This window comes from Pseudomonas sp. MF5691, from assembly GCF_016405645.1.
GTDB classification, from domain to species: Bacteria; Pseudomonadota; Gammaproteobacteria; order Pseudomonadales; family Pseudomonadaceae; genus Aquipseudomonas; species Aquipseudomonas shahriarae.
In genome coordinates, this window is the sequence record NZ_JAEKDC010000031.1 from 1 (window position 1) to 51,149 (window position 51,149).

59 protein-coding genes are annotated in these 51,149 nt (G+C 62.0%); 55 read left to right on the plus strand and 4 right to left on the minus strand.

What is annotated here, in order from left to right; all coding sequences use genetic code 11:
* Nucleotides 1-421: 421 nt before the first annotated feature.
* The 27 genes from JFT44_RS26105 (at nucleotide 422) to JFT44_RS26235 (ending at nucleotide 24,595) form a co-directional block, all read left to right on the plus strand.
* A complete protein-coding gene (locus JFT44_RS26105; protein WP_057438807.1) occupies nucleotides 422-724 on the plus strand; it encodes an STAS domain-containing protein in 303 nt (100 codons plus the stop codon).
* A complete protein-coding gene (locus tag JFT44_RS26110) occupies nucleotides 721-2,433 on the plus strand; it encodes a fused response regulator/phosphatase (protein ID WP_198831409.1) in 1,713 nt (570 codons plus the stop codon). Before JFT44_RS26105 ends, JFT44_RS26110 begins: the two co-directional genes overlap by 4 nt.
* Before the next feature lie 30 nt (nucleotides 2,434-2,463).
* Entirely contained in the window at nucleotides 2,464-2,805 is a 342-nt protein-coding gene (locus tag JFT44_RS26115) for an Hpt domain-containing protein (protein ID WP_120732244.1), read from the plus strand.
* Between the two features lie 90 nt (nucleotides 2,806-2,895).
* A complete protein-coding gene (locus JFT44_RS26120) occupies nucleotides 2,896-4,203 on the plus strand; it encodes a flagellar hook-length control protein FliK (RefSeq protein WP_198831410.1) in 1,308 nt (435 codons plus the stop codon).
* A gap of 214 nt (nucleotides 4,204-4,417) precedes the next feature.
* Nucleotides 4,418-4,927 (plus strand): flagellar basal body-associated protein FliL, encoded by a 510-nt coding sequence (gene fliL / locus JFT44_RS26125; protein ID WP_057438809.1) that lies wholly within the window; start codon nucleotides 4,418-4,420, stop codon nucleotides 4,925-4,927.
* Nucleotides 4,928-4,936: 9 nt separating this feature from the next.
* Complete coding sequence (fliM, locus tag JFT44_RS26130) at nucleotides 4,937-5,905, plus strand: flagellar motor switch protein FliM (RefSeq protein ID WP_029292532.1); 969 nt, start codon at nucleotides 4,937-4,939, stop codon at nucleotides 5,903-5,905.
* 43 nt (nucleotides 5,906-5,948) lie between these two features.
* Nucleotides 5,949-6,416: a flagellar motor switch protein FliN gene (gene fliN / locus JFT44_RS26135; RefSeq protein ID WP_057438810.1), complete on the plus strand. Its 468-nt coding sequence runs from the start codon at nucleotides 5,949-5,951 to the stop codon at nucleotides 6,414-6,416.
* A 1-nt stretch (nucleotide 6,417) separates the two neighbouring features.
* Nucleotides 6,418-6,852: a flagellar biosynthetic protein FliO gene (fliO, locus tag JFT44_RS26140; RefSeq protein WP_057438811.1), complete on the plus strand. Its 435-nt coding sequence runs from the start codon at nucleotides 6,418-6,420 to the stop codon at nucleotides 6,850-6,852.
* Nucleotides 6,852-7,595, plus strand: coding sequence for a flagellar type III secretion system pore protein FliP (gene fliP, locus JFT44_RS26145; RefSeq protein ID WP_057438812.1), 744 nt, complete (start codon nucleotides 6,852-6,854; stop codon nucleotides 7,593-7,595). Before fliO ends, fliP begins: the two co-directional genes overlap by 1 nt.
* A 3-nt stretch (nucleotides 7,596-7,598) precedes the next feature.
* The gene (gene fliQ, locus JFT44_RS26150; RefSeq protein WP_034099472.1) at nucleotides 7,599-7,868 is read left to right on the plus strand and encodes a flagellar biosynthesis protein FliQ; all 270 of its coding nucleotides are present in this window, start codon (nucleotides 7,599-7,601) and stop codon (nucleotides 7,866-7,868) included.
* A gap of 4 nt (nucleotides 7,869-7,872) precedes the next feature.
* Nucleotides 7,873-8,658: a flagellar biosynthetic protein FliR gene (gene fliR / locus JFT44_RS26155; protein WP_057438813.1), complete on the plus strand. Its 786-nt coding sequence runs from the start codon at nucleotides 7,873-7,875 to the stop codon at nucleotides 8,656-8,658.
* Nucleotides 8,659-8,661: 3 nt separating this feature from the next.
* On the plus strand, nucleotides 8,662-9,798 hold the full coding sequence (gene flhB, locus JFT44_RS26160; RefSeq protein WP_057960238.1) for a flagellar biosynthesis protein FlhB: 1,137 nt from the start codon (nucleotides 8,662-8,664) through the stop codon (nucleotides 9,796-9,798).
* 213 nt (nucleotides 9,799-10,011) lie between these two features.
* Nucleotides 10,012-10,215 (plus strand): cold-shock protein, encoded by a 204-nt coding sequence (locus JFT44_RS26165; RefSeq protein ID WP_128593904.1) that lies wholly within the window; start codon nucleotides 10,012-10,014, stop codon nucleotides 10,213-10,215.
* A gap of 144 nt (nucleotides 10,216-10,359) precedes the next feature.
* Nucleotides 10,360-12,474 carry a flagellar biosynthesis protein FlhA gene (flhA, locus tag JFT44_RS26170; protein WP_178118157.1) on the plus strand — a complete coding sequence of 705 codons (2,115 nt, stop codon included), beginning with the start codon at nucleotides 10,360-10,362 and terminating at the stop codon, nucleotides 12,472-12,474.
* Nucleotides 12,475-12,485: 11 nt separating this feature from the next.
* Nucleotides 12,486-13,802, plus strand: a complete 1,317-nt coding sequence (flhF, locus tag JFT44_RS26175; RefSeq protein ID WP_029292553.1) for a flagellar biosynthesis protein FlhF — start codon at nucleotides 12,486-12,488, stop codon at nucleotides 13,800-13,802.
* 100 nt (nucleotides 13,803-13,902) lie between these two features.
* A complete protein-coding gene (gene fleN / locus JFT44_RS26180; RefSeq protein WP_003192912.1) occupies nucleotides 13,903-14,736 on the plus strand; it encodes a flagellar synthesis regulator FleN in 834 nt (277 codons plus the stop codon).
* Nucleotides 14,733-15,473, plus strand: coding sequence for an RNA polymerase sigma factor FliA (gene fliA / locus JFT44_RS26185; protein WP_029292560.1), 741 nt, complete (start codon nucleotides 14,733-14,735; stop codon nucleotides 15,471-15,473). Before fleN ends, fliA begins: the two co-directional genes overlap by 4 nt.
* Nucleotides 15,474-15,640: 167 nt before the next feature.
* Nucleotides 15,641-16,015 (plus strand): chemotaxis response regulator CheY, encoded by a 375-nt coding sequence (locus JFT44_RS26190; RefSeq protein ID WP_005790040.1) that lies wholly within the window; start codon nucleotides 15,641-15,643, stop codon nucleotides 16,013-16,015.
* Between the two features lie 18 nt (nucleotides 16,016-16,033).
* Nucleotides 16,034-16,822 (plus strand): protein phosphatase CheZ, encoded by a 789-nt coding sequence (locus JFT44_RS26195; RefSeq protein ID WP_057438816.1) that lies wholly within the window; start codon nucleotides 16,034-16,036, stop codon nucleotides 16,820-16,822.
* A gap of 12 nt (nucleotides 16,823-16,834) precedes the next feature.
* Nucleotides 16,835-19,051, plus strand: coding sequence for a chemotaxis protein CheA (locus JFT44_RS26200; protein WP_198831411.1), 2,217 nt, complete (start codon nucleotides 16,835-16,837; stop codon nucleotides 19,049-19,051).
* Nucleotides 19,052-19,100: 49 nt separating this feature from the next.
* On the plus strand, nucleotides 19,101-20,222 hold the full coding sequence (locus JFT44_RS26205) for a chemotaxis response regulator protein-glutamate methylesterase (protein WP_057438818.1): 1,122 nt from the start codon (nucleotides 19,101-19,103) through the stop codon (nucleotides 20,220-20,222).
* Nucleotides 20,222-20,962 (plus strand): flagellar motor protein, encoded by a 741-nt coding sequence (locus JFT44_RS26210; RefSeq protein ID WP_029292570.1) that lies wholly within the window; start codon nucleotides 20,222-20,224, stop codon nucleotides 20,960-20,962. The genes JFT44_RS26205 and JFT44_RS26210 overlap by 1 nt, the downstream gene beginning before the upstream one ends.
* Before the next feature lie 15 nt (nucleotides 20,963-20,977).
* Nucleotides 20,978-21,865, plus strand: a complete 888-nt coding sequence (gene motD, locus JFT44_RS26215; RefSeq protein ID WP_057438819.1) for a flagellar motor protein MotD — start codon at nucleotides 20,978-20,980, stop codon at nucleotides 21,863-21,865.
* Nucleotides 21,866-21,916: 51 nt separating this feature from the next.
* Nucleotides 21,917-22,705, plus strand: coding sequence for a ParA family protein (locus JFT44_RS26220; protein ID WP_057438820.1), 789 nt, complete (start codon nucleotides 21,917-21,919; stop codon nucleotides 22,703-22,705).
* 138 nt (nucleotides 22,706-22,843) lie between these two features.
* The gene (locus JFT44_RS26225) at nucleotides 22,844-23,644 is read left to right on the plus strand and encodes a CheW domain-containing protein (protein ID WP_057960233.1); all 801 of its coding nucleotides are present in this window, start codon (nucleotides 22,844-22,846) and stop codon (nucleotides 23,642-23,644) included.
* Nucleotides 23,645-23,719: 75 nt separating this feature from the next.
* On the plus strand, nucleotides 23,720-24,202 hold the full coding sequence (locus JFT44_RS26230; protein ID WP_032859076.1) for a chemotaxis protein CheW: 483 nt from the start codon (nucleotides 23,720-23,722) through the stop codon (nucleotides 24,200-24,202).
* Nucleotides 24,203-24,595, plus strand: a complete 393-nt coding sequence (locus JFT44_RS26235; protein ID WP_057960232.1) for a DUF2802 domain-containing protein — start codon at nucleotides 24,203-24,205, stop codon at nucleotides 24,593-24,595.
* Between the two features lie 554 nt (nucleotides 24,596-25,149).
* On the opposite strand, the gene JFT44_RS26240 is transcribed toward JFT44_RS26235, so the two are convergent.
* Together JFT44_RS26240 and JFT44_RS26245 are read right to left on the minus strand one after the other, a co-directional pair.
* Entirely contained in the window at nucleotides 25,150-25,479 is a 330-nt protein-coding gene (locus tag JFT44_RS26240; RefSeq protein ID WP_057438823.1) for an EscU/YscU/HrcU family type III secretion system export apparatus switch protein, read from the minus strand.
* Nucleotides 25,476-27,047, minus strand: a complete 1,572-nt coding sequence (locus JFT44_RS26245) for a flagellar hook-length control protein FliK (RefSeq protein ID WP_120732252.1) — start codon at nucleotides 27,045-27,047, stop codon at nucleotides 25,476-25,478. Before JFT44_RS26245 ends, JFT44_RS26240 begins: the two co-directional genes overlap by 4 nt.
* Before the next feature lie 197 nt (nucleotides 27,048-27,244).
* On the opposite strand from JFT44_RS26245, the gene ccmA reads away from it, so the two are divergent.
* The 10 genes from ccmA to JFT44_RS26295 all read left to right on the plus strand — a co-directional run bounded on the left by ccmA (nucleotide 27,245) and on the right by JFT44_RS26295 (nucleotide 34,604).
* Nucleotides 27,245-27,880, plus strand: a complete 636-nt coding sequence (gene ccmA / locus JFT44_RS26250; RefSeq protein ID WP_115127672.1) for a cytochrome c biogenesis heme-transporting ATPase CcmA — start codon at nucleotides 27,245-27,247, stop codon at nucleotides 27,878-27,880.
* On the plus strand, nucleotides 27,877-28,545 hold the full coding sequence (ccmB, locus tag JFT44_RS26255; RefSeq protein WP_032859085.1) for a heme exporter protein CcmB: 669 nt from the start codon (nucleotides 27,877-27,879) through the stop codon (nucleotides 28,543-28,545). Before ccmA ends, ccmB begins: the two co-directional genes overlap by 4 nt.
* Before the next feature lie 85 nt (nucleotides 28,546-28,630).
* Nucleotides 28,631-29,386 (plus strand): heme ABC transporter permease, encoded by a 756-nt coding sequence (locus JFT44_RS26260; protein ID WP_057958958.1) that lies wholly within the window; start codon nucleotides 28,631-28,633, stop codon nucleotides 29,384-29,386.
* Nucleotides 29,383-29,559 (plus strand): heme exporter protein CcmD, encoded by a 177-nt coding sequence (gene ccmD / locus JFT44_RS26265; protein WP_029292593.1) that lies wholly within the window; start codon nucleotides 29,383-29,385, stop codon nucleotides 29,557-29,559. The genes JFT44_RS26260 and ccmD overlap by 4 nt, the downstream gene beginning before the upstream one ends.
* On the plus strand, nucleotides 29,556-30,011 hold the full coding sequence (gene ccmE / locus JFT44_RS26270) for a cytochrome c maturation protein CcmE (protein ID WP_057958959.1): 456 nt from the start codon (nucleotides 29,556-29,558) through the stop codon (nucleotides 30,009-30,011). Before ccmD ends, ccmE begins: the two co-directional genes overlap by 4 nt.
* Before the next feature lie 3 nt (nucleotides 30,012-30,014).
* Nucleotides 30,015-32,003: a heme lyase CcmF/NrfE family subunit gene (locus tag JFT44_RS26275; RefSeq protein ID WP_057958960.1), complete on the plus strand. Its 1,989-nt coding sequence runs from the start codon at nucleotides 30,015-30,017 to the stop codon at nucleotides 32,001-32,003.
* Nucleotides 32,000-32,536: a DsbE family thiol:disulfide interchange protein gene (locus JFT44_RS26280; RefSeq protein ID WP_029292599.1), complete on the plus strand. Its 537-nt coding sequence runs from the start codon at nucleotides 32,000-32,002 to the stop codon at nucleotides 32,534-32,536. The genes JFT44_RS26275 and JFT44_RS26280 overlap by 4 nt, the downstream gene beginning before the upstream one ends.
* Nucleotides 32,533-33,006, plus strand: coding sequence for a cytochrome c-type biogenesis protein (locus JFT44_RS26285; RefSeq protein ID WP_057438827.1), 474 nt, complete (start codon nucleotides 32,533-32,535; stop codon nucleotides 33,004-33,006). Before JFT44_RS26280 ends, JFT44_RS26285 begins: the two co-directional genes overlap by 4 nt.
* Nucleotides 32,999-34,192, plus strand: a complete 1,194-nt coding sequence (gene ccmI / locus JFT44_RS26290) for a c-type cytochrome biogenesis protein CcmI (RefSeq protein WP_057958961.1) — start codon at nucleotides 32,999-33,001, stop codon at nucleotides 34,190-34,192. The genes JFT44_RS26285 and ccmI overlap by 8 nt, the downstream gene beginning before the upstream one ends.
* A 16-nt stretch (nucleotides 34,193-34,208) precedes the next feature.
* Complete coding sequence (locus JFT44_RS26295) at nucleotides 34,209-34,604, plus strand: hypothetical protein (RefSeq protein ID WP_057958962.1); 396 nt, start codon at nucleotides 34,209-34,211, stop codon at nucleotides 34,602-34,604.
* Nucleotides 34,605-35,189: 585 nt separating this feature from the next.
* On the opposite strand, the gene JFT44_RS26300 is transcribed toward JFT44_RS26295, so the two are convergent.
* The gene (locus JFT44_RS26300) at nucleotides 35,190-35,450 is read right to left on the minus strand and encodes a DUF6124 family protein (protein WP_198800282.1); all 261 of its coding nucleotides are present in this window, start codon (nucleotides 35,448-35,450) and stop codon (nucleotides 35,190-35,192) included.
* Nucleotides 35,451-35,973: 523 nt separating this feature from the next.
* On the opposite strand from JFT44_RS26300, the gene phnC reads away from it, so the two are divergent.
* The 13 genes from phnC to phnP all read left to right on the plus strand — a co-directional run bounded on the left by phnC (nucleotide 35,974) and on the right by phnP (nucleotide 46,494).
* Complete coding sequence (gene phnC, locus JFT44_RS26305; protein ID WP_057438830.1) at nucleotides 35,974-36,807, plus strand: phosphonate ABC transporter ATP-binding protein; 834 nt, start codon at nucleotides 35,974-35,976, stop codon at nucleotides 36,805-36,807.
* Nucleotides 36,808-36,839: 32 nt separating this feature from the next.
* Nucleotides 36,840-37,841, plus strand: coding sequence for a phosphonate ABC transporter substrate-binding protein (gene phnD, locus JFT44_RS26310; protein ID WP_115127678.1), 1,002 nt, complete (start codon nucleotides 36,840-36,842; stop codon nucleotides 37,839-37,841).
* A 249-nt stretch (nucleotides 37,842-38,090) separates the two neighbouring features.
* Complete coding sequence (gene phnE / locus JFT44_RS26315) at nucleotides 38,091-38,873, plus strand: phosphonate ABC transporter, permease protein PhnE (RefSeq protein ID WP_032859104.1); 783 nt, start codon at nucleotides 38,091-38,093, stop codon at nucleotides 38,871-38,873.
* Between the two features lie 36 nt (nucleotides 38,874-38,909).
* Nucleotides 38,910-39,614, plus strand: a complete 705-nt coding sequence (phnF, locus tag JFT44_RS26320; protein ID WP_057438832.1) for a phosphonate metabolism transcriptional regulator PhnF — start codon at nucleotides 38,910-38,912, stop codon at nucleotides 39,612-39,614.
* Nucleotides 39,615-39,625: 11 nt separating this feature from the next.
* Nucleotides 39,626-40,063 carry a phosphonate C-P lyase system protein PhnG gene (phnG, locus tag JFT44_RS26325; protein ID WP_057438833.1) on the plus strand — a complete coding sequence of 146 codons (438 nt, stop codon included), beginning with the start codon at nucleotides 39,626-39,628 and terminating at the stop codon, nucleotides 40,061-40,063.
* Entirely contained in the window at nucleotides 40,063-40,653 is a 591-nt protein-coding gene (gene phnH, locus JFT44_RS26330; protein WP_198792850.1) for a phosphonate C-P lyase system protein PhnH, read from the plus strand. Before phnG ends, phnH begins: the two co-directional genes overlap by 1 nt.
* On the plus strand, nucleotides 40,653-41,729 hold the full coding sequence (locus JFT44_RS26335) for a carbon-phosphorus lyase complex subunit PhnI (protein ID WP_057958967.1): 1,077 nt from the start codon (nucleotides 40,653-40,655) through the stop codon (nucleotides 41,727-41,729). The genes phnH and JFT44_RS26335 overlap by 1 nt, the downstream gene beginning before the upstream one ends.
* A complete protein-coding gene (locus JFT44_RS26340) occupies nucleotides 41,722-42,564 on the plus strand; it encodes an alpha-D-ribose 1-methylphosphonate 5-phosphate C-P-lyase PhnJ (RefSeq protein WP_057438836.1) in 843 nt (280 codons plus the stop codon). The genes JFT44_RS26335 and JFT44_RS26340 overlap by 8 nt, the downstream gene beginning before the upstream one ends.
* Nucleotides 42,525-43,334, plus strand: coding sequence for a phosphonate C-P lyase system protein PhnK (gene phnK / locus JFT44_RS26345; RefSeq protein ID WP_120734408.1), 810 nt, complete (start codon nucleotides 42,525-42,527; stop codon nucleotides 43,332-43,334). The genes JFT44_RS26340 and phnK overlap by 40 nt, the downstream gene beginning before the upstream one ends.
* On the plus strand, nucleotides 43,331-44,053 hold the full coding sequence (gene phnL, locus JFT44_RS26350) for a phosphonate C-P lyase system protein PhnL (RefSeq protein WP_057444569.1): 723 nt from the start codon (nucleotides 43,331-43,333) through the stop codon (nucleotides 44,051-44,053). Before phnK ends, phnL begins: the two co-directional genes overlap by 4 nt.
* Nucleotides 44,043-45,188, plus strand: a complete 1,146-nt coding sequence (locus JFT44_RS26355; protein ID WP_057438838.1) for an alpha-D-ribose 1-methylphosphonate 5-triphosphate diphosphatase — start codon at nucleotides 44,043-44,045, stop codon at nucleotides 45,186-45,188. The genes phnL and JFT44_RS26355 overlap by 11 nt, the downstream gene beginning before the upstream one ends.
* A complete protein-coding gene (gene phnN / locus JFT44_RS26360; RefSeq protein WP_057444570.1) occupies nucleotides 45,188-45,754 on the plus strand; it encodes a phosphonate metabolism protein/1,5-bisphosphokinase (PRPP-forming) PhnN in 567 nt (188 codons plus the stop codon). The genes JFT44_RS26355 and phnN overlap by 1 nt, the downstream gene beginning before the upstream one ends.
* Nucleotides 45,745-46,494 (plus strand): phosphonate metabolism protein PhnP, encoded by a 750-nt coding sequence (gene phnP / locus JFT44_RS26365; RefSeq protein ID WP_115127684.1) that lies wholly within the window; start codon nucleotides 45,745-45,747, stop codon nucleotides 46,492-46,494. Before phnN ends, phnP begins: the two co-directional genes overlap by 10 nt.
* On the opposite strand, the gene JFT44_RS26370 is transcribed toward phnP, so the two are convergent.
* On the minus strand, nucleotides 46,491-47,183 hold the full coding sequence (locus JFT44_RS26370; RefSeq protein ID WP_198831412.1) for a helix-turn-helix transcriptional regulator: 693 nt from the start codon (nucleotides 47,181-47,183) through the stop codon (nucleotides 46,491-46,493). The two genes, phnP and JFT44_RS26370, sit on opposite strands and share 4 nt — an antisense overlap.
* 74 nt (nucleotides 47,184-47,257) lie before the next feature.
* Here JFT44_RS26370 and JFT44_RS26375 point away from each other — a divergent pair, with 74 nt between their 5' ends.
* The 5 genes from JFT44_RS26375 to JFT44_RS26395 form a co-directional block, all read left to right on the plus strand.
* Nucleotides 47,258-48,376, plus strand: coding sequence for a cytochrome P450 (locus tag JFT44_RS26375; RefSeq protein WP_198831413.1), 1,119 nt, complete (start codon nucleotides 47,258-47,260; stop codon nucleotides 48,374-48,376).
* The gene (locus JFT44_RS26380; RefSeq protein WP_198831414.1) at nucleotides 48,373-48,717 is read left to right on the plus strand and encodes an antibiotic biosynthesis monooxygenase; all 345 of its coding nucleotides are present in this window, start codon (nucleotides 48,373-48,375) and stop codon (nucleotides 48,715-48,717) included. Before JFT44_RS26375 ends, JFT44_RS26380 begins: the two co-directional genes overlap by 4 nt.
* 119 nt (nucleotides 48,718-48,836) lie before the next feature.
* Entirely contained in the window at nucleotides 48,837-49,025 is a 189-nt protein-coding gene (locus JFT44_RS26385) for a type II toxin-antitoxin system HicA family toxin (RefSeq protein ID WP_115127685.1), read from the plus strand.
* Between the two features lie 23 nt (nucleotides 49,026-49,048).
* Complete coding sequence (locus JFT44_RS26390) at nucleotides 49,049-49,453, plus strand: type II toxin-antitoxin system HicB family antitoxin (RefSeq protein WP_057438841.1); 405 nt, start codon at nucleotides 49,049-49,051, stop codon at nucleotides 49,451-49,453.
* A gap of 358 nt (nucleotides 49,454-49,811) precedes the next feature.
* The coding region (locus tag JFT44_RS26395) for a M10 family metallopeptidase C-terminal domain-containing protein (RefSeq protein WP_233096916.1) at nucleotides 49,812-51,149 on the plus strand (1,338 nt) is incomplete at its 3' end.

Consider the following 51,149-nt stretch of genomic DNA (forward strand, 5'->3'; position numbering starts at 1 on the left):
GGGTTAGCCGCGCTGGGCCATGGATGGCCCATCGCGGCGCCCCCCCAAATCAATGTCGGATGACGGGCACACCGAGCCTAGGCGAGGTGCCGAGTGGTGGGGCAAGAGCCCTTTTGGTTACTTTTGGCTGGGCCGGCACTCCGGGCTCTTTTCCAAAAGTGACCCGCCGTAAGGGCGGAACCCTAAGTGGCCGTAACCGCACCAATGGATATGTACTCACACCCAATAACTAAAAAGAGCAAGTCGTGTAGATACTCATGCTGCGATATCGGCGGGTCCGTCGCTCTTTTTTTCTGATAAACCGCTATCGCAGGCAAGCCCACACCACACAAGCGCACCGCACATTTGATTGCGTTTGTTGCCCACTCTCCGATCACCTGCTAAACCTTGTTGCACATACCCACGACAAGGAAGCAGTCGTATGTCAGTCGAGTCAGAAGTATCCCTGGATGGGAAGAAATTGACGATCGCAATCAAGGGCCGGTTCGATTTCGGCAGTCATCAATCCTTTCGTGATTCCTATGAGCGGTTCTACAAGGTTCCCGAAACCTACGTCGTGGACTTGAAAGAGGCCACTTACCTCGACAGCTCGGCCCTGGGCATGTTGCTGCTGTTGCGTGATCACGCTGGTGATGACGCGGATGTGCGCGTGATCAACAGCAACTCCGATGTGCGCAAGATCCTCGCTATCTCCAACTTCGACAAACTGTTCGACATCAGTTGAGTGCCCAGGCTCTGGACACCCTCACGGTACTGATCGCCGAGGACAGCGCTGCCGACCGGCTGCTGCTGTCGACCATCGTGCGCCGCCAGGGGCATCGGGTGCTCAGTGCCAGTAATGGCCAGGAAGCGGTCGAGGTGTTCGCCCGTGAGCGTCCGCAACTGGTGTTGATGGATGCACTGATGCCGGTGATGGACGGCTTCGAGGCAGCCCGGCAGATCAAGCAGTTGGCCGGCGAAGCACTGGTGCCGATCATTTTTCTCACCTCCCTGCAAGAGAGCGAAGCCCTGGCGCGCTGCCTGGATGCCGGTGGCGATGACTTCCTGGCCAAGCCCTATAACCAGATCATCCTGGCCGCAAAGATCAACGCCATGGACCGCCTGCGCCGGTTGCAGGCCACCGTGCTTGAGCAGCGCGACCAGATCGCCCGTCACCATGACTACCTGCTGCATGAGCAACGGGTGGCCAAGGCGGTGTTCGACAAGGTCGCCCACTCTGGTTGCCTGAACGCGGCGCACAATATCCGTTACCTGCAATCGCCCTATGCGCTGTTCAATGGCGACCTGCTGCTGGCGGCCTATGCGCCGTCGGGCGATATGCATGTGCTGCTGGGCGACTTCACCGGGCATGGCTTGCCGGCGGCGGTCGGCGCGATGCCCCTGGCCGAGGTGTTCTACGGCATGACCGCCAAGGGCTATGGCCTGGCGCAGACCCTGCGGGAGATGAACGCCAAGCTCAAGCGCATCCTGCCGGTGGATATGTTCTGTTGTGCCACGCTGTTGTGTCTCAGTGAGCAGCGGCGGGTGGTGGAGGTATGGAACGGCGGCATGCCTGATGGCTATGTGCATGAAGTGGCCACGGGGCGGCGTACGCCGCTGGTGTCGCGGCATTTACCCCTTGGGGTGCTGGCGCCCGAGGCCTTTGACGACCGCACCGAGGTCTGGCCCATGGTCTTGGGCGACCGGGTGTTCTTGCTGTCCGATGGGGTGATTGATACCGCCGATGCCAACGACCAGTTGTTTGGGGTCGAGCGCCTGCAACGGGTGTTTGCCGCCAACCGTGAGCCTGAGCAACTGTTTGTTGAAATCGAACAGGCGCTTGCCGCATTCCGAGGGCAGGTGCGGGACGATATCAGCCTGGTCGAAATCACCCTGCTGGCCGAGCAATCGCTGTTGGCGCCACCTCTGCAGTACACCGACAGCGGCCAGTCCTGCCCGCTGGACTGGTCGGTGAGTTTCGAGTTTCGTGCCGAGACCCTCAAGCGTTACAACCCATTGCCATACCTGTTGCAGTTACTCCTGGAAATACATGGCCTGCGCGGCCAGAGCGGGGCGCTGTACAGTGTCATGGCCGAGTTGTACTCCAATGCCCTGGAGCATGGCGTGCTGGGCCTGGACTCCCGACTCAAGCGCGATGTGCAGGGCTTTGCCAGCTATTATCGCCAGCGCAATGAGCGGCTCGACCAGTTGAACAGCGGCCACGTGCGTGTGCATGTGAACGTGGTTCCAACCGAGGCGGGTGGTTGCCTGAGCCTGCGTATCGAAGACAGTGGCGCCGGGTTCGATGTCGAAGCAGTCCTGGCGCGGCCGTTGGATATCGACCGTCTGTCCGGGCGCGGGCTGAACCTGGTCCGGCAACTGAGCAGCAATGTACGTTGGACGGATGGCGGGCGCAGTGTGTGCGTGGAGTTTTGCTGGGAGGCTCTGGCATAATCCGTCGATTCTTGATCAAGGAGCGAACAAGTGACGCAGATACATATGGACCCTGAAGTGTTGGTGGGTTTGCAGGAAGTGATGGAGGGTGAATACCCCCACTTGCTCGACACCTTCCTCGATGACTCGCAAAAGCGCGTTGAAGCGTTGCGCAAGGCGCGCGATGACGCCAAGGCCCTGGGGCGTATCGCCCACAGCTTCAAGGGCAGCAGCGGCAATCTCGGTGCGGTGCGCCTGGCGCTGTTGTGCCAGCGACTGGAGGCTGAGTCGGCCAAGGAAGAGGTTTCCGACCTGGGCAAACTGGTCGACCAGATTGATCACGAGTTTGCGTTGGTCAAGCCGCTGTATGAGTCGGAGCGCCAGCGCTTCTAGGCTCGGCAGGCCCGCCCCGAAAATCTGGCCCGACTTTTGCTATCTATCTTCTGCCTGCGCCCTCGACCCTGCGCAGCGGAGACCTGACTTATGCCTCTAGCCCCCAACTCGCTCCTGCAAGCCGCTCCTGCGGTCAAGCCCCAGGCGTCCTCCGCGAATGCGCAGGCAACGGCCGCAGACACGCGGGCCAAAGCGCCAGGCTTTGCACAGGTGTTCGCCAAGGAGTCCAAGACGGCACCGCCCAGGGCTGTGGATATGGCACCCAAGCCGAGCCATGACAAGCCAGCCAGCACCAGCGCCAAGAAAGATGTTGGCAACGACAAGCCTGCCGCTGGCACTCCAGCGGTTGCCGATAGCGGCAAGACTTTGCCTGCCACGCCGCCCGCCAAGGCCGACGCGGCAGCCCCCGGCGATGACGACAAAGGTGCGGACAAGGATCTGGCGCAAACCCCGCCGCCAGCGGTCGATCCGGCCTCGATCGCGGCGGTGACACCCGCTCCGGTAGCGGTCCAGGCCGCTGTAGCGGATGACGCCACCGCGCCGTTGCTGGTGACTACCCCTGCGGTCGCTGAAGAGGTCGTGCCTTTCGACCCCGAAGCCGATCCACTGGACTCATTGCCGGCCGTGCGCCTGGCGATGGAGCAGGGCGGTCATGTGTCTGCCAGCAGCCAGGCAGCGCAAAAGAACCTGCCGACCCAGGCTGAGCCCACTGCCGCGCAGAACTTCAGCAACGGCCTGGCGGCCATGGTTGACCAACAGGCGGCCAAGGACAGCACTGACCAGGGTGGCGAGAAGGCTTTCAGCGGCCTGATCGAAGATGGCCTCAAGGACTTGAAGGGCGCGAGCAGTGACACTCGCGTCGATGACTTCGCCAATCGTCTGGCCGCCTTGACCCAGGCTGCCACCCCCAAGACCACCAACGCCTTGCCCCTGAATAACCAGCCGCTGGCCATGCATCAGGGTGGCTGGACTGAGGAGGTGGTGAACCGGGTCATGTACCTGTCCAGCGCCAACCTCAAATCTGCCGATATCCAATTGCAGCCGGCCGAACTGGGACGCCTGGATATCCGCGTGAATATCACCGCCGACCAGCAGGCCCAAGTGAACTTCATGAGCGGCCATGCCGCCGTGCGCGAGGCCCTGGAGAGCCAGTCCGGGCGCCTGCGGGAAATGTTCGCCCAGCAGGGCATGGGCCAGGTCGACGTGAACGTGTCCGACCAGTCCCGTGGCTGGCAGGGCCAGGGTCAGGAGCAACAGCAGAACCAGGCGCGAGGTGTCAGTGGCAGTGGCGGTCACAGCGATGGGCATGACGCAGGCCTTGCGGGCGAAGTCACTGAAGTGGCGGCACCGATAGCCCAATCCGTCATAGGCTCCAGCGCCGTGGACTACTACGCCTGACCTGAGGTCAACACCGATCAAAATGTGGGAGCGGGCTTGCTCGCGATAGCGGTATGTCAGTTACCTAGTTGCTGACTGATCTAGCGCTATCGCGAGCAAGCCCGCTCCCACATTGGTTTTGCGCTGTTGCTGAAATCCGTGACAACTCTGGCATAACACTTGCTCTTGCCTTCCCGTGGATCTATGAAACCCCGAATAGTGACGGATTATTGGCATGGCGAAGAGTGACGACGCAGCGACAGCAACAGTACCTGCAGCAGGCAAGGGCAAGCTCAAGATGATCCTGCTGATTGTCGTGGCCTTGTTATTGGCCATTGGCGTGTCGGTGGGGGCTACCTGGTACTTTATGCACAGTGCCCAGAGCAAGCCGGTACCTGTGGCCGAGACCGCCAGCAACGTCAAGCAACCGGCAATCTTCGAGCAGATGCTCCCGGCCTTTGTTGCCAACTACAACCAGAACGGTCGGCAACGCTACCTGCAGGTGAGCATTACCTTGCAGGCGCGCAACCAGGCGGACATGGATGCGCTCAAGGTGCATATGCCGGTGATCCGCAACAACCTGGTGATGCTGTTCTCCGGGCAGAGCTTCGACAGCCTGGCCACCCCCGTGGGCCAGGAAATGCTGCGCCAGAAAGTCACTGCCAGCGTGCAGGAAGTGGCCCAGAAAGAACTGGGCAAAGTCGTGGTCGAGCAGGCGCTCTTCACTAATTTCGTATTGCAGTAGGATCACGACATGGCCGTGCAAGACCTGCTGTCCCAGGATGAAATCGACGCGCTGTTGCATGGTGTCGACGATGGTCTGGTACAGACCGAAATGGCTGCCGAGCCCGGCAGCGTCAAAAGTTATGACCTGACCAGCCAGGATCGCATCGTCCGCGGACGCATGCCGACCCTGGAAATGATCAACGAACGTTTTGCCCGCTACACCCGTATCAGCATGTTCAACATGCTGCGCCGCTCGGCGGACGTGGCGGTGGGCGGTGTGCAGGTGATGAAGTTTGGCGAGTACGTGCATTCGCTGTACGTGCCCACCAGCCTCAACCTGGTCAAGATCAAGCCCCTGCGTGGCACCGCGCTGTTCATCCTCGACGCCAAGCTGGTGTTCAAGCTGGTGGACAACTTCTTCGGCGGTGACGGCCGTCACGCCAAGATTGAAGGCCGTGAATTCACGCCTACCGAGTTGCGTGTGGTGCGCATGGTGCTGGAACAGGCCTTTATCGACCTGAAGGAAGCCTGGCAGGCGATCATGGAAGTCAATTTCGAGTACATCAACTCGGAAGTGAACCCGGCCATGGCCAACATCGTCGGGCCCAGCGAAGCCATCGTGGTCTCCACCTTCCATATCGAACTCGATGGCGGCGGCGGCGACCTGCACGTGACCATGCCGTACTCGATGATCGAGCCGGTGCGCGAGATGCTCGATGCGGGCTTCCAGTCCGACCTGGACGACCAGGACGAGCGCTGGGTCAAGGCCCTGCGCGAAGACTTGCTGGACGTTGACGTACCGCTGAGCGCCACCGTGGCGCGCCGCCAGTTGCGCCTGCGGGACATTTTGCATATGCAGCCGGGGGATGTGATTCCCGTCGAACTGCCAGACGAATTGATTATGCGCGCCAATGGCGTGCCGTCGTTCAAGGTCAAGCTCGGTTCCCACAAAGGGAACCTGGCGTTGCAAGTGGTTGAGCCGATCAACCGTCGCTGATGCATCCCCTAATTGATGATTTTTGCTGCGCCGAGGACATGTAATGGCTACCGAACACGAAAACACTTCCGCCGAAGACCAGGCCCTGGCTGACGAATGGGCGGCTGCCCTGGAAGAAACCGGCGATGCCAGCCAGGACGATATCGACGCCTTGCTGGCGGCCGATGCCGCCACCCCACCAGTAGGCAATCGCCTGCCTATGGAAGAGTTTGGCAGCGTGCCGAAGAACCATGAGCCGGTCTCGCTGGATGGGCCCAACCTGGACGTGATCCTCGATATCCCGGTATCGATCTCCATGGAAGTGGGCAGCACCGAAATCAATATCCGTAACCTGCTGCAACTCAACCAGGGGTCGGTGATCGAACTCGACCGCCTGGCCGGCGAGCCGCTGGATGTGCTGGTCAACGGCACGCTGATCGCCCATGGCGAAGTGGTGGTGGTCAACGAGAAGTTCGGCATCCGCCTGACGGACGTGATCAGCCCCAGCGAACGTATCAAGAAGCTGCGCTGAGATGAGTCGCCGGTGGTTGGGACTGTTGTGGGCGTTGCCGCTGGCCGTGATGGCGGCTGAACCGGTGGCCCAGGTCGCCGCGCCGGCCGCCGGCAGCAGCGTGACTGGGCAATTGACTCAGTTGGTGCTGGGCCTGTTGCTGGTGGTGGGGTTGATCTTTTTCCTCGCCTGGCTGTTGCGCCGGGTGCAGCGCATTGGTCCGGGCAATGCCCAGGTCATCGAACTGGTGGGATCGCGGGCCCTGGGGCCGCGTGATCGCCTGGTGCTGGTGCAGGTGGGCGAAGAGCAGATCCTGCTCGGTCTCACCCCCGGCCGGATTACCCCGTTGCACGTGCTCAAGCATCCCGTGAGCGTGGCCCAGACCGAGGCCGCCACACCGGAGTTCGCCCAGCGCCTGATGGAGCTGATGGGCAAGGACCAGAAGGATAAGAAGTAATGCGCGTTCTATTGGCGCTCATGCTGTTACTGGCAGCGCCCCTGGCGTTCGGCGCCGACCCGTTGTCGATCCCGGCGATCACCCTGGGCACCAATGCGGCCGGGGCCCAGGAGTATTCGGTCAGCCTGCAGATCCTGCTGATCATGACGGCGCTGAGTTTTATCCCGGCCTTCGTCATGCTCATGACCAGTTTCACCCGGATCATCATCGTGTTCTCGATCCTGCGCCAGGCCCTGGGCCTGCAGCAGACCCCATCGAACCAGATCCTTACCGGCATGGCGCTGTTTCTGACGTTGTTTATCATGGCGCCGGTATTCGACAAGGTGAACCAGCAAGCCCTGCAACCCTACCTGGCGGAGAAAATGACCGCCCAGGACGCGGTGGAAAAGGCCCAAGGCCCGATCAAGGACTTTATGCTGTCCCAGACCCGCTCCAGCGACCTGGAACTGTTTGTGCGCCTGTCCAAGCGCACCGATATCGCCAGCCCGGATCAGGCGCCCTTGACCATCCTGGTACCGGCGTTCGTCACCTCGGAGCTCAAGACGGCATTCCAGATCGGTTTCATGATCTTTATCCCGTTCCTGATCATCGACCTGGTGGTGGCCAGTGTGCTGATGGCCATGGGTATGATGATGCTGTCGCCGCTGATTATCTCGTTGCCGTTCAAGATCATGCTGTTTGTACTGGTGGATGGGTGGGCGCTGATTATCGGCACCCTGGCAGGCAGTTTTGGCGGGGTTTAGCGCATGACACCTGAAGTCGCAGTCGACCTGTTCCGTGAAGCCCTGTGGCTGACCACCGTGATGGTCGCCGTGCTGGTGGTGCCCAGCCTGTTGGTGGGCCTGCTGGTGGCGATGTTCCAGGCCGCCACCCAGATCAACGAACAGACCTTGAGCTTCCTTCCGCGCCTGTTGGTGATGCTGGTCACCCTGATCGTGGCCGGCCCCTGGCTGGTGCAGAGTTTCATGGAATACATCCTGCAGTTGTACGGCAGTATTCCGCAGTTGATTGGCTGACCCGATGCAGTCCTTGCTGGCGTTGACCGACACTCAGATCAGCACCTGGGTGGCCTCGTTTATCCTGCCGATGTTTCGCGTGGGCGCCTTGTTGATGACCATGCCGGTGTTCGGGACCACCCTGGTGCCCAAGCGCATACGGCTGTTTTTCACGGTGGCGATTACCGTGGTCATCGTGCCGGTACTGCCACCGATGCCGCCGGTCAATGCCCTGGACCTCAGTGCGCTGCTGCTGATCGCCGAACAGATTCTGATCGGCGCCTTGATGGGGTTCTCCCTGACCCTGTTTTTCCAGTCCTTCGTGATTGCCGGGCAAATCGTCTCGATCCAGATGGGCATGGGCTTTGCGTCCATGGTCGACCCTACCAACGGCGTGTCGGTGGCAGTGATCGGGCAGTTCCTGACCATGCTGGTGACCCTGCTGTTTTTGGCCATGAACGGCCATCTGGTGGCCTTTGAAATCCTTACCGAGAGTTTCACCACTTTACCGGTGGGCGAGGGCTTGATCGTCAACCACTTCTGGGAAGTGGTCGGGCGCCTCAGTTGGGTGCTGGGCGCGGCGTTGTTGCTGGTATTGCCGGCGATCACCGCGCTGCTGGTGGTCAACATCGCCTTTGGGGTGATGACCCGCGCCGCGCCGCAACTGAACATCTTCGCCATTGGTTTCCCGCTGACCCTGGTGTTGGGCATGGGGATTTTCTGGATCGGCCTGGCCGACATTCTCAATCAGTATCAACCGCTGGCCAGTGACGCCTTGCAGTTTTTACGTGATCTGGCACGGGCGCGCTGAGCCATGGCCGAGAGCGAGAGTGGTCAGGACAAAACAGAAGACCCCACGGAGAAACGTAAAAAAGACTCCAGGGAAAAGGGCGAGATCGCCCGTTCCAAAGAGCTCAATACCCTGGCGGTGATGCTCGCCGGGGCCGGTGGCCTGCTGATCTACGGCGGCGGCCTGGCCCAGGACCTGATGGAGATCATGAAGCACAATTTCTCCCTGCCCAGGGATGTGCTGCTGGACCCACGCGCCATGGGCATCTACCTGCTGCACTCGGGGAAAATCGCGATCCTGGCCGCGCAGCCGGTGTTGATCACGTTGTTGCTGGCGGCAATCATCGGGCCGATCTCCTTGGGGGGCTGGCTGTTTGCGGCTGGCAGCCTGGCGCCCAAATTCAGCCGGATGAACCCCGGGGCCGGGATCAAGCGTATGTTCTCCGCCAAGGCGCTGGTGGAGTTGCTCAAGGCCCTGGCGAAGTTCTTTATCATCCTGTTTGTGGCGCTGGTGGTGTTGGAGTCCGATATCGACGACTTGCTGCGCATCGCCCATGAGCCACTGGAACTGGCAATCATCCACAGCGTGCAACTGGTGGGCTGGAGTGCGTTGTGGATGGCGTGTGGCCTGATCCTTATTGCTGCAGTGGATGCGCCGATCCAGCTGTGGGAAAGCCACAAGAAACTGCTGATGACCAAGCAGGAAGTGCGCGACGAGCATAAGGATCAGGAAGGCAAACCGGAAGTGAAGCAGCGGATTCGCCAGCTGCAGCGCGAAATGTCCCAGCGCAAGATGATGGCCTCGGTGCCCGACGCCGACGTGGTCATCACCAACCCGACCCACTACGCCGTGGCGCTCAAGTACGACGCGGAGAAGGGCGGCGCGCCGCTGCTGCTGGCCAAGGGCAGCGACTTCACTGCCTTGAAAATCCGCGAAATCGCCCAGGCCAATGACATCTTGCTGCTGGAATCGCCGGCGCTGGCGCGTTCGATCTTCTACTCCACTGACCTCGACCACGAGATCCCGGCCGGGTTGTACCTGGCGGTGGCCCAGGTGTTGGCCTACGTGTATCAGATCCGCCAATACCGTGCCGGCAAGGGTAAGCGTCCGGATCCGCTCAAGGACTTGCCGATTCCGCCGGATTTGCGTCGCGATTCCTGAGTCTTCTGCTGCCTTTTCCGGCGCCATCGCGGGCAAGCCCGGCTCCCACATTTGATCGCATTCCAGTGTGGGAGCCGGGCTTGCCCGCGATGGCGTCGGAACAGATGCTTGCCGTTCGTCCAACTCCCTTCCGACCTGTCAACTTTGACAGTAGCCAGCCCCCGTGCAGGGCGCTTTGATAGACCGGGAACATGCGGATTCGGGAGAAGGGCAATGGCCACTGGCACAGTGAAGTGGTTTACCGATTCAAAGGGCTTTGGGTTCATCACGCAAGACGCCGGAGGAGAGGACCTGTTTGTGCACTTCTCGGACATTCAAAGCGGCGGCATCAAGTCGCTGGTGGAGGGCCAGAGGGTGGAATATGAAGTCGTAGAGGGTCCGAAAGGCAAGCAGGCATCAAACGTGCGTCCACTCTGATGATCGTTCCCACGCTCCTGCGTGGGAACGATCTCGTCCCTGAAGCAAAAGTTGGAAGGCTTCTTGCAATAGCGCCTTCAGGACGTCTCTCGGCGTCAAAAGTTTGCTTCAAGGTGACGAGGAATACCGGTGGATCGCTCTAATATGCTCAGCACAGCCCGTGGCACCCTGACGGACCTCTCGCGAGGCAATCTGGGTGTGCCGCTGTTGCTGTTGGTCATGCTGGCAATGATGATGTTGCCGATACCGCCGTTCCTGCTGGACGTGTTCTTCACCTTCAACATTGCCTTGTCCATCGTCGTGCTGCTGGTTTGCGTGTACGCCCTGCGGCCTTTGGATTTTGCGGTCTTTCCCACCATTTTGCTGGTTGCCACGCTGCTGCGCCTGGCCCTTAACGTGGCCTCTACGCGGGTGGTGATGCTGAACGGCCAGGACGGCCACGCCGCCGCCGGTAAGGTGATCCAGGCTTTCGGCGAGGTGGTGATCGGCGGTAACTACGTGGTCGGTGTCGTGGTGTTTGCGATCCTGATGATCATCAACTTCGTGGTAGTGACCAAGGGCGCCGGGCGGATTTCCGAGGTGAGCGCGCGTTTTACCCTCGACGCCATGCCCGGCAAGCAAATGGCGATCGACGCCGATCTCAACGCCGGGCTGATCGACCAGAACCAGGCCAAGGCCCGCCGCTCGGAAGTGGCCCAGGAAGCCGAGTTCTATGGCTCCATGGACGGTGCCAGCAAGTTCGTGCGCGGCGACGCGATTGCCGGCCTGCTGATTCTGTTTATCAACCTGATCGGCGGCATCGCGGTCGGTATCTTCCAGCACGGCATGACCTTCGGCGATGCAGGTAAGGTGTACGCCTTGCTGACCATTGGTGACGGTTTGGTGGCGCAATTGCCATCACTGTTGTTATCTACAGCTGCGGCGATCATGGTGACCCGTGCGTCCGGCTCCGAAGACATGGGCAAGCAGATCAACCGCCAGATGTTCGCTTCGCCCAAGGCTCTGGCCGTGGCGGCCGGTATCATGGCGATCATGGGCATTGTGCCGGGCATGCCGCACTTCTCCTTCCTGACCATGGCCGCCCTGGCCGCCGGCGGGGCGTACCTGTTCTGGAAGAAGCAAAACATCATCAAGGTCCAGGCCTTGAAAGAGGTGGAGCGCCAGCAGGATCTGCTGCCGTCGCCGGCCCGCGCCCAGGAAACCAAGGAGTTGGGCTGGGATGACGTGACCCCCATCGACATGATCGGCCTGGAAGTCGGCTACCGTCTGATTCCCCTGGTGGACCGTAACCAGGGCGGCCAGTTGCTGGCGCGGATCAAGGGCGTGCGCAAGAAGCTGTCCCAGGACCTGGGTTTTTTGATGCCCACCGTGCATATCCGCGACAACCTCGACCTAGCCCCCAGCGCCTACCGCCTGACGCTGATGGGCGTGACCCTGGCCGAAGCCGAGATCTACCCCGACCGCGAACTGGCTATCAACCCCGGCCAGGTATTCGGCTCCCTCAGCGGCATAACCGCCAAAGATCCGGCTTTTGGCCTGGACGCGGTGTGGATCGAAGTCAGCCAGCGTAGCCAGGCACAGTCCCTGGGTTACACCGTGGTCGACGCCAGCACCGTGGTCGCCACGCACCTCAACCAGATTCTGTACAAGCACTCCCACGAGCTGATTGGTCACGAAGAAGTCCAGCAACTCATGCAATTGCTGGCCAAAGCCTCGCCTAAGCTGGCTGAAGAGCTGGTGCCGGGGGTATTGTCGCTGTCGCAACTGCTCAAGGTGTTGCAAGCGCTGTTGGCCGAACAGGTGCCGGTGCGGGACATTCGCAGCATTGCCGAGGCTGTCGCCAACAATGCCGCCAAGAGTCAAGATACTGCCGCGCTGGTAGCGGCGGTGCGCGTCGGATTGTCGCGTGCAATCGTCCAAAGCATTGTAGGGCTTGACTCTGAGCTGCCTGTAATCACCTTGGAGCCAAGGTTGGAACAAATATTGCTCAATAGTATCCAGAAGGCAGGGCAAGGCCAGGAAGAGGGCGTTCTGCTGGAGCCAAGCATGGCTGAAAAGCTGCAGCGTTCGTTGATCGACGCCGCACAGCGTCAGGAAATGCAGGGCCAACCGGTGATTCTGCTGGTGGCAGGCCCCGTCCGAGCGATGTTGTCGCGGTTTGGACGCCTGGCAGTACCGAATTTGCACGTTTTGGCTTACCAGGAAATTCCTGACAATAAGCAAGTGACTATCGTCGCGACAGTAGGGCCCAACGGCTGAGGTAGTGGGTTATGCAAGTAAAGCGTTTTTTCGCCGCCGATATGCGTCAGGCCATGAAGCTGGTTCGTGATGAGCTGGGCGCCGACGCGGCTATTATCGGTAACCGTCGCATTGCCGGCGGTGTCGAGCTGACGGCTGCCCTGGATTACAAACCCCAGGCCCTGGCGCCGCGTGTACCGAACATGGAACTCGAAGACGAGTTGCGCAAGACCGCCTCGCGCATTGTCTCGGCCCAGGCCGAGCTGAGCATGCGGGGCGACAGCGATGCGACCACTAATCGCCAATTGTTTGCCGGCCTGCCGCTGACGGCGGCCGAGCCACTGGTAGAGCCGACTTTTGTCGAGCCGCCACGTCCCGCCGCGCCAGCACCGGCCGCTGCGGTTGACCAGCGCGTGTTTGACTCGATGCGTTTTGAGCTCAATGGCCTGCGCGAGCTTTTGGAAGTGCAGTTGGGCTCGCTGGCCTGGAACCAGTTGCAGGGCAGCAAGCCGCAACAGGCCAACCTCTGGCGCCGCCTGCAACGCATTGGCCTGTCCGGCCCGTTGTCCCGCGACCTGCTGGAGCTGACCACCGGCATTGAAGAGCCTCGCCAAGCCTGGCGCATGTTGCTGGCGCACCTGGCGCGGATGATCCAGACTCCGGAAATCGAACCCCTTGAAGAAGGTGGCGTGATTGCCATGGTCGGCCCCGCCGGCATGGGCAAGACCACCACCCTGGCCAAGCTGGCCGCCCGTTATGTCCTCAAGTACGGCGCCCACAACATTGCCCTGGTGAGCATGGACAGCTACCGCATCGGCGCGCAGGAACAGCTCAAGACTTTGGGCCGGATCCTCAATGTGCCGGTGACCCATGTCGACCCGGGCCAGTCCCTGGCCAACGCCCTCGACCCACTGCTGCGCAAGCGCGTGGTGCTGATTGATACCGCCGGCCTGCAAGCCAGCGACCCGGCATTGCGCATGCAACTGGAAAGCCTGGCCGGGCGCGGGATCAAGTCGAAAAATTATCTGGTACTTGCAACCACCAGCCAAAAACAGGTTCTGACTGCTGCGTACCACAGCTACAAACGTTGCGGACTGGCCGGTTGTATCCTGACTAAGCTGGATGAAACCGCAAGCCTGGGCGAAGTGTTGAGCCTTGCCATCAGCCATGAATTACCGGTCGCCTACCTGACCGACGGGCCGCGGATCCCGGATGACTTACATCTGCCGCGCCGTCATCAGTTGGTCAGCCGTGCGGTCAGTGTGCAAATGCAGGATGAACCCAGTGAAGAGGCGATGGCGGATATGTTCGCCGACCTCTATCACAACCCAGCCAAACGGGTCGGCTGAAAGGCAACATGAACACAGTGCAATGTACCTACATTGATGGTCTGCTACCGCGGCCACCCTATGTAGCCTGCGGCTAAGCAAGACAAGGTAAAGAAAGAACATGGGCAGCATGCATCCCGTACAGGTGATCGCGGTGACCGGCGGCAAAGGTGGCGTCGGGAAAACTAACGTGTCAGTGAATTTGTCCCTGGCCCTGGCAGAGCTTGGCCGCCGCGTCATGCTGCTGGATGCCGACCTGGGCCTGGCGAACGTTGACGTTCTGCTGGGACTGACGCCCAAACATACCCTGGCCGATGTCATTGAGGGCCGCTGTGAGCTGCGCGATGTGCTGTTGCAGGGGCCCGGGGGGATTCGCATCGTCCCGGCCGCCTCCGGCACCCAGAGCATGGTGCATCTGAGCCCGGCGCAGCATGCCGGCCTGATCCAGGCCTTCAGTGATATCGGCGACAACCTCGACGTGCTGGTGATCGACACCGCCGCCGGGATTGGCGAGTCCGTGGTCAGCTTCGTGCGCGCCGCGCAGGAAGTATTGCTGGTGGTCTGCGACGAGCCCACCTCGATCACCGACGCCTACGCCCTGATCAAACTGCTCAACCGCGACTACGGCATGAACCGCTTCCGCGTGCTGGCCAACATGGCCCAGAGCCCGCAAGAAGGGCGCAACCTGTTCGCCAAGTTGACCAAGGTCACGGATCGCTTCCTCGATGTCGCCTTACAATACGTCGGCGCAGTTCCCTATGACGAGTGTGTGCGCAAGGCTGTGCAAAAGCAGCGTGCAGTCTATGAAGCGTTCCCTCGTTCGAAATGCGCGTTGGCGTTCAAGGCAATTGCTCAGAAGGTCGATACCTGGCCACTGCCCGCCAATCCCCGGGGGCATCTGGAGTTTTTCGTCGAGCGATTGGTGCATCAGACGAGTGCAGGACCGGTGCTATGACAGCCAGCGGCTACAACCTTTACAAGAAGTCGGCGCGTGACAGCCAGGGCGAATTGATCGAGCGCTATGCGCCCCTGGTCAAGCGCATTGCCTACCACCTGCTGGCACGCCTGCCCGCCAGTGTCCAGGTCGAAGACCTGATCCAGGCGGGCATGATCGGCCTGCTCGAGGTGTCGACCAAGTACGACGCGAGCAAGGGCGCGAGTTTCGAGACGTATGCGGGTATCCGTATCCGTGGCGCGATGCTCGATGAGGTGCGTAAAGGTGATTGGGCGCCGCGTTCGGTCCACCGCAATACCCGGATGGTGAGTGACGCAATTCGCTCAATTGAAGCAAAAACCGGTCGCGACGCTAAAGATCACGAAGTTGCGGCCGAACTCCAATTGAGTCTCGACGATTACTACGGGATTTTGAACGATACCTTGGGCAGCCGCCTGTTCAGTTTCGACGACCTGCTACAGGACGGCGAACATGAAGGGCTGCATGAGGATGGCGCGAGTGCTCACCAGGAGCCTTCACGCGACCTGGAAGATGAACGCTTCCAGGGCGCCCTGGCAGAGGCGATTGCCAATCTGCCGGAACGTGAGCGGCTGGTGTTGGCGCTGTACTACGACGAAGAGCTGAACCTCAAGGAAATCGGTGAGGTCCTGGGGGTCAGCGAATCGCGGGTCAGCCAGCTTCATAGCCAATGCGCGGCCCGCTTGCGGGGGCGTTTGGGAGAGTGGCGAGCGCGCTGACAGGCAGTGTGGGGACACTGCGAACGATAACCGCCAGGGCGCAAGCCCGGCGGGAGCGGCCCGTGATGTGCCCAGCAGTCCTTTTTGTGTAATGCCTGTTGAATGATATGGCGCGCCCAGGTGCTGGACGCGTTTAAGACTGCTTGGAGGTCGAATTGGACAAGAACATGAAAATCCTCATCGTTGATGACTTCTCAACGATGCGGCGGATCATAAAAAACCTGTTGCGTGACCTTGGGTTCACTAACACGGTCGAGGCGGATGACGGCATTACGGCGATTCCGATCCTCAACAGCGGGAGCATCGACTTTCTGGTAACTGACTGGAACATGCCTGGCATGACCGGCATTGATCTACTGCGCCACGTGCGCGCTGATGAAAAGCTGCGCAGCCTGCCTGTGCTGATGGTGACCGCTGAAGCCAAGCGTGAACAGATCATCGAAGCCGCCCAGGCCGGGGTCAACGGCTATGTGGTCAAGCCATTCACTGCACTGGCCTTGAAAGAGAAGATTGAAAAAATCTTCGAACGCATCGGTCATTGATGCTGCCACGGGGGAGCTATGGAGCATAAAGAATCATCGCAGGCCGACTTTGAGTCGACCCTGAAAAAACATGCTCACCAACTCGTCGAAAGCCTGGAAAAAGGCCAGTTCGGCGACGCAGTGCAGTTGATCCATGAGCTCAACCAGACCCGCGACCGCGGCCTGTACCAGGAAGTGGGCAAGCTCACCCGTGAGTTGCACAGTGCGATCGTCAATTTCCAGATCGACCCGCACATGCCCCAGGCCGAGGAAATCTCGCAGATCACTGATGCCACCGAACGCCTGTCCTATGTGGTCAGGCTGACTGAGGCGGCAGCCAATCGCACCATGGACCTGGTGGAAAACGCCACGCCCCTGGTGAACGGCATGGCCAACGAGGCCAAGGCGTTGAGCACCGACTGGGGCCGCTTCATGCGGCGCGAAGTGGGCGCTGAAGAATTTCGTGACCTGGCGCGCCGGGTCGAAGGCTTCCTGTCACGCAGCGAGCAGGAAAACCGTACGGTTTCCAGCAACCTCAATGACATTCTGCTGGCCCAGGATTACCAGGACCTTACCGGCCAGGTGATCAAGCGCGTGACCCTGCTGGTCACCGAAGTGGAAAGCAACCTGCTCAAACTGGTGCTGATGGCTGGCCAGGTCGACCGTTTTGCCGGCATCGAACACGACCGCGAAGCGATCCTCTCGGAAAAAGATCCACAAAAACACCTCGCCAAGGGTGAAGGTCCGCAGATTCATGCCGATAAACGTGAAGACGTTATGTCAGGTCAAGATGACGTAGACGATTTGCTGTCCAGTTTAGGCTTCTAAGGAGCACGCAATATGAGCTTCGGCGCCGATGAAGAAATCCTTCAGGATTTCCTTGTAGAGGCCGGCGAAATTCTAGAGCAGTTGTCCGAGCAACTGGTCGAGCTGGAAAGCCGACCGGATGATGGGAACCTGCTCAATGCAATTTTTCGCGGTTTTCACACTGTAAAAGGGGGCGCCGGCTTCCTCCAGCTCCATGAGCTGGTGGAGTGCTGCCACATCGCCGAAAACGTGTTCGACATCCTGCGCAAGGGTGAGCGGCACGTTGATTCGGAATTGATGGACGTGATCCTCGAAGCCCTGGACGCGGTCAACGGCATGTTCAATGAAGTGCGCGAACGCGCACCGATTACGGCTGCCACCCCGGAACTGCTGGCCGCCCTGGCGCGCCTGGCAGAGCCTGGCGCGGTAGCTGCCGCCCCGGTGGTTGAGGCGGCGCCTGAGCCAGTGGCCGAACCCGACGTCACTGACAGCGAATTCGAGCAACTGCTGGACTCCCTCAATGCGGTCAAGGCCGAGGCAGAAGCCCCGGCCGCAGCTGCGCCGCCGATGGTGCCGACCACCGAAGACATCACCGACGCCGAGTTCGAGTCATTGCTCGACCAGTTGCACGGCAAGGGCCAGTTCGCCCCGGACGCCGTGGCAGCCGCACCGACGCCGGTGGAGCCTGCTGCGCCAGCGGCCAGCACCGATATCACCGACGACGAATTTGAAGCACTGCTGGATCAGTTGCATGGCAAGGGCTCGTTTGCTGCCGAGGCGTTGCCGGCAGTCGCTGCGGCGGCTGCGGCTGCGGCTGCACCGGCTGCGGCGCCGGCTGCCGCACCGGCGGCGGATGGCCTGATCAGCGATCACGAATTCGAATCCCTGCTGGATGAGTTGCACGGCAAGGGCAAGTTTTCCGAGGTGGCACCTGCCGCCGCAGCCGCCGCGACCGCCACCGCAGCGGTGGCCAAGCCGGCACCCGTTGCTGCCAAGGCCGCCGCACCGGCTCCCGCCCGTGCCGCCGCCCCGGCGTCAGCCCGCGCTCCGGCACCTGCCGACAAAGCCCCGGCCAGTGAAGCCGAAACCACCGTGCGGGTCGATACCGCGCGCCTGGACGACATCATGAACATGGTCGGCGAACTGGTGCTGGTGCGTAACCGCCTGGTACGCCTGGGCTTGAGCAGTGGCGACGAAGCCATGCAAAAGGCCGTGTCGAACCTCGACGTGGTCACTGCCGACCTGCAGACCGCGGTGATGAAGACGCGCATGCAGCCGATCAAGAAAGTCTTCGGGCGCTTCCCGCGCCTGGTGCGTGACTTGGCCCGGCAGTTGAAAAAAGAGATCGCCCTGGAGCTGGTGGGTGAAGAGACCGACCTCGACAAAAACCTGGTCGAGGCCCTGGCCGACCCGCTGGTCCACTTGGTGCGCAACGCGGTCGACCACGGTGTGGAAACTCCGGAAGAGCGCGAAGCCAGCGGCAAGCCGCGCCTGGGCAAAGTGATCCTGGCGGCCGAACAGGAAGGCGACCATATCCTGCTGTCGATCACCGATGACGGCAAAGGCATGGACTCCAATATCCTGCGCGGCATCGCGGTCAAACGCGGCGTCATGGACAAGGACGCCGCCGACCGCCTGACCGATACCGAGTGCTACAACCTGATTTTCGCCCCGGGCTTCTCGACCAAGACCGAGATTTCCGATGTGTCCGGCCGTGGCGTGGGCATGGACGTGGTGAAGACCAAGATCAGCCAGCTCAATGGCTCGATCAATATTTACTCGACCAAGGGCCAAGGCTCGAAGATCGTCATCAAGGTGCCGTTGACCCTGGCGATCATGCCGACCCTGATGGTGATGCTGGGCAACCAGGCGTTCGCCTTCCCGCTGGTCAACGTCAACGAAATCTTCCACCTCGACCTGTCGCGCACCAACGTGGTCGACGGCCAGGAAGTGGTGATTGTGCGGGACAAGGCCCTGCCTCTGTTCTACCTCAAGCGTTGGCTGGTGGCGTCTGCCGCTCATGAAGAGCAGCGCGAAGGCCACGTGGTGATCCTGTCCGTGGGCACCCAGCGTATCGGCTTTGTCGTCGATCAACTGGTTGGCCAGGAAGAAGTAGTCATCAAGCCATTGGGCAAGATGCTGCAAGGAACGCCAGGCATGTCGGGTGCGACCATTACCGGTGACGGTCGGATCGCGCTGATTCTCGATGTTCCGAGCATGCTCAAGCGTTACGCCGCACGGCGTATTTGATTCGGCCCGGGCAGGGCGGTTGTCCCTCGCCCGGCCTAACGGAGTGGTTATGGTAGTCAAGGTTCTGGTGGTGGACGATTCGGGTTTCTTCCGCCGCCGCGTCTCGGAAATTCTTTCAGCGGATTCCAACATCCAGGTGGTCGGTACGGCCACCAATGGCAAAGAGGCGATTGATCAGGCCCTGGCATTGAAGCCGGACGTGATCACCATGGACTACGAGATGCCGATGATGGATGGCATCACCGCCGTGCGCCACATCATGCAGCGTTGCCCGACCCCGGTCTTGATGTTCTCGTCGCTGACCCACGAAGGCGCCCGGGTGACCCTCGACGCGCTGGACGCTGGCGCCGTGGACTTTCTGCCGAAGAATTTCGAAGACATCTCGCGCAATCCGGAAAAGGTCAAGCAGATGCTCTGCGAGAAGGTGCACAGCATCTCGCGCAGCAACCGCAGCAGCTTCCGCGCGCCGGTGGCTCCCGCCCCGGTACCGGCGCCGGCACCGACCAGCAGCAGTTTCGGGCGCCCGGCTCCTGCCCCTGTGGCACGGCCTGCCGTGGCCCCGACGCGTGCGCCGGCGCCCAGTGCCTCGTCGCCCGCGCCCAAGCGCAAGGCCTACAAGCTGGTGGCCATTGGCACGTCCACTGGCGGCCCGGTGGCCTTGCAGCGCGTCTTGACCCAGTTGCCGGCCAACTTCCCTGCGCCGATCGTGTTGATCCAGCATATGCCCGCCGCGTTCACCAAGGCCTTTGCCGAGCGCCTGGACAAGCTGTGCCGCATCAGCGTCAAGGAAGCCGAAGACGGCGACATCCTGCGCCCAGGCCTGGCGTTGCTGGCTCCCGGTGGCAAGCAAATGATGGTCGACGGTCGCGGCGCGGTGAAAATCCTGCCGGGTGACGAGCGCCTGAACTACAAGCCGTGCGTGGATATCACCTTCGGTTCGGCGGCCAAGTCCTACGGTGACAAAGTTCTGGCGGTGGTCCTCACCGGTATGGGCGCCGACGGTCGTGAAGGCGCGCGCTTGCTCAAGCAGGGCGGTAGCTCGATCTGGGCCCAGGACGAAGCCAGTTGCGTGATCTATGGCATGCCCATGGCTATCGTCAAGGCCGACCTGGCCGACGCGGTCTACAGCCTGGATGACATCGGCAAGCACCTGGTGGAGGCCTGTCACTGATGGATGTGTTGAGCCTGGTTGGGATCCTTCTGGCGTTTGTCGCCATTATCGGTGGCAACTACCTGGAAGGCGGCCATCTTGGCGCGCTGGCCAACGGTCCGGCGGCGCTGATCGTGATCGGCGGCACCGTGGGCGCGGCGCTGTTGCAGTCGCCCCTGAGCTCATTCAAGCGGGCGATGCAGATCCTGGTGTGGATCATTTTCCCGCCACGTGTGGACCTGGCCGGTGGTATCGACCGCGTGGTCAACTGGAGCCTCACCGCGCGCAAGGAGGGCCTGCTGGGCCTGGAAGGCGTGGCCGATGCCGAACCCGACAGCTACGCACGCAAAGGCCTGCAACTGCTGGTGGACGGCGCCGAGCCGGAAGCCATCCGCAGCATCCTCGAAGTGGACTTCTACACCCAGGAAAGCCGCGATATCAACGCGGCCAAAGTCTTTGAAAGCATGGGCGGCTACGCGCCGACCATCGGCATCATCGGTGCGGTGATGGGCTTGATCCACGTGATGGGCAACCTGGCCGACCCCTCGCAACTGGGCAGCGGCATTGCCGTGGCGTTCGTCGCCACCATCTATGGCGTGGCCAGTGCCAACCTGTTGCTGCTGCCGATTGCCAGCAAGCTCAAATCCATTGCCATGCGCCAGTCCCGTTACCGGGAAATGCTGCTGGAGGGCATCCTGTCGATTGCCGAGGGTGAGAACCCGCGCTCCATTGAATTGAAGCTCCAGGGCTTCATGGATTGATGGGGGGTATTGCCTGTGAGCCGTCGCCGCCGCGAGCCTGAAGAGCACGTCAATCATGAACGCTGGCTGGTGTCCTACGCCGACTTCATCACCTTGCTGTTCGCCTTTTTTGTGGTGATGTACTCCATTTCCTCGATCAACGAAGGCAAGTACAAGGTTATCTCCGAAGCGCTGGTAGGCGTATTTACCGATTCGGACCGGGCCCTCAAACCGATTCCCATTGGCGACGAACGGCCCAAGACCACCACCCCGGCCAAACCCCTGGTCAAGGACAGCGACGAGACTGACGCCGGCATCAGTGGCGGCAGCGACCCGCTCAAGAGCATCGCCGACGATATCAGCGCGGCGTTTGGCGACCTGATCAGCTCCAACCAGATGACCATTCGTGGCAATGAGTTGTGGGTGGAGATCGAGCTTAACTCCAGCCTGCTGTTCGCCAGCGCCGATGCCATCCCCAGCGACATAGCCTTCAGCATCATCGACAAGGTGGCGGCCATCCTCAAACCCTTCGACAACCCGATCCACGTCGAAGGCTTTACCGATGACCAGCCGATCCATACCGCGCAATTTCCCACCAACTGGGAACTGTCGTCGGCGCGCTCGGCGAGCATCGTGCGCATGCTGGCTATGCAGGGTGTGAACCCCGGGCGCCTGGCGTCGGTGGGGTACGGCGAATTCCAGCCGGTGGCCAATAATGCGACAGCCGAAGGTCGCGCGCGCAACCGGCGGGTGGTGTTGGTGGTGTCGCGCAACCTCGATGTGCGGCGCAGCCTGACTGCCACCGGTGCGGCCAATGCACAACCTGATGCTGCAATGAAGCGGGCTGGCACACAAACTGCACCGACGCCCGTAAAGCCGCCGGTTCGTGAGAGTGCCGTCAATTCTCTGTCACCGGCTCTATAACCTCGTGCTATTTCTCGGTCGAGCCAGTGCCTGCCGGGAGGAACAATCCGAATGAGAGTCTGGGCAGTTGCCAATCAAAAAGGTGGGGTCGGCAAGACCACCACCTCCATCGCCTTAGCCGGCCTGCTGGCCGAGGCGGGCAAGCGCGTGGTCATTGTCGACCTGGATCCCCATGGCTCGATGACCAGCTATTTCGGCTACGACCCCGATGCCCTGGAACACAGCTGCTTTGACCTGTTCCTGCACAAGGGCAGCGTCCCCGCAGGCTTGCCCGGGCAACTGCTGCTGCCCACCAGCAACGAGAAGATTTCCCTGTTGCCCTCCAGCACCGCCCTGGCCACCCTCGAGCGCCAGTCGCCGGGGCAGAGCGGCCTGGGCCTGGTGATCGCCAAGAGCCTGGCGCAACTGTGGCAGGACTTCGACTACGCCATCATCGACAGCCCGCCATTGCTCGGCGTACTGATGGTCAATGCCCTGGCGGCCAGCCAGCAGTTGGTGATCCCGGTGCAGACCGAGCACTTGGCGGTCAAAGGCCTGGAGCGCATGGTCAATACCCTGGCGATGATCAACCGTTCGCGCAAACAGGCGTTGCCGTTCAGCATCGTGCCGACCCTGTTCGACCGTCGCACCCAGGCCTCCCTCGGCACCCTGCGCGTACTGCGCGATGCTTACCCCGAGACCATCTGGCAAGGCTATATCCCGGTGGACACGCGCTTGCGTGACGCCAGCCGCGCCGGCCTCGCGCCCTCGCAATTCGATGGCAAAAGCCGTGGCGTGCTGGCGTATCGCGCCTTGCTCAAGCATCTGCTGGCCCAGCAACTTGTGGCGCAGGTGGCGTGAAATGAACAACCCTGTAGGAGCGAGTCTTGCCCGCGATGGGTTTTGCCTGATGTCACGGACTTTTGATTCAAGTCCGAGCGCGGGCAGGCCGATAACCTTTGAATACACGGTTAACGGTGCGTGCGCGTGGGCATACAGATGAATCGTCCTGTCGATATCAAGACCCGGCCGCAACTGGCGCTGCAGTCCTACCTGGACGCACTGCTGCAGGATGCGACCGAGGAAGTGCTGCCCGAGCCGATCCTGGTGCTGGATGAAGTGCTGGCGGTGCCTGTGGTCGAGGCTGAGGCCAGCCTGGATGAGTTTCAACTGGCGGTCCTCGAAGAGCAGGCCCGTGATGCGTTGGCGGTGCCTGTCGCCGTCGCGGTCGTGGAAACGCCTGCACCTCTGGTGCTGGTGCCGCCGGTGGCCGAGGTGCATCGACCGCCGAGCATTACGCCGCCACCGGTGGAAACCGATGGTCGGCCAGCGTGGGCTGCCGAGTCGTTCGAATGCCTGCTGTTCGATGTGGCCGGGTTGACCCTGGCGGTGCCGCTGGTGTGCCTGGGGTCGATTTACTCCCTGGAAGGCCAGGAATTGACGCCGTTGTTTGGCCAGCCGGAGTGGTTCCTCGGGATCCTGCCGAGCCAGGCCGGCAACCTCAAGGTGCTGGATACTGCGCGCTGGGTGATGCCCGACCGCTATCGCGACGATTTCCGCCAGGGCCTGCAATACGTGATCTCGGTGCAGGGCTACGAATGGGGGCTGGCGGTGCATCAGGTCAGCCGTTCGCTGCGCCTGGACCCCAATGAAATCAAATGGCGCAGCCACCGTGGCCAGCGGCCATGGCTGGCGGGCACCGTGATCGAACATATGTGCGCGCTGCTGGATGTCGCCGAATTGGCGGAGCTGATAGCCAGCGGCGCGGTAAAAGATCTGCCAGGTAACAAACGTACTTGATAAGAGGCGCAGTACCACGGTGCTGCCAAAGAAGAACACACGCCGTTATCAACGGTATTTGAAGGGGTCAGGGGTATGAATAAGTCAGCGTCCGCACAGGGTTTGGATGATCCGATTCTGCAATGGGTAACCTTCAAGCTGGACAACGAGTCTTACGGCATCAACGTGATGCGCGTGCAGGAAGTGCTGCGCTACACCGAAATCGCGCCAGTGCCGGGTGCGCCGAGCTACGTGCTGGGCATCATCAACCTGCGCGGCAACGTGGTGACCGTGATCGACACGCGCCAGCGTTTTGGCCTGATGCCGACTGAAGTCAACGACAACACGCGTATCGTCATCATCGAAGCCGACAAGCAAGTGGTCGGGATCATGGTCGACAGCGTGGCCGAAGTGGTTTACCTGCGCCAATCGGAAGTCGAGACCGCGCCGAATGTCGGCAACGAAGAATCGGCCAAGTTCATCCAGGGTGTGTGCAACAAGAACGGCGAGCTGCTGATCCTGGTTGAGCTGGACAAGATGATGAGCGAAGAAGAGTGGTCGGACCTGGAGAACATCTGATTGATGCTTGAGGTAGCGGTAATCGTCCTGGCCCTGCTGTGGATCGGGACTGTAGTGGTATTGCTGCGCCATATGCGCCAGCAACGCGAATTGGCCTTGCAACAGGCCGAGCGCGACGCCGTGCGTGACCAGCGCCTGCGCGAGATGGCCAAGCGCGTGGACAACTACCAGCAAAGCGCCGTGCGGGTAGGGGAGGACGTGCACGAACTGCGCGCCATCCTCGCCCCGTTGCCCGACAAACTGTCGGCACTGGAACAGCGCGACCCGGCCAACCTGTCTTTTGCCCAGGCGGCAAAACTGGTGGGCATGGGCGCTACGGTGGACGAACTGACCCAATCCTGTGGCCTGACCCAGGCCGAGGCACAGTTGATGAGCAAGTTGCACAAAAGCTGACACTGTACTGATTCAAATGTAGGAGCAGGCTTGCTCGCGAAAGCGGTGGGTCAGTCAATACATGTACCGACTGACCCACCGCCATCGCAGGCAAGCCAGCTCCCACACTTGTTTTTTGTCGCCCCCACTTCCAGCACTCGCCGCAGTTCCAATGTGGGAGTTGCACAAAAGCTGACACTCTACTGATTCAAATGTGGGAGCGGGCTTGCCCGCGATGGCGGTGTGTCAGCCAAGGCTGTACCGACTGACCCACCGCCATCGCAGGCAAGCCAGCTCCCACACTTGTTTTTTGTCGCCCCCACTTCCAGCACTCGCCGCAGTTCCAATGTGGGAGTTGCACAAAAGCTGACACGCTATTGATTCAAATGTGGGAGCAGGCAAGCCAGCCCACACTTATTTTTACCGCCCCCACTTCCAGCACCCGCCGCAATTCCCATGTGGGAGCGGGCTTGCTCGCGAAAGCGGTGTGTCAGCCAAGGCAGTACCGCCTGACCCGCCGCCATCGCAGGTAAGCCCGCTCCCACATTTTTTGATCTGTGTGCATCCTCGAAACGTCAGTAATCATCCCCGCGCGCCGTCACATCCCGCTCCATTGGCTCGGCATTCGGGTCATACCCCGCGGGGAACTTGCCTTTGAGCGTCCAGGCAAACGCAATAATCTCGGCGATGGTGCGGTACAGCTCTTCGGGAATGCTGTCACCCAACTCCATGCGCGCCAGCAGTTTCACCAGCTCGGCATTTTCATAAATCGGGACTTCATGTTCGCGCGCCAACTTCAGGATGGCTTCGGCCAGGGCGTCGTCGCCTTTGGCGGTCAGGGCGGGGGCGGCTTTGCCGTCGTATTTGAGGGCGATGGCCTGGCGTGGTGGGTTGGGGTTTTTCATGCGGTTTCATCCACCCAGCGTTGTTCCAGCCCGGTCTTTGGCCCGCGGGGCGGGGTGCCGAGGTGGCAGTCGAGGTCGCCGACATTGAGGCCCGACGACACCAGGCGCTCGCGCAGGCTGCCCAGGTGGCTTTCGATCAGGCTGGCGGTGTAGGGGCGGGTGGCCCATAGCTGGCTGGACAGTTTGCCCTGGCTCAATTGTGCCTGGACCTGCAAGGGGCCCAGGGGCTCCATGTCGAAGGCCAGTTCCACGCGCCACAGCATCTTCTTCGCGTCGCGTTCGATCTTGCGTTCCGGCTCGTCCTTGTCCGGCGCCGGCTCTTCGCGCTGGAACTTGACCTGCAGCGGCACGATGTCTTGCAAGGTGCGCATGGGGATTTCCAGTTGCCAGGTGGTTTGCAGGCGGCCATCGGCGGTGGTGCCACTCTGTTCCAGGCTCGACAGTTGATGGCTCTGCAAGCGCGAGATGGCGCCGGCGGCCAGGCGCAGCAGGTTTTCCAGGCTGTTTTCACCGTCCAGGCGCTGCAGCAGGCGCTCCGGCAATGGGAAGCCGCCCGGCGCGTTGCGGGCGCCCACCTGGCCGAGGGTACCCAGCGGGCTGCGGACAAAGCTGGGTAGCATCTGCGCCAGGGTATTGGCGGCCAGGATTGCATTGAGGTTGGTGTTGGCGGGCAGGGCGGGTAGCAATTCGTTGACCAGGCGCAGCAGGCTGCCCTTCATATCCAGCGGTGGCACTTGCGGGTTTTGCCCGGCCAGCAGCTTGGCTTCAAGGAACACGCCGCTGTTGTGCAGCAGTTGTGCCAGCACCCTGGGGTTGCTGACCTGCGCCACATCCGGCAGCCCGGCCAGCAGGCGATCGACGGCGGCGCGCAATTGTGCGGAGGTGTCATCGGGCAGGTTTTTCAGGGCATTGAACACGCCCTCCAGCGAGGCCTGGCGGCTTTGCTGGGCGGCCAGTTGCTGGCTGACCGCCAGTTGATCGCGCAGCCCACTCAGGGGCACGAAATCCAGGGTCTGCGCACCCTGCACCACGGCACTCAACAAGCTACCGACGCGCAGCGGCTGCGGGCTTTCCAGGGTCAGGGTGGTACCGCTCAGGGCGTTGTTGAGCACCGACACCAGCGAACGGTATAGCGCCGGTTGCCCGGCGCCCTGGGGCAGCATCTGCGAGGTCAGCACCTTGGCCTGGAGCAAGGTGCCCACCGGCAACTGGTGGGTGTCGATGCGGGTCAGGGCGGCGACATTGGCGCTGAGGGCCTGCTGCAGGCTGATCGCCAGGTCGCCCGATGCCGTCTGGCTCACCGCCACGTTGCTGCCCAGGGGCAGTGGCTGGCTGCTCGCGGCCTGCACCAGGGTTTGCCGGCCACCTTCAAGGGTCAGCTTGAGCAACAGCTGAAAGGCTTCACCGCCTTGCTTGAGCGCCAGGACCTCGGCGTTCACGGTTTTGCCGGCGTCGATCAACCCAGTCTGCGGCTCCAGCAGTTTCAGCAGTTCGCCCACCGCAGGCGCAGGCCTGGGCCCGGAGGCCGGGGCAGGGGGCAGGGTCGGAAGGTTGATGTCACCGGTCATCGTGGCCGCCGTCTCAAGGAAATTGCCCTCTTTAGAGTAGGGCATCACATGTATAATGCCGCCCGTCTTCAAAGAGCGGGTCAAAAACATCTCAACTGATTGATCCAGCTCTCTAAAACAGGCCGCCAATGCAGTTATTGTGCATCTCTTTAACGGCCGTTCCACCGCCGACTTGAACCGTAAAGGCCCGCGATCTTGTGACCAGCCCCCTACTTGAAGCCGTTGCGCTTGCCTGTGAGCGAGACCTGCGGATGTTGTTCGAACACCTCGAGTTGCGGCTGTCGGCGGGCGACATGGTGCAGATCAGCGGCCCCAACGGCAGTGGCAAGACCAGCCTGCTGCGCCTGCTGGCCGGTTTGATGCAGCCCACGGCAGGCCAGGTGCGCCTCAATGGCAAGCCGCTGCAAGAGCAACGCACGGAGCTGGCGCGCAATCTGGTGTGGATCGGCCACGCTGCGGGGATCAAGGATGTGCTGACGGCCGAAGAGAACCTCAGTTGGCTCAGCGCCCTGCATCATCCGGCCCCGCGCGCATCCATCTGGCAGGCCCTGGCGGCCGTCGGGCTCAAGGGCTTCGAAGATGTGCCGTGCCATACCCTGTCGGCCGGCCAGCAGCGCCGGGTGGCCCTGGCCCGCCTGTACCTGGAGGGCCCGCCGTTGTGGATCCTCGACGAACCCTTCACCGCCCTCGACAAGCAGGGCGTGGCGCAGCTCGAAGAACACCTGGCCCGGCACTGCGAGCAAGGCGGCATGGTGGTCCTCACTACCCACCACACCTTGACCCGCATGCCTGCCGGTTACCGCGACCTGGACCTGGGACGGTGGTCCGTATGAGTGTATTTGCCCTGTTGGTCGCCCGCGAGGCCCGTTTGCTGTGTCGCCGCCCGGCTGAACTGGCCAACCCGCTGGTGTTCTTCGCGATTGTCATCGCGTTGTTCCCGTTGGCGGTCGGTCCCGAGACTAAACTGTTGCAAACCTTGTCTCCGGGACTGGTGTGGGTCGCGGCCCTTTTGTCCGTCCTGCTCTCGCTGGACGGGCTGTTTCGCAGTGATTTCGAAGATGGTTCCCTTGAACAGTGGGTCCTTTCGTCGCACCCTCTGCCTCTTCTGGTTCTGGCCAAGGTACTGGCACACTGGGCCTTCTCCGGCCTGGCACTGGTCCTGCTCGCACCGCTGCTGGCGATGATGCTGGGCCTGCCCGCCGAATGCCTGCCCGTCTTGCTGGCCTCGTTGTTGCTAGGTACCCCGGTGCTGAGCCTGCTGGGGGCGGTGGGTGCAGCACTGACGGTGGGCCTGAAACGTGGGGGGCTGTTGCTGGCCTTGCTGATTCTACCTTTGTATATCCCGGTATTGATCCTGGGCAGCGGCGCCTTGCAGGCCGCGCTCATGGGGATGCCGGCGACCGGTTACCTCTTGTGGCTTGGCAGCCTGACCGCCCTGGCGGTAACCCTGACACCCTTTGCTATAGCGGCCGGCCTGAAGATCAGCGTCGGCGAATAATGAGGTCTGACCCGGTATTTTCACTGCGTCAGTAAAGACCCTAAGCTTCTTGCAACGACAAGAAGCAACCGTGATGGAAACAGCAATGAACTGGACCTGGTTTCACAAGCTCGGCTCGCCCAAGTGGTTCTACGGGATCAGCGGCAAAATGCTGCCCTGGCTCGCCGTCGCCGCCTTCCTGCTGATCGGTATCGGCCTGGTCTGGGGCCTGGCCTTCGCACCACCGGACTACCAGCAGGGCAACAGCTTTCGCATCATCTATATCCACGTGCCCGCCGCGCTGCTGGCCCAGTCCTGCTACGTGATGCTCGCGGTGTGCGGCATTGTCGGGCTGGTGTGGAAGATGAAGCTGGCCGACGTCGCCCTGCAATGCGCGGCGCCCATCGGTGCGTGGATGACCGCGGTGGCGCTGCTCACCGGGGCAATCTGGGGCAAACCGACCTGGGGCTCGTGGTGGGTCTGGGATGCGCGACTAACGTCCATGTTGATTCTGCTGTTTCTGTACTTCGGTCTGATTGCCCTGGGCAACGCGATCAGCAATCGTGACAGCGCCGCCAAGGCCTGCGCGGTGCTGGCGATTGTCGGCGTGATCAATATCCCGATCATCAAGTACTCGGTGGAGTGGTGGAACACCCTGCACCAGGGCGCCACCTTCACCCTCACTGAAAAACCGGCGATGCCCGTGGAAATGTGGGCGCCGCTGCTGCTGATGGTCCTGGGCTTCTACTGCTTCTTCGGCGCAGTGTTGCTGATGCGCATGCGCCTCGAAGTGCTCAAGCGTGAAGCCCGCGCCAGTTGGGTCAAGGTCGAAGTGCAAAACAGCCTGGGAGCCCGTGGATGAGTTTCGCCTCTTTCAGTGATTTTCTCGCCATGGGCCACCACGGCCTGTACGTCTGGACAGCCTATGGCATCAGCCTGGCAGTCCTGGCCCTCAACGTTGTTGCGCCGATCCTGGCCCGCAAGCGTTACCTGCAACAAGAGGCGCGTCGTCTGCGCCGGGAGACCGATAAGTGAATCCGCTGCGTAGAAAGCGTCTGTTGATCATCCTTGCCATCCTGGTGGGCGTCGGGTTAGCCGTAGGCCTGGCCTTGAGTGCCCTGCAGCAGAACATCAACCTGTTCTATACCCCGACCCAGATCGCCAATGGCGAAGCGCCGCAAGACACGCGGATCCGTGCCGGTGGCATGGTCGAGGCCGGCTCCCTGAAGCGTTCCGGCGACTCCCTGGACGTGACCTTCGTGGTTACCGACTTCAACAAATCCGTGACCATCACCTACCGCGGCATCCTCCCGGACCTGTTCCGCGAAGGGCAGGGCATCGTTGCCTTGGGCAAAATCAACGCCCAGGGCGTGGTGGTGGCCGATGAAGTGTTGGCCAAGCACGATGAAAAATACATGCCGCCGGAAGTGACCAAGGCCCTCAAAGACAGCGGCCAATCCGCGCCCACCCCAGCCAAGGAGGGTTAAGCAATGACCTCTACATTGTTTATTCCCGAGTTGGGCCAATTGGCGATGATCCTCGCCCTGTGCTTTGCCATCGTCCAGGCCATCGTCCCGCTGCTGGGCGCCTGGCGCGGCGACCGGCTGTGGATGAGCCTGGCGCAGCCCGCCGCCTGGGGCCAGTTCGCGTTCCTGGCGTTCGCCTTCGGTTGCCTGACGTACGCGTTTATGACCGACGACTTTTCCGTCGCCTATGTGGCCAGCAACTCCAACAGCGCCTTGCCCTGGTACTACAAGTTCAGCGCCGTGTGGGGCGCCCACGAAGGCTCCCTGCTGTTGTGGGCCCTGATCCTCGGCGGCTGGACCTTTGCCGTGTCGGTGTTCTCCCGGCAGTTGCCGCAAGTCATGCTGGCGCGGGTGCTGGCGGTGATGGGCATGATCAGCATCGGCTTTTTGCTGTTCCTGATCATGACCTCCAACCCGTTCGAGCGGATCCTGCCGCAGATTCCCATGGACGGTCGCGACCTCAACCCGTTGCTGCAGGATATCGGCCTGATCGTCCACCCGCCGATGCTGTACATGGGCTATGTGGGCTTCTCCGTGGCCTTCGCCTTTGCCATCGCCGCCTTGCTCGGCGGGCGTCTCGACGCCGCCTGGGCGCGCTGGTCGCGGCCATGGACCATCGTCGCCTGGGCCTTCCTCGGCATCGGCATCACCCTGGGCTCGTGGTGGGCCTATTACGAACTCGGCTGGGGCGGCTGGTGGTTCTGGGACCCGGTGGAAAACGCCTCCTTCATGCCCTGGCTGGTGGGCACGGCGCTGATCCACTCCCTGGCCGTCACCGAAAAACGCGGCGTGTTCAAGAGCTGGACCGTGTTGCTGGCCATTGCCGCCTTCTCCCTGAGCCTGCTGGGCACGTTCCTCGTGCGTTCCGGCGTGCTGACCTCGGTGCACGCGTTCGCCGCCGACCCTGAGCGCGGTGTGTTCATCCTGATCTTCCTGCTCTTTGTAGTCGGTAGTTCGCTGACTCTGTTTGCCCTGCGCGCGCCGGTGGTCAAGAGCCACGTCGGCTTCAACCTGTGGTCGCGGGAAACCCTGCTGCTGGGTAATAACCTGGTGCTGATCGTTGCGGCCTCGATGATCCTGCTGGGCACTTTGTATCCGCTGGTGCTCGATGCCCTGACCGGCGCCAAGCTGTCGGTCGGCCCGCCGTACTTCAACGCATTGTTCATCCCGTTGATGGGCCTGCTGATGGTGGTAATGGCCATCGGCGTGCTGGTGCGCTGGAAAGACACCCCGGTCAAATGGCTGCTGGGCATGTTGATCCCCGTGCTGCTGGGCAGTGCTGCACTGTCGGTGGTTGCCGGGATTGCCTACGGCGACTTCAACTGGGCAGTGCTCGCCACCTTTATGCTCGCGGCCTGGGTGTTGCTGGCCGGCGTGCGCGATATCTTCGACAAGACCCGGCACAAGGGCCTGATCAAAGGCCTGCCCACCCTGACGCGCAGCTACTGGGGCATGCAGATCGCGCACATTGGCATCGCCGTGTGCGCCCTGGGCGTGGTGCTGTCCAGCCAGAACAGCGCCGAGCGCGACCTGCGCCTGGCCCCTGGCGAGTCCATGGACCTGGCCGGCTACCAGTTCGTCTTTGAAGGCGCCAAGCACTTCGAAGGGCCGAACTTCACCTCCGACAAAGGCACCGTGCGTGTGCTGCGCAACGGCAAGCAAATCGCCGTGCTGCACCCGGAAAAACGCCTGTACACCGTACAGAGCTCGATGATGACCGAAGCCGGGATCGACGCCGGGTTCACCCGTGACCTGTATGTCGCCTTGGGCGAACCCCTGGGCGAGGGCGCCTGGGCCGTGCGGGTCCACGTCAAGCCGTTTGTGCGCTGGATCTGGTTCGGCGGCCTGCTGACCGGCTTCGGTGGTTTGCTGGCAGCGATGGACCGGCGTTACCGGGTCAAGGTCAAGAGCCGGGTGCGTGAAGCCCTCGGCATGCAGGGAGCTGCGGTATGAAGCGTTGGTTGATGGTATTGCCACTGGCGTTGTTTCTGCTGGTCGCGGTGTTTTTGTATCGCGGCCTGTACCTGGACCCGGCCGAGCTGCCGTCGGCGATGATCGGCAAGCCGTTCCCGGCGTTCTCGTTGCCTACGGTGCAGGGCGATAAAACCCTGACCCAGGCAGACCTGATCGGCAAGCCGGCTCTGGTCAACGTGTGGGCCACCTGGTGCATCTCTTGCCGCGTGGAACACCCGGTGCTGAACAAGCTGGCGGAGAAGGGCGTGGTGATCTACGGCATCAACTACAAGGACGACAATGCAGCGGCCTTGAAGTGGCTGGCGGAATTCCACAACCCGTACCAATTGGACGTGCGCGATGAAGACGGCAACCTGGGCCTGAACCTCGGCGTCTACGGTGCCCCGGAAACCTTCTTTATCGACGCCAAGGGCGTGATCCGCGACAAGTTCGTGGGGGTGATCGACGAAGTGGTCTGGCGCGAACAACTGGCGGCCAAGTACCAGGCCCTGGTGGATGAGGCCAAGCCATGAAGCGTTGGTTGACCGCCGCAGTACTGGCCCTGGGCCTGGTGGGCGTGGCCCATGCCGCCATCGACACCTACGAGTTTGCCCGCGATGGCGACCGTGAGCGTTTCCGCGAGCTGACCAAGGAACTGCGCTGCCCCAAGTGCCAGAACCAGGACATCGCCGACTCCAACGCACCGATTGCCGCCGACCTGCGCAAAGAGATTTTCCGCATGCTGGGCGAAGGCAAGGACAATCAGCAGATCATCGACTTCATGGTCGATCGCTATGGTGATTTTGTCCGCTACAAGCCGGCGCTGACCAGCAAGACCGCCTTGCTCTGGTTTGGCCCCGCCGCCCTGTTGCTGGGTGGCCTGGTGGTCATGGCCGTGATCGTCCGCCGTCGCCGTGCGGCGCCTACCGATGGTTCTGATGCGCTATCTGCCCAAGAGCGCCAACGCCTCGACCAACTGCTGGACAAAAAAACTGATGATTGATTTCTGGCTCGCAGCTGGCCTGCTGCTCCTGGTTGCCTTGAGTTTCCTGTTGATCCCGGTGTTGCGCGTACGTCGCGCCCAGCGTGAAGAAGACCGCACCGCGTTGAACGTCGCGCTGTATCAGGAACGTGTTGCTGAACTGCAAACCCAACAAAGCGAAGGCGTGCTCAACGCGGCGCAACTCGATACCGGCCGCGCCGAAGCCGCCCGTGAATTGCTGGCCGATACCGAAGGCGTGGAAAAGCCCCGCGAATCGCGCCTGGGCAAGCCGCTGCCACTGCTGGCCGCCGTGCTGGTGCCGGTGTTGGGCCTGGGGCTGTACCTGCATTACGGCGCCATCGACAAGGTTGAACTGACCCGCGAATTCGCCCAGCCGCCGGTCTCCCTTGCCGACATGACCCAGCGCCTGGAACGGGCTGCGGCGGCGCAACCGGATTCTGCCGAAGGCTTGTACTTCCTGGGTCGCGCCTACATGGCCCAGGATCGTTCGGCCGACGCGGCCAAGGTCTTCGAGCGCACCGTGGCCCTGGCCGGTCGCCAGCCCGAGTTGCTCGGGCAGTGGGCCCAGGCGCAGTACTTTGCCAACAACAAGCAGTGGTCGCCGCAGCTTCAGGCCCTGACTGACGAAGCGTTGAAACTCGACCCGAAGGAAGTCACCAGCCTTGGCCTGTTGGGCATCGCCGCCTTTGAAGGGCAGCGTTACCAGGAAGCCATCGACTACTGGAACCGTCTGTTGGCCTTGTTGCCGGAGAAAGACAACTCCCGCTCAGCGCTGCAAGGCGGCATCGACCGCGCGGCCGAGAAGTTGAAAGAGGGCGGCGGTGCCGTCGCGCCAATTGCCAAGACCGCCGTGATGAAAGTACGCGTGGACCTGGCGGCCGACGTCAAAGCCCGCGCTCTGCCGACTGACAGCGTATTCATCTTCGCCCGCGCCGTTTCCGGCCCGCCAGCGCCATTGGCCGCCAAGCGTGTCACCGTGGCCGACCTGCCGGTGACCGTCGAACTGGGCGATGCCGATGCGATGATGCCGCAGTTGAAACTGTCCAACTTTCCCGAAGTCCAACTGGTTGCGCGCATCTCACGGGCCGGTCAACCGACTGCCGGCGAGTGGATCGGCCGCAGTCAACCCCTGGCCAGCAGCACCACCGCGACCCAGCAGTTGACCATCGACAGTCCGGATCAATAATTTCGAGGAAATCCCCATGACCGCCATCGCTCGTATCACCCTGCTCAGCCTGGTCTTGGGCTTGAGCGCTTGCGCGGTCCATCGGCCACCTCCAGCCCCTACGGGCCCGACCATTCCACCGTCGGGCCCCTCGACCCAGCCGGCAACCAAACCTTCCGGCCCGGTCACCGCCCCCGCCAAGCCCTTGCCCAGCAAGTCCCCAACCTTCGCCCCACCCCCCGGCGCTGCCAGCCACTGGGACGGCAAGATGCAGGTGTACGTGCTGGACGAGCAACCGGACACCTTCTACCGCCAGCGCACCTACTACCGCTGGAGCAACGGCTGGAGCCGCTCCATCAGCCCGAATGGGCCATGGGAAGAGACGAATGTGCAGGGCGTACCGCCGGGGTTGAGCAAGCAGTACGCAAAATGATCTAAGGCGACCTTCAAACGGTCGCCTTTTTTATGATTTGAAATCCAATTCAAATGTGGGAGCCGGCTTGTCGGGTCGCCGCATCGCAGCATAGGTATCTACACGACTTGCTCTTTTTGGTCATTGGGTGTGAGTACATATCCGTTGCTGCGGTTATGGCGGCTATTGGTTCCGCCCTTACGGCGGGTCACTTTCGAAGAGCGCGAAAGTAACCAAAGCGCTTTTGCCCCACCACTCGGTGCCTCGCCTAGGCTCGGCATGCCCGCAGTCAGGCATTGCTCCGTGGGCCCGCCGCGATCGGCCATCCATGGCCGTGTCGCGGCTACCCCGGCATCCATGCCGGGGTGCCCACTGCGCAATACCTGCCTGCGGCCAGCGTGGTTTAACGGGGCGCCTCAGATCAAGATCAAAAGCCAGATCAAAAACAGAGCAACAGCAACAGCAACAGCAATGCCAAAGCGCGAAGCTGCATTCCCCCCTGTGGGGGCTGGCTTGCCTGCGAAGGCGGTGTATCAGTCAATACATTTATCGACTGATACACCGCCTTCGCAGGCAAGCCAGCCCCCACAGGGATTCACTTGGCCGTCAGGCCGCCGGGCATTCCCGGTGCAACGCTGCCTCGACTAACAACTGCGCCATCTCGAACAATTGCACAACTGCCATCACCTGCTTACGGCTCGAGCCTTCAAGATACTCGGTGCAGTCGTACGCACTGACCGCCGCCGACTCGAGCATTTCACAGGCGTTGCTCAACGCTTCTTCGGTGCTGAGACCGGCACGTACTGAAGAGTTTTTCTGACGAGGCAGATACAAGCTGCGAATGCAGTGCGTAATGCTTGAACGCACGTTGGGCGGCTTCGTGGAGTTTGCTGTTGTTCAGGGAGTAGGGCGGGCTAGGCGTGACTTTTTTCATACGGTTGCTCCTGGAGTTAAAGGAGCCGCCACAATCACTTCCACATGATGGGGGGCGACTGTACGCAGGTGTGGAAGACTGAACTCCAGGACCCCGGCGCACCCGAAGGTGCCCCGCGCACAGCCGCCATATAGCTGCGTGAAAAAGGGCGACGACCGAGGAATGGAGACCTGGCAGGGCTGGGCCCTCCTGCGTACAGCTCGCCCAGCATGATGTGTGCCTGTTAAATGATGAGCCGTAGGGAAAGTCCTGTTTTGATCATTCCCACATGGAGCATGGGAGCGATCCTCATATGCATGGGAATTGTCCTTCAGTTGTTCCAACCTTTCATAAAACTTTCATCAAACCGCCCTCCTGCAGTCATGTGCAAGTCATAGCCCTGACACCTCCCGCGCCTACTGTCGTTTGAACTCAAACGCAGCCACGCAAGGCTGTTCAAACCAGACAGAGAAGCCCATGACTCCCGCTATCCATGTCGATCGCCTGAACAAGACCTTTGCGAAGAAAACCGCGCTGGTCGACCTCGAACTCACCATCGCCAGCGGCGAGATGGTCGCCCTGATCGGTGCATCCGGTTCCGGCAAGTCCACGTTGTTGCGCCACCTTGCGGGGCTGGCCTGTTGCGACAAGGGCAACGGCGGCAGCGTCAAGGTGCTGGGCCGAGAGGTGCAGGCCAGTGGGCGGTTGAATGGCAAGGTGCGGCGGTTGCGCGCGGATATTGGCTATATCTTCCAGCAGTTCAACCTGGTCAATCGCCTGAGTGTGATCGACAACGTGCTGCTTGGTTGCCTGGGCCGCATGCCGCGCTGGCGCGGCAACCTCGGGTTGTTCAATGCCGAGGAAAAGCAATGTGCCATGGAGTCCCTGGCGCGGGTTGGCCTGGCGGACCTGGCCCAGCAGCGGGCCTCGACCCTGTCCGGTGGCCAGCAGCAGCGCGTGGCGATTGCCCGGGCCTTGACCCAGCGTGCCGAAGTGATCCTGGCCGACGAGCCGATTGCCTCCCTGGACCCGGAGTCGGCGCGCAAGGTCATGGAGATCCTCGCCGATATCAACCGCCGCGACGGCAAGACCGTAGTCGTGACCCTGCATCAAGTCGATTACGCCATGCGTTATTGCCCACGGGCCGTGGCGCTCAAGGGCGGGCGCATTCATTTCGACGGGCAGGGCCGCGAGATGAGCAGCCAGTTCCTCAACGATCTGTACGGTGCCGACGTCGACACCAGCCTGATGTTTTCCGAGCCGCCGCGCCGTTCCGAACTTCCCCAGCGCCTGGCCCTGGCCCGCGCTTGAACCTCCATTCACGATCCCTAGGAGTCGCCTGTATGTTGAACCGTATCGGTCATGTTTTCCTGTCTGCCGTGTTGTTGGCCAGCGTCGCCTTGGGCAATGCCCAGGCCGCTGACAAGGCCATCAACTTCGGCATCATGTCCACCGAGTCTTCGCAGAATCTCAAGAGCATCTGGCAGCCGTTCCTCGATGACATGCACAAGAAGACCGGCCTGACCATCAACGCCACCTTCGCCTCCGACTACGCTGGCCTGATCCAGGGCATGCGCTTCAACAAGGTCGATGTGGCCTGGCTCGGCAACAAGGCAGCGATGGAGGCGGTGGACCGCTCCAACGGCGAGATCTTCGCCCAGACCGCTGCCGCCAACGGCGCCGCCGGCTACTGGAGCCTGCTGATCGTGCGCAAGGACAGCCCGCTCAACTCCGTCGAAGACATGCTCAAGAACGCCAAGAACCTGACCTTCGGCAATGGCGACCCAAACTCCACCTCCGGCTACCTGGTGCCGGGCTACTACGTGTTCGCCAAGAACAACGTGGATGCCGGCACCGCCTTCAAGCGCACCCTCAACTCCAGTCATGAAGTCAACGCACTGAGCGTGGCCAAGGGGCAGTTGGACGTGGCTACCTTCAACACCGAAAGCTGGGACCGCCTGGAAGTGACCCAGCCGGACAAGGCCGCGCAACTCAAGGTGATCTGGAAGTCGCCGCTGATCCCCGCCGACCCGATGGTGTGGAGCAAGGCCCTGACTGACAGTGAGAAGACCAAGATCCGCGATTTCTTTGCCAACTACGGTGACACCGAGGCAGAGAAAGCGGTGTTGAAGAACATGCAATTGGGCAAGTTCCTCGCGTCCAACGACGACCAGTTGCTGCCGATCCGCCAGTTGGAGCTGTTCAAGCAGCGCACCACCATCAGCGCCGACAGCAAGTTGGCCGAGGCGGATAAAGCCAAGAAGCTGGCGCAGATCGACGCCGACCTGGCCACGCTGCAACAGCGCCTGAGCGAGCTGGACAAGAAACCCGACGCCAACGGCTAACCCCCTGTTGGAGCTGGGCCTATGTGGGAGCGGGCTTGCCCTGATGCCGATCAGTTAAGCGAACGCAATGCTCAAAGCAACGAAGATCAAATGTGGGAGCGGGCTTGCTCGCGAAGACGTCGGCCCAGCAAACATTGATGTTGACTGACCCACCGCTTTCGCGAGCAAGCCCGCTCCCACACACACATAGCTCCCACACAAGCGGGTTCCCCCATAGGCCCCCGCTCCAGTAATTATCGAGAGTGATCCATGACGACCTTGCACGCTGAAGCCGTGGGTAAAAGAACCTGGCCGCAATACCTCGGCTGGGGCCTGTTCCTGGTGCTGCTGGCCTGGGCCTGGAAAGGCGCGGAAATGAACCCGCTGGCGCTGTACCGCGATTCGGGAAACATGGCGACCTTCGCCGCTGACTTCTTCCCGCCGGACTTCCACGAGTGGCGCTCCTACCTCAAGGAAATGATCGTCACCGTGCAAATCGCCCTCTGGGGCACGGTGCTGGCGATTGTCTGCTCGGTGCCCCTGGGCATCCTCTGCGCCGACAACATTACGCCCTGGTGGATTCACCAACCCCTGCGCCGGGTGATGGATGCCTTTCGCTCGATCAACGAAATGGTGTTCGCCATGTTGTTCGTGGTGGCGGTCGGCCTTGGTCCGTTTGCCGGGGTACTGGCCCTGTGGATCAGCACCACCGGGGTACTCGCCAAGCTGTTTGCCGAAGCCGTCGAGGCCATCGATCCCGGCCCCGTGGAAGGTGTACGCGCCACCGGTGCCAGCGCCTTGCAAGAGGTGATCTACGGCGTGATCCCGCAAGTCATGCCGCTGTGGGTGAGCTACGCGCTGTACCGCTTCGAGGCCAATGTGCGCTCGGCGACGGTGGTGGGCATGGTCGGCGCTGGCGGCATCGGCGTGATCCTGTGGGAGAACATCCGCGCCTTCCAGTTCGTACAGACCTGCGCGGTGCTGCTGGTGATCATCGTGGTGGTGAGCCTGATCGACGTGCTGTCCCAACGCCTGCGCAAGCGGTTTATCTGACCTTGGAGGGGTGCCTGCGGGCGTTTTTTTTAAAGCATGCAGTTGTCTAGACAAGATGAGCCGGTGTACCGCGAACTCGCCGATATCCTGCGCCGTGAACTCAGCGGCTACCAGGCCGGGGAGTTCCTGCCGGGCGAAGTGCAGTTGGCCGAACGCTTTGGCGTCAACCGCCACACCCTGCGCCGCGCCATTGATGAGCTGGTGTTCGAAGGCAGCCTGCTGCGCCAGCAGGGCAAAGGCACGCAGGTGCTGGACCGGCCGCTGATTTACCCGATGGGCGCCGACACCGCCTACAGCCAATCGCTGTCGGCCCAGGGCCATGGCGTGCAGGCGCTGCTGCTCAAGCGCCGCTACTGCTACGCCAGCCGCGAAGAAGCGCAGCACCTGGGCATCGCCGAAATGGCACCGATGATCGAGCTGCAAACCCTGCGCAAGCTCGACCAGCAGCCCGTCAGCCTGATCCGTCATCGCTACTGCGCCAGCCACGCGCCGTTGCTGGCGGATTACAACGGCGGCTCCCTGCGTCAGTACCTGCGCGAGCGCGACCTGCCGTTGACCCGCACCCAGAGCCTGATCGGTGCGCGCTTGCCCAACCGCGACGAAGCCGCGCTGCTGATGATGCCCCGGCATCTGCCGGCACTCACGGTATTCACCCTTTCCCGCGATCGCGATGGCCGCCCGGTGGAGCTGGCGCAGTCCACCAGCCGCTCGGATCGCTTCCAGTACCAGGTGGTGACTTGATGGAGACCCCGATGAATCTGTCCCCGCGTCAGCATTGGATTGGCGTACTTGCCCGCGCCCAGCTCAATGAACTGCAACCCCACGAAGCGGCATTGAAGGACGCCGAGTACCAACTGATCCGCGCCCCGGAAATCGGCATGACCCTGGTGCGCGGGCGCATGGGCGGCAATGGCGCGCCGTTCAACGTCGGTGAAATGACGGTGACCCGCTGTGTGGTGCGCCTGGCCGATGGCCGCACCGGCTACAGCTACCTGGCCGGGCGCGACAAGGTCCACGCCGAACTGGCGGCCCTGGCCGATGCCCATTTGCAAAACGCGCAACCGAGCCCGTGGCTCAGCGATTTGATCAGCGCACTGGCCCAGGCCCAAGCCCGGCGCCGCGCGCAAAAAGAAGCCGACACTGCGGCGACCAAGGTCGAGTTCTTCACCCTGGTGCGAGGAGAAAACTGATGCACGCTCAATTATTGCAGCCGGCGTTTGTCGACCCGGTGCTGGATGCCCAGCGCAGCTTTCGCGCGGCGCTCAAGGCCTTGGCCGAACCGGGTTTGATCCAGCACCTGCCGGCTGCCCCGCACCTCGATGGCCTGGCGCCCGCCACCTATGCCTTGTGCCTGGCGCTGCTGGATGTCGACACGCCGCTATGGCTGGCACCGGCGTTCGACACGCCACTGATCCGCGCCAACCTGGCCTTCCACTGCGGCTGCCCGTTGGTTGCGCGTCGGGAGGAGGCCGCGTTTGCCTTGCTCGGCGAGGCGGACCTGCTCGACCTCAGCGGCTTCGATCACGGCAATGATCGCTACCCCGACCAGTCCTGCACCTTGCTGGTCCAGCTTAGCGACCTGGAGGCCGGGCGCGCCTTGCTCTGGCGCGGCCCGGGCATCCAGGCCCAGCGCCGGGTGCAGGTGCCGGTGCCGTCGGCTTTCTGGTTGGAGCGCCAGCGCCGCGAGGCCTTTCCCCGTGGCCTGGACGTGTTGTTCAGCGCCGGCCATCACCTGCTCGGCCTGCCGCGCAGCAGCCGCATCACACAGGAGCACGCCTGATGTACGTAGCCGTCAAGGGTGGCGAACAGGCCATCGACAATGCCCACCGCCTGCTGGCGAAAAAACGCCGGGGCGATACGGGGGTTCCCGAACTGAGTGTCGAGCAGATCCGCCAGCAACTGCCCCTGGCTGTGGCGCGGGTGATGAGTGAAGGCTCGCTGTACGACGAAGAACTGGCGGCACTGGCGATCAAGCAGGCGGCGGGGGACCTGGTAGAAGCGATCTTCCTGCTGCGCGCCTACCGCACCACATTGCCGCGCTTCAGCCCGAGCCTGCCGATCGACACCGCGCAGATGTCGTTGAGCCGACGGTTGTCAGCCACCTTCAAGGACGTGCCCGGCGGCCAGTTGCTCGGCCCGACCTTCGATTACACCCATCGCCTGCTGGATTTCGCGCTGCTGGCCGAGGGTGAGTATCCAGGCCCGCAGACCACGGCGGATGCGCGCCTCGAACCGTGTCCACGGGTGCTGGGGTTGCTGGCCAAAGAGGGCTTGATCAAGCACGAAGCCGACGACCACGCCAGCGTCGCCGATATCACCCGCGACCCGCTGGAGTTCCCTGCCAGCCGTGCCGAGCGCCTGCAGGCCCTGGCTCGCGGCGATGAAGGGTTTCTGTTGGCGCTGGGCTATTCGACCCAGCGTGGCTATGGGCGCAATCACCCGTTTGCCGGGGAGATTCGCATCGGTGAAGTCGAGGTATGGGTCGATCCCGAAGAACTGGGCTTTGCCATCTGCCTGGGCAGCATCGAAGTCACCGAGTGCGAGATGGTCAACCAGTTTGTCGGCTCGGCCACCGAGTTGGCGCAGTTCACCCGCGGCTATGGCCTGGCGTTCGGGCATGCCGAGCGCAAGGCCATGGGCATGGCTCTGGTGGACCGCTCGCTGCGTGCCGAGGAGTACAGCGAAGAGATTGTCTCGCCGGCCCAGCGCGAAGAATTCGTGCTGGCCCACTGCGACAACGTTGAGGCCGCCGGTTTTGTCTCGCACCTCAAATTGCCTCACTACGTGGACTTCCAGGCCGAACTGGAACTGATCCGCAAACTGCGCCAACCGGCCGAGGGCACCCGCCATGAATGACGCCGCCTACAACTTCGCCTACCTCGACGAACAGACCAAACGCATGATCCGTCGCGCCTTGCTCAAGGCCGTGGCGATTCCCGGTTACCAAGTGCCGTTCGGTGGTCGCGAGATGCCGCTGCCCTATGGTTGGGGCACCGGCGGCATGCAATTGACGGCGGCGATCCTCGGTGCCGACGACGTGCTCAAGGTCATCGACCAGGGCGCCGACGACACCACCAACGCCGTGTCCATCCGGCGCTTTTTTGCGCGCACCGCCGGTATCGCCACCACCGAAGCCACCCCCGACGCCACAGTGATCCAGACCCGCCACCGCATCCCGGAAACCCCGCTGCAGGCCGGGCAGATCATGGTCTACCAGGTACCGATCCCCGAGCCGCTGCGCTTTATCGAGCCCTCGGAAACCGAGACCCGCACCATGCACGCCCTCAACGACTACGGGGTGATGCACGTAAAACTCTACGAAGACATCGCCACCTTCGGCCATATCGCCACCGCTTATGCCTACCCGGTGATGGTCGACGAGCGCTATGTGATGGACCCTTCGCCGATCCCCAAATTCGACAACCCGAAACTCGACATGAGCCCGGCGCTGATGCTGTTCGGTGCCGGCCGCGAAAAGCGCCTGTACGCGGTGCCGCCGTACACCCAGGTCAGCAGCCTGGACTTCGAGGATCACCCCTTTGAAGTGCAGACGTGGGACCACCACTGCGCCATCTGCGGTAGCCATGACTCGTTCCTCGATGAACTGATCCTCGACGACGCCGGCACCCAGAGTTTTGTGTGTTCCGACACCTGGTACTGCGCCCAACGGGTCAAGGAGAACAACCAGTGAGCCAGCCCTTATTGCAAGTGCGCGACCTGTCCCTGCTGTACGGCCTGGAGAAGGGCTGTCAGGACGTGAGTTTTGATCTGTACCCCGGTGAGGTGCTGGGGATTGTCGGCGAGTCCGGTTCGGGTAAATCCACCTTGCTCTCGCTGCTGAGCGGGCGCTTGCCGCCCCAGGCCGGCAGCGTCGGCTATCGCAGCAAGGACGGCGAATGGCTGGACCTCTACAGCGCCAGCGAAGCCGAACGCCGCACTTTGCTGCGCACCGAATGGGGCTTCGTTGAACAGAACCCCCGCGACGGCCTGCGCATGGGCGTGTCGGCCGGCGCCAACATTGGCGAGCGCCTGATGGCCCAGGGCGTGCGCAATTACCAGCAACTGCGTGGCGCCGGCCTGGACTGGCTGGGCCAGGTGGAGATCGACCCGCAGCGCATCGACGACCTGCCGCGCACCTTCTCTGGCGGCATGCAGCAGCGCCTGCAAATCGCCCGCAACCTCGTTTCCAGCCCGCGCCTGGTGTTTATGGATGAGCCCACCGGTGGCCTGGACGTGTCGGTGCAGGCGCGCCTGCTCGACCTGCTGCGCGGCCTGGTACGTGAGCTGGACCTGGCGGTGGTGATCGTCACCCATGACCTGGCGGTGGCGCGCCTGCTGGCCGATCGCCTGATCGTGATGCGCCGCTCGCGGGTGGTGGAAACCGGGCTGACGGATCAGATCCTCGACGATCCACAGCACCCTTACTCTCAACTGCTGGTGTCTTCGGTATTGCAGCCATGACGAATGCCTTGATCGAGGTCCGTGACCTCTCGAAAACCTTCACCTTGCACCAGCAGAACGGCGTGGTGCTCAACGTGCTGCGCGGGGTGGCGTTCAGCGTGCAGGGCGGTGAATGCCTGGTGCTGCACGGCCAGTCCGGTGCGGGTAAAAGCACCTTGCTGCGCACCTTGTATGGCAACTACCTGCCGGCCGGGGGCAGCATCTGCGTGCGCCATGCCGGTCAGTGGCTGGAACTGGTGGGCGCTGCACCCCGGGAGGTTCTCGAGGTACGCCAGCAGACCCTGGGCTATGTCAGCCAGTTTTTGCGGGTGATCCCACGGGTCGCCTGCCTGGATGTGGTGATGGAGCCCGCGCTGGCCCGTGGCTGGACGAAGGCTGACGCCCAGGCCCGTGCCGAGCATTTGCTGGCGCGCCTGAATATCCCCCGGCGCCTGTGGCAATTGGCGCCGGGCACCTTCTCCGGGGGCGAGCAGCAGCGGGTCAATATCGCGCGTGGCTTCATGGTGGCCTGGCCGGTGATGTTGCTCGATGAACCGACGGCCTCCCTGGATGACCGCAACCGTCAGGTTGTCCTGGAACTGATCAACGAAGCCAAGGCCGGCGGTGCCGCACTGATTGGCATCTTCCATGACCGTGCCGCCCGTGAGGCGGTGGCTGACCGCCATTTGGACATGACGCCCGCTGTGATTACCGACGAGGACTACGCCGATGCCCGCTGAACAGATCCTCAGCAATGCCCAACTGGTCACTGCTGATCGTGTATTTCTCGGCAGTGTGCTGCTGCGTGACGGGGTGATCGTTGACCTCGCCGAAGGCCGCAGCCAGTTACCCCATGCCCAGGACCTGGGCGGTGATTTCCTGCTGCCGGGGCTGGTGGAGTTGCACACCGACAACCTGGAAAAACACATGACCCCGCGCCCCGGCGTGGACTGGCCATCGACCTCGGCCGTGCTCAGCCATGACGCGCAGATCATCGCGGCCGGTATCACCACGGTGTTCGATGCGGTGTCCATCGGCGACGTGAACCCCAAGGGCAATCGCATGCAGAAGCTGCCGGCGATGCTCAATGCCATTGCCTCGACGCAGGAAGCCGGCCTGACCCGCGCCGAACACCGCCTGCACCTGCGTTGCGAGCTGTGCCACCCGGACACCTTGAGTGTGTTCCGCGATCTGGTGGAAAACCCGCTGGTGCAACTGGTGTCGGTGATGGACCACTCGCCGGGCCAGCGCCAGTTTGTGCTGGAGTCCAAGTACCGCGAGTACTACATGGGCAAATACCATTTGAATGATGAAACCATGGACGCGTTCGTGCTGTTGCAAATGGCCAACTCCAAGGCCTACAGCGACCGCTACCGCGCCGCGATCGTCGAGCATTGCCTGGCGCGTGGCCTGTCGGTGGCCAGCCATGACGACGCGACCCTGGCCCATGTCGAGGAGTCGGCGCGCTATGGAATGAACATCGCCGAGTTCCCCACCACCCTGGAAGCGGCGCGCGGTTGCCGGCAACTGGGGATGAAAGTGCTGATGGGCGCGCCGAACGTGGTGCGCGGCGGTTCCCACTCGGGTAATGTGGCCGCCGCCGGCCTGGCTGCTGAAGGATTGCTGGATATACTTTCCAGTGACTACTACCCGGCCAGCCTGTTGCCAGCGGCCTTTGCCCTGGCGGCCCAGGACAATGACTGCGATCTGCCCCAGGCGATCAAGATGATCAGCCTGGCCCCTGCACAGGCGGCGGGCATCAAGGATCGCGGGGAAATTGCCGTCGGCCTGCGTGCGGACCTGGTGCAAGCCAGGGCCCAGGGCGGGCTGCCGGTAGTCCAACAAGTCTGGCGACAAGCCAAGAGGGTGTTTTGATGGTGGGCAGGTTGATCTATCTCATCGGACCATCGGGTTCGGGCAAGGACAGCCTGTTGGAAGCCGCGCGCGGGCCATTGGCCGAGCGCGGTTGCCGCATCGTGCGACGGGTCATCACCCGTTCGGCGGAAGCGGTGGGCGAGGCCGCCCAGGGTGTGAGCCCCGCGCAATTCGCCGCGCTGCAAGCCGAGGGCGGCTTTGCCCTCAGTTGGCATGCCAATGGCCTGTCTTATGGCATTCCACGGCAGATCGACGACTGGCTGGCGGCCGGCGACGATGTGCTGGTCAATGGCTCCCGTGGCCACCTGGCGCAGACCCGCGCACGTTATCCGACGCTGTTGGTGGTGCTGCTGACGGTGGACCAGGCGGTGTTGCGCCAGCGTTTGCTGGCGCGGGGCCGTGAGTCGGTGGCAGACATCGACGCGCGCCTGGCACGCAATGCGCAGTTCAGCGACAGCCTGCAGGCAGCGCCTGGTGTGTTCCTGCTGGATAACTCCGGGCCGTTGGTGCATACCGTCGCCCGGTTGCTCGATTGCCTGGAGGAGGGGCACTCGGCATGCGCCTGACCCTGCTGGGCACCGGCGACGCCCGCCAAGTCCCGGTGTATGGCTGCGAATGCGCGGCCTGCACCCTGGCGCGCAGCGATGAACGCCTGCGCCGCCGCGAGTGCAGCGCGCTGATCGAGTGCGGTGAGCAACGCTGGTTGATCGACAGCGGGCTGACGGACCTCACCGAGCGTTTCCCGCCACGCAGCTTCAACGGCATTCTGCAGACCCACTACCATGCCGATCACGCCCAGGGCCTGCTGCACCTGCGCTGGGGCCAGGGCCTGATCATTCCGGTGCATGGCCCGGCAGACCCCGAGGGCCTGTCGGACCTCTACAAGCATCCCGGCATCCTCGATTTCAGCCAGCCCTTCGCCGAGTTCGAGACCCGCCAGTTTGGCGAACTGACGGTCACCGCGTTGCCCCTGCAACATTCCAAGCCGACCTTCGGCTACCTGCTGCAAGGGCAGGGACGGCGCCTGGCCTACCTGACCGACACCACGGGCCTGCCCCCGGCGACCCTCGACTGGTTGCGGCGCGAGCCTCTGGACGTACTGGTCATCGACTGCTCCATGCCACCGCAACCCCAGGCGCCGCGCAATCACAATGACCTGACCCTGGCCCTGCAATGCATCGACGCGTGCGGCGCCGAGCTTGGCGTGCTGACCCACGTCGGGCACACCCTGGATGCCTGGCTGTTGCAGCATCGCGGTGAACTGCCACCGCATGTGACGGTGGGCTGGGATGGGCGGGTGCTTTAATCCAATGCCTCGATACCGAAGCGGCAGGCCAACTCTTTTCGCCCCTTGGACGTCATGCCTAGTGCCCGGCTATCCAAGTCCTGGGTCACCCATTTGCGTGCAATGAAACTCTGCAGCAAGGCGGCCCCCAACGACCCAGCCAGATGGGGGCGACGCATGCTCCAGTCCAGGCATGAGCAGGCGAAGCGACGGCGCTGGGTCCGCAGGGTCTGGACATCGACCCCCAGCGCGCTCATCTCTTTTTCACCGGCAAGCGTAAGCTGATAAGCATCGTCACCGATCAGCCAGCCGGACTCGATGAAATAGTCATGCAAGCGCACCGCCAAGGTCCCGGCCATGTGGTCGTAACACGTACGGGCGAACTGCAATCGATTGGGGGTGTTCGGCACAAACGCGCGTGTCGTGCTTTTGCTGATCACCATCAAGGCTTCCAGTGCCTGGGCGACGGGAGCGCCGGCCAGGCTGTAGTAACGATGCCGGCCCTGGGCGTGCAGCTTGACTAGGCCATCGTCCTTGAGCCGGGCCAGGTGGGCACTGGCGGTGGACGGACTGATGTAGGCGATCACGGCCATTTCGGTGCTGGTGCGGGCATGGCCGTCCATCAGCGCGCAGAGCATTCGGGTCCTCGCTGGCTCGGCAATCGCACCGGCGATGCGCGACATGGCGTCATCATTGTCCTGGGCATTCATACTTCGCTCCTGAACGAATTGTTAGTGTGAACGGTAGCCGATAGTAGCGGTTCTTTATAAACAGGACCCGCAGAATGACTCCTCTAGACGCCGCGACTTATGCCGATCCCTACCCCTATTACGCACAGCTGCGCCAGGCATCGGGGCTGTGGTTCGACCCCGGGCTGGGCCTATGGGTTGCCAGCCGCGCCGACACGGTGGCGGCGATCCTGGCCCATCCCGCTTGCCGGGTGCGCCCGCCTGGCGAACCGGTGCCTCAGGCAATTGCCCACGGTGCGGCGGGGCAGGTTTTCGGGCGTTTGATGCGGATGAATGATGGCGCGCGGCAGCAATGTCCCCGTCAGGCAATCGAGCCGCTCTTGTCTGCGGTGACGATTGAGCATATTGCCCAGAGTGTGGCGCGGGCCTGGGGTAGCACCGATGACCTGAACGAGCTGATGTTCAGCGTGCCGGTTTCGGTCATGGCGCTGCTGCTGGGTTTTGCCCCCAGCCAGTTGCCGGAAGTCGCCCGGTACACCCGGGACTTTGTTGCCTGTCTGTCTCCACTGAGCGATGCCGCTCAACGGCGCGACGCTGATTTTGCGGCGGTGCGCCTGAGTCAGCTGTTCAGCGGGCTGCTGCTGCAGCCCGGTAGCCTGCTCAAGGCAATCGGTCGCCACAATGTCGACGCTGAGACCCTGATCGCCAACCTGATCGGCGTGTTGTCCCAGACTTGCGAAGCCACGGCCGGCCTGATCGGCAATAGCCTGGTGGCGCTTCAGCGTCATCCGCAAAGGCACGAGGCCATTTGCCAGGCTCCGGCCCTGGCCAGCGCATGGGTGGAAGAAGTGGCGCGTTACGATTCACCGGTGCAGAACACCCGGCGATTTGTCGCAGAGCGTTGTGTGATCGGCGAGAGCGTGCTGGAAGTGGGGGATATCGTATTGCTGCTGTTGGCCTCAGCCAACCGCGACCCCGTGGGTAATCCAGACCCCGATAGTTTTTTGCTCGAGCGCCGGTCACGGCGCATCTTCAGTTTCGGTTCGGGAAAACATCAGTGCCCAGGCCAGCACTTGGCGTTGAGCATTGCCTCAATGGTTCTTCAGGTAGTACTGGCGCGCCAGCCGGCCACATTGACGCGTCCCTTCAGTTATTGGCCATCACTCAATAGCCGTATCCCGAAGTTCCACGATGTGCAGGAGACCGCACCATGATTGCCGTTATTTTTGAAGCATCGCCCCATGAAGCGCAGTACAACTGCTATCTGGATCTGGCCGCCGAACTGAAGCCGTTGTTGGCACAGATCGAAGGCTTTATTTCCATCGAGCGCTTTCAAAGCCTGAGTGATCCGGGGAAGGTTCTTTCACTGTCCTTTTGGCGTGACGAGGAGGCCATTGCCCAATGGCGCGGTATTGAACTGCACCGCGCCGCCCAGGCCGCAGGGCGCCGGCGCATTTTTGCTGACTACCACCTGCGTATCGCCGAGGTGGTGCGTGACTACAGCCTGGAGGACAGGGCGCAGGCACCACAGGACAGTCGGCGCGCCCATGGGTGAGAGGGGGGCGGGCTTTTCAATATCCGGCAAAACAACCGTCAGTCTGCTCTGAAAAATCTGTGCTTGAGTAAAGGTAACTCTGGAGTTATTTTTGTTCGGGCCGGAGCAAGGAGGCTGTGGTGCAAAGCAGGCTATTGATCAAGGAACTGCAAGAGGCGGGCTGGGTGTTGGATCGGGTCACGGGCAGTCATCACATTTTCACCCATCGCTATAACCCGTACACGATACCGGTGCCCCATCCCAAGAAGGATCTGCCCTTGGGCACCGTGCGAAGTATCCGGCAGCGTGCCGGGTTGTTTTCGTTCTAGGTCGGTTTTTCAGGAGAATATTCATGCAATACCCAATTTGTATCGAATGGGGCGATGACTTTACCGCCACCGGTATCCAGATCCCTGATATTCCAGGCGCGGTGACGGCCGGGGACAGTTTTGAAGAGGCTTACAACGCCGCCGTCGAAGTGGCTCACATCCTGTTGCAGGAGCTGGCTGGCGAAGGCCGCGCGATTCCCATGCCGACCTCGGTGGCGACGCACCACGGCAATGAGGAGTACGCCGGGATGGGCTGGGGGATGCTCGAGCTCGATATCTCGCCTTACCTGGGCAAGACCGAGAAGGTCAATGTCACGTTGCCGGGGTATGTGATCCAGCGTATTGACCGTTATGTGCGCGAGCACAAGGTCAAAAGCCGCTCGTCATTCCTGGCGGATGCGGCGCTGGAGAAGTTGGTGCGTTCTTGAAATCGGTGAGTTCGGTGGTGGGGCGTCGAAGCTAAAATGTAGAGCGGATATTTCGTGGGACGGCGAGGATTTGGATTAAGAAACGCGTGTATTTTTTGCGTTTTCCAAGGGCCATCAGCAAGTTGAATGGGCTTTTTCAAGACGGCATAACCCTTGGGGATTGTAAGGATCCATGTGTTTTGTCAGTAAACCGAACAAGCGGCCAAAGCGTTTCAATAAGACTCAAAGCCCCGGTGGCGGGGTGATTTCCTGCATGAAAGATTAGGCACGGATGACGGGGACCGAGACGGCTTTCTGCGATGAAAGGCGGCGCAGTTGGACCCTGATATCCCAGTTTTTAATCGAATCGGAGATCGCCATGAGTCAAATCAACAACACTGCTGCTCATCCTGGCTGCTGTCCTGAAGGTATGCACGGGCCGTCCAGGGAACCCATGTCTGCCCGTGGGAAACGCTCCCTCAGTACTGATCAGGTTGCCGGGCATCTTACGCGCAGCGGTACGCGTTTTAACGATCGGGACGGGGACGGCAAGACGCAGGTTTCCTACAAGCTCCAGGGGTTCACCGAGCAGCAGAAAACCTGTGCTCGCCGGGCCATGGAGGCTTGGCAAGACGTGGCCAACATCAGTTTTCATGAGAACGCCCGCAAGACGGATGGATCTATAGAGGTGTCCGGCTCCCATCGCATGGAAAGTGGCGTGGCATGGGGGCCGACACGGCACAATCCCGCGGCGAAAGCCACGATCGGTACACGGCGTGCCTCACATGCGCCCAAGGAGGGGAGTTACTTCCACACCACGATGGTTCACGAGATAGGCCATTGCCTGGGGCTGGCGCATCCCGGTGACTACAACGGTGGCGGATCGTACGAGCGGGATGCGAAGTTTGCGCAGGACACCCGGGCCGGTACGGTCATGAGTTATTGGGCGGAGCACAAGAACGCGGGTCATGACTTCAAGGGGCGGATGCCCTCGGCGCCCATGATGTATGACATCGCGGCGGTTCAGCGTCTTTATGGTGCCAACCACACTACCCGCAACACAGACACGACCTATGGGTTCAACTCCAATACCGGGCGTGACGTACTGAGCATCAAGAGCGCTGCGGACTCAGCGGTTTTTTGTGTCTGGGACGGCGGCGGTAACGACACCCTGGATTTCTCCGGCTATTCCCAGGACCAAAACATCAACCTCAATGCGCAATCATTCTCGGACGTCGGGGGAATGAAAGGTAATGTTTCCATCGCCAAGGGCGTGACCCTGGAAAATGCCGTCGGCGGTGCAGGCAATGATGTGCTGACCGGCAATGATGCAGACAATCGCCTCAAGGGGGGCAGGGGGGCAGACAAGCTGCGCGGAGGCGGCGGGGCGGACATCTTCGTCTACGACAAGGCCAGTGAATCCACGCCGCAGAACCCCGACCTGATCGAGGATTTCACCAGCGGCACCGACAAAGTCGATGTTTCTGGCGCCTTGAGAGAAGCCGGTATCAAACACCTCAACTTCTCCAGTCAATTCAATGGGCAGCCAGGCAATGCCGTGCTGGGTTATGACGCGCGTACGGGGCGTGGCAGTCTGGCGATTGATATGAACGGTAGCGGCAAACCTGACTTGCTATTGACCACTGCCGGTAAAATCCAAGCCACCGATATCGTGACGGGAGGACCGACGCCAACCCCCGGGCCCGCCCCCTTACCC

Excerpts from the sequence above, each read along its gene's own strand:
- JFT44_RS26105 (WP_057438807.1), top strand. The coding sequence starts at position 422 with ATGTCAGTCGAGTCAGAAGTATCCCTGGATGGGAAGAAATTGACGATC.
- JFT44_RS26120 (WP_198831410.1), top strand. The coding sequence starts at position 2,896 with ATGCCTCTAGCCCCCAACTCGCTCCTGCAAGCCGCTCCTGCGGTCAAG.
- fliL (WP_057438809.1), top strand. The coding sequence starts at position 4,418 with ATGGCGAAGAGTGACGACGCAGCGACAGCAACAGTACCTGCAGCAGGC.
- fliM (WP_029292532.1), top strand. The coding sequence starts at position 4,937 with ATGGCCGTGCAAGACCTGCTGTCCCAGGATGAAATCGACGCGCTGTTG.
- fliN (WP_057438810.1), top strand. The coding sequence starts at position 5,949 with ATGGCTACCGAACACGAAAACACTTCCGCCGAAGACCAGGCCCTGGCT.
- fliO (WP_057438811.1), top strand. The coding sequence starts at position 6,418 with ATGAGTCGCCGGTGGTTGGGACTGTTGTGGGCGTTGCCGCTGGCCGTG.
- fliP (WP_057438812.1), top strand. The coding sequence starts at position 6,852 with ATGCGCGTTCTATTGGCGCTCATGCTGTTACTGGCAGCGCCCCTGGCG.
- fliQ (WP_034099472.1), top strand. The coding sequence starts at position 7,599 with ATGACACCTGAAGTCGCAGTCGACCTGTTCCGTGAAGCCCTGTGGCTG.
- fliR (WP_057438813.1), top strand. The coding sequence starts at position 7,873 with ATGCAGTCCTTGCTGGCGTTGACCGACACTCAGATCAGCACCTGGGTG.
- flhB (WP_057960238.1), top strand. The coding sequence starts at position 8,662 with ATGGCCGAGAGCGAGAGTGGTCAGGACAAAACAGAAGACCCCACGGAG.
- JFT44_RS26165 (WP_128593904.1), top strand. The coding sequence starts at position 10,012 with ATGGCCACTGGCACAGTGAAGTGGTTTACCGATTCAAAGGGCTTTGGG.
- flhA (WP_178118157.1), top strand. The coding sequence starts at position 10,360 with ATGCTCAGCACAGCCCGTGGCACCCTGACGGACCTCTCGCGAGGCAAT.
- flhF (WP_029292553.1), top strand. The coding sequence starts at position 12,486 with ATGCAAGTAAAGCGTTTTTTCGCCGCCGATATGCGTCAGGCCATGAAG.
- fleN (WP_003192912.1), top strand. The coding sequence starts at position 13,903 with ATGGGCAGCATGCATCCCGTACAGGTGATCGCGGTGACCGGCGGCAAA.
- fliA (WP_029292560.1), top strand. The coding sequence starts at position 14,733 with ATGACAGCCAGCGGCTACAACCTTTACAAGAAGTCGGCGCGTGACAGC.
- JFT44_RS26190 (WP_005790040.1), top strand. The coding sequence starts at position 15,641 with ATGAAAATCCTCATCGTTGATGACTTCTCAACGATGCGGCGGATCATA.
- JFT44_RS26195 (WP_057438816.1), top strand. The coding sequence starts at position 16,034 with ATGGAGCATAAAGAATCATCGCAGGCCGACTTTGAGTCGACCCTGAAA.
- JFT44_RS26200 (WP_198831411.1), top strand. The coding sequence starts at position 16,835 with ATGAGCTTCGGCGCCGATGAAGAAATCCTTCAGGATTTCCTTGTAGAG.
- JFT44_RS26205 (WP_057438818.1), top strand. The coding sequence starts at position 19,101 with ATGGTAGTCAAGGTTCTGGTGGTGGACGATTCGGGTTTCTTCCGCCGC.
- JFT44_RS26210 (WP_029292570.1), top strand. The coding sequence starts at position 20,222 with ATGGATGTGTTGAGCCTGGTTGGGATCCTTCTGGCGTTTGTCGCCATT.
- JFT44_RS26220 (WP_057438820.1), top strand. The coding sequence starts at position 21,917 with ATGAGAGTCTGGGCAGTTGCCAATCAAAAAGGTGGGGTCGGCAAGACC.
- JFT44_RS26225 (WP_057960233.1), top strand. The coding sequence starts at position 22,844 with ATGAATCGTCCTGTCGATATCAAGACCCGGCCGCAACTGGCGCTGCAG.
- JFT44_RS26230 (WP_032859076.1), top strand. The coding sequence starts at position 23,720 with ATGAATAAGTCAGCGTCCGCACAGGGTTTGGATGATCCGATTCTGCAA.
- JFT44_RS26240 (WP_057438823.1), bottom strand. The coding sequence starts at position 25,479 with ATGAAAAACCCCAACCCACCACGCCAGGCCATCGCCCTCAAATACGAC.
- JFT44_RS26245 (WP_120732252.1), bottom strand. The coding sequence starts at position 27,047 with ATGACCGGTGACATCAACCTTCCGACCCTGCCCCCTGCCCCGGCCTCC.
- ccmB (WP_032859085.1), top strand. The coding sequence starts at position 27,877 with ATGAGTGTATTTGCCCTGTTGGTCGCCCGCGAGGCCCGTTTGCTGTGT.
- JFT44_RS26260 (WP_057958958.1), top strand. The coding sequence starts at position 28,631 with ATGAACTGGACCTGGTTTCACAAGCTCGGCTCGCCCAAGTGGTTCTAC.
- ccmD (WP_029292593.1), top strand. The coding sequence starts at position 29,383 with ATGAGTTTCGCCTCTTTCAGTGATTTTCTCGCCATGGGCCACCACGGC.
- JFT44_RS26275 (WP_057958960.1), top strand. The coding sequence starts at position 30,015 with ATGACCTCTACATTGTTTATTCCCGAGTTGGGCCAATTGGCGATGATC.
- JFT44_RS26280 (WP_029292599.1), top strand. The coding sequence starts at position 32,000 with ATGAAGCGTTGGTTGATGGTATTGCCACTGGCGTTGTTTCTGCTGGTC.
- JFT44_RS26285 (WP_057438827.1), top strand. The coding sequence starts at position 32,533 with ATGAAGCGTTGGTTGACCGCCGCAGTACTGGCCCTGGGCCTGGTGGGC.
- ccmI (WP_057958961.1), top strand. The coding sequence starts at position 32,999 with ATGATTGATTTCTGGCTCGCAGCTGGCCTGCTGCTCCTGGTTGCCTTG.
- JFT44_RS26295 (WP_057958962.1), top strand. The coding sequence starts at position 34,209 with ATGACCGCCATCGCTCGTATCACCCTGCTCAGCCTGGTCTTGGGCTTG.
- phnC (WP_057438830.1), top strand. The coding sequence starts at position 35,974 with ATGACTCCCGCTATCCATGTCGATCGCCTGAACAAGACCTTTGCGAAG.
- phnD (WP_115127678.1), top strand. The coding sequence starts at position 36,840 with ATGTTGAACCGTATCGGTCATGTTTTCCTGTCTGCCGTGTTGTTGGCC.
- phnE (WP_032859104.1), top strand. The coding sequence starts at position 38,091 with ATGACGACCTTGCACGCTGAAGCCGTGGGTAAAAGAACCTGGCCGCAA.
- phnF (WP_057438832.1), top strand. The coding sequence starts at position 38,910 with ATGCAGTTGTCTAGACAAGATGAGCCGGTGTACCGCGAACTCGCCGAT.
- phnG (WP_057438833.1), top strand. The coding sequence starts at position 39,626 with ATGAATCTGTCCCCGCGTCAGCATTGGATTGGCGTACTTGCCCGCGCC.
- phnH (WP_198792850.1), top strand. The coding sequence starts at position 40,063 with ATGCACGCTCAATTATTGCAGCCGGCGTTTGTCGACCCGGTGCTGGAT.
- JFT44_RS26335 (WP_057958967.1), top strand. The coding sequence starts at position 40,653 with ATGTACGTAGCCGTCAAGGGTGGCGAACAGGCCATCGACAATGCCCAC.
- JFT44_RS26340 (WP_057438836.1), top strand. The coding sequence starts at position 41,722 with ATGAATGACGCCGCCTACAACTTCGCCTACCTCGACGAACAGACCAAA.
- phnL (WP_057444569.1), top strand. The coding sequence starts at position 43,331 with ATGACGAATGCCTTGATCGAGGTCCGTGACCTCTCGAAAACCTTCACC.
- JFT44_RS26355 (WP_057438838.1), top strand. The coding sequence starts at position 44,043 with ATGCCCGCTGAACAGATCCTCAGCAATGCCCAACTGGTCACTGCTGAT.
- phnN (WP_057444570.1), top strand. The coding sequence starts at position 45,188 with ATGGTGGGCAGGTTGATCTATCTCATCGGACCATCGGGTTCGGGCAAG.
- phnP (WP_115127684.1), top strand. The coding sequence starts at position 45,745 with ATGCGCCTGACCCTGCTGGGCACCGGCGACGCCCGCCAAGTCCCGGTG.
- JFT44_RS26370 (WP_198831412.1), bottom strand. The coding sequence starts at position 47,183 with ATGAATGCCCAGGACAATGATGACGCCATGTCGCGCATCGCCGGTGCG.
- JFT44_RS26375 (WP_198831413.1), top strand. The coding sequence starts at position 47,258 with ATGACTCCTCTAGACGCCGCGACTTATGCCGATCCCTACCCCTATTAC.
- JFT44_RS26380 (WP_198831414.1), top strand. The coding sequence starts at position 48,373 with ATGATTGCCGTTATTTTTGAAGCATCGCCCCATGAAGCGCAGTACAAC.
- JFT44_RS26390 (WP_057438841.1), top strand. The coding sequence starts at position 49,049 with ATGCAATACCCAATTTGTATCGAATGGGGCGATGACTTTACCGCCACC.